Annotated in this window: 54 protein-coding genes and 1 tRNA gene (1 of these 55 running past the window's edge); 25 read left to right on the top strand and 30 right to left on the bottom strand. The window is 38.4% G+C overall.

Annotated features, from left to right (window positions below):
* The 4 genes from ESB04_RS08775 to ESB04_RS08760 form a co-directional block, all read right to left on the bottom strand.
* A protein-coding gene (locus ESB04_RS08775; RefSeq protein WP_129027366.1) for a complex I subunit 4 family protein crosses the window boundary here: on the bottom strand, positions 1-860 show its 5' portion. It extends 589 nt beyond the left edge of the window; only the first 860 of its 1449 coding nucleotides appear in the window; the start codon lies at positions 858-860; its stop codon lies off the left edge, out of view.
* 22 nt (positions 861-882) lie between these two features.
* The gene (gene nuoL / locus ESB04_RS08770; RefSeq protein ID WP_129027365.1) at positions 883-2763 is read right to left on the bottom strand and encodes an NADH-quinone oxidoreductase subunit L; all 1881 of its coding nucleotides are present in this window, start codon (positions 2761-2763) and stop codon (positions 883-885) included.
* A gap of 30 nt (positions 2764-2793) precedes the next feature.
* Positions 2794-3123 carry an NADH-quinone oxidoreductase subunit NuoK gene (gene nuoK / locus ESB04_RS08765; RefSeq protein WP_129027364.1) on the bottom strand — a complete coding sequence of 110 codons (330 nt, stop codon included), beginning with the start codon at positions 3121-3123 and terminating at the stop codon, positions 2794-2796.
* A gap of 105 nt (positions 3124-3228) precedes the next feature.
* The gene (locus ESB04_RS08760) at positions 3229-4038 is read right to left on the bottom strand and encodes a 3'-5' exonuclease (protein ID WP_129027363.1); all 810 of its coding nucleotides are present in this window, start codon (positions 4036-4038) and stop codon (positions 3229-3231) included.
* Between the two features lie 53 nt (positions 4039-4091).
* Between ESB04_RS08760 and ESB04_RS08755 the strand changes: the two genes are divergently transcribed.
* Complete coding sequence (locus ESB04_RS08755; protein ID WP_129027362.1) at positions 4092-4799, top strand: YjjG family noncanonical pyrimidine nucleotidase; 708 nt, start codon at positions 4092-4094, stop codon at positions 4797-4799.
* On the opposite strand, the gene ESB04_RS08750 is transcribed toward ESB04_RS08755, so the two are convergent.
* The 5 genes from ESB04_RS08750 to ESB04_RS08730 are packed head-to-tail and all read right to left on the bottom strand — an operon-like array spanning position 4778 to position 7492.
* Positions 4778-5401 carry a hypothetical protein gene (locus ESB04_RS08750; RefSeq protein ID WP_235832210.1) on the bottom strand — a complete coding sequence of 208 codons (624 nt, stop codon included), beginning with the start codon at positions 5399-5401 and terminating at the stop codon, positions 4778-4780. The genes ESB04_RS08755 and ESB04_RS08750 overlap by 22 nt on opposite strands.
* A gap of 8 nt (positions 5402-5409) precedes the next feature.
* Positions 5410-5712 (bottom strand): (2Fe-2S) ferredoxin domain-containing protein, encoded by a 303-nt coding sequence (locus tag ESB04_RS08745; protein WP_129027360.1) that lies wholly within the window; start codon positions 5710-5712, stop codon positions 5410-5412.
* A gap of 8 nt (positions 5713-5720) precedes the next feature.
* Positions 5721-6482 (bottom strand): exodeoxyribonuclease III, encoded by a 762-nt coding sequence (locus ESB04_RS08740; protein WP_129027359.1) that lies wholly within the window; start codon positions 6480-6482, stop codon positions 5721-5723.
* Between the two features lie 7 nt (positions 6483-6489).
* On the bottom strand, positions 6490-6858 hold the full coding sequence (locus ESB04_RS08735; protein ID WP_129027358.1) for a hypothetical protein: 369 nt from the start codon (positions 6856-6858) through the stop codon (positions 6490-6492).
* A gap of 19 nt (positions 6859-6877) precedes the next feature.
* Positions 6878-7492 carry a hypothetical protein gene (locus ESB04_RS08730; protein ID WP_129027357.1) on the bottom strand — a complete coding sequence of 205 codons (615 nt, stop codon included), beginning with the start codon at positions 7490-7492 and terminating at the stop codon, positions 6878-6880.
* A gap of 199 nt (positions 7493-7691) precedes the next feature.
* Here ESB04_RS08730 and ESB04_RS08725 point away from each other — a divergent pair, with 199 nt between their 5' ends.
* A complete protein-coding gene (locus ESB04_RS08725; protein WP_317127032.1) occupies positions 7692-9020 on the top strand; it encodes a 4-hydroxy-3-methylbut-2-enyl diphosphate reductase in 1329 nt (442 codons plus the stop codon).
* On the opposite strand, the gene ESB04_RS08720 is transcribed toward ESB04_RS08725, so the two are convergent.
* On the bottom strand, positions 9017-9907 hold the full coding sequence (locus ESB04_RS08720) for a fructosamine kinase family protein (protein WP_129027355.1): 891 nt from the start codon (positions 9905-9907) through the stop codon (positions 9017-9019). The two genes, ESB04_RS08725 and ESB04_RS08720, sit on opposite strands and share 4 nt — an antisense overlap.
* A gap of 170 nt (positions 9908-10077) precedes the next feature.
* On the opposite strand from ESB04_RS08720, the gene ESB04_RS08715 reads away from it, so the two are divergent.
* Positions 10078-13326 (top strand): hypothetical protein, encoded by a 3249-nt coding sequence (locus tag ESB04_RS08715; protein WP_129027354.1) that lies wholly within the window; start codon positions 10078-10080, stop codon positions 13324-13326.
* A 119-nt stretch (positions 13327-13445) separates the two neighbouring features.
* Here ESB04_RS08715 and ESB04_RS08710 read toward each other — a convergent pair whose 3' ends face one another.
* Genes ESB04_RS08710 through rpmH form a run of 5 tightly spaced genes read right to left on the bottom strand, consistent with a single transcriptional unit; the run spans position 13446 to position 16923 of the window.
* Positions 13446-13955 carry a DUF2480 family protein gene (locus ESB04_RS08710; protein WP_129027353.1) on the bottom strand — a complete coding sequence of 170 codons (510 nt, stop codon included), beginning with the start codon at positions 13953-13955 and terminating at the stop codon, positions 13446-13448.
* Positions 13955-14650 carry a tRNA (adenosine(37)-N6)-threonylcarbamoyltransferase complex dimerization subunit type 1 TsaB gene (gene tsaB / locus ESB04_RS08705; RefSeq protein WP_129027352.1) on the bottom strand — a complete coding sequence of 232 codons (696 nt, stop codon included), beginning with the start codon at positions 14648-14650 and terminating at the stop codon, positions 13955-13957. Before tsaB ends, ESB04_RS08710 begins: the two co-directional genes overlap by 1 nt.
* Position 14651: 1 nt before the next feature.
* Positions 14652-16322 (bottom strand): S41 family peptidase, encoded by a 1671-nt coding sequence (locus tag ESB04_RS08700; RefSeq protein ID WP_205749498.1) that lies wholly within the window; start codon positions 16320-16322, stop codon positions 14652-14654.
* Positions 16303-16707 (bottom strand): ribonuclease P protein component, encoded by a 405-nt coding sequence (rnpA, locus tag ESB04_RS08695; RefSeq protein WP_129027351.1) that lies wholly within the window; start codon positions 16705-16707, stop codon positions 16303-16305. Before rnpA ends, ESB04_RS08700 begins: the two co-directional genes overlap by 20 nt.
* A 60-nt stretch (positions 16708-16767) precedes the next feature.
* Positions 16768-16923, bottom strand: a complete 156-nt coding sequence (gene rpmH / locus ESB04_RS08690) for a 50S ribosomal protein L34 (protein WP_109324196.1) — start codon at positions 16921-16923, stop codon at positions 16768-16770.
* A 287-nt stretch (positions 16924-17210) separates the two neighbouring features.
* Here rpmH and ESB04_RS08685 point away from each other — a divergent pair, with 287 nt between their 5' ends.
* Positions 17211-17984 carry a glycosyltransferase family 2 protein gene (locus ESB04_RS08685; RefSeq protein WP_129027350.1) on the top strand — a complete coding sequence of 258 codons (774 nt, stop codon included), beginning with the start codon at positions 17211-17213 and terminating at the stop codon, positions 17982-17984.
* A gap of 69 nt (positions 17985-18053) precedes the next feature.
* Here the strand turns inward: ESB04_RS08685 and rpsJ are convergent, their stop codons facing one another.
* Both rpsJ and ESB04_RS08675 read right to left on the bottom strand, forming a co-directional pair.
* Complete coding sequence (gene rpsJ, locus ESB04_RS08680) at positions 18054-18359, bottom strand: 30S ribosomal protein S10 (protein WP_109325433.1); 306 nt, start codon at positions 18357-18359, stop codon at positions 18054-18056.
* A gap of 194 nt (positions 18360-18553) precedes the next feature.
* On the bottom strand, positions 18554-20761 hold the full coding sequence (locus ESB04_RS08675) for a tetratricopeptide repeat protein (protein WP_129027349.1): 2208 nt from the start codon (positions 20759-20761) through the stop codon (positions 18554-18556).
* A 219-nt stretch (positions 20762-20980) separates the two neighbouring features.
* Here ESB04_RS08675 and atpD point away from each other — a divergent pair, with 219 nt between their 5' ends.
* From atpD to ESB04_RS08645, 6 genes are all read left to right on the top strand, one after another.
* On the top strand, positions 20981-22498 hold the full coding sequence (gene atpD / locus ESB04_RS08670) for a F0F1 ATP synthase subunit beta (protein WP_129027348.1): 1518 nt from the start codon (positions 20981-20983) through the stop codon (positions 22496-22498).
* A 9-nt stretch (positions 22499-22507) separates the two neighbouring features.
* Entirely contained in the window at positions 22508-22738 is a 231-nt protein-coding gene (locus tag ESB04_RS08665; protein ID WP_129027347.1) for a F0F1 ATP synthase subunit epsilon, read from the top strand.
* Between the two features lie 4 nt (positions 22739-22742).
* The gene (locus tag ESB04_RS08660) at positions 22743-23279 is read left to right on the top strand and encodes a hypothetical protein (RefSeq protein ID WP_129027346.1); all 537 of its coding nucleotides are present in this window, start codon (positions 22743-22745) and stop codon (positions 23277-23279) included.
* A 74-nt stretch (positions 23280-23353) separates the two neighbouring features.
* The gene (locus tag ESB04_RS08655; RefSeq protein WP_394343740.1) at positions 23354-23845 is read left to right on the top strand and encodes a MarR family winged helix-turn-helix transcriptional regulator; all 492 of its coding nucleotides are present in this window, start codon (positions 23354-23356) and stop codon (positions 23843-23845) included.
* 61 nt (positions 23846-23906) lie between these two features.
* The gene (locus tag ESB04_RS08650) at positions 23907-25697 is read left to right on the top strand and encodes an acyl-CoA dehydrogenase family protein (RefSeq protein ID WP_129027345.1); all 1791 of its coding nucleotides are present in this window, start codon (positions 23907-23909) and stop codon (positions 25695-25697) included.
* Between the two features lie 101 nt (positions 25698-25798).
* Complete coding sequence (locus tag ESB04_RS08645; protein WP_129027344.1) at positions 25799-26698, top strand: OmpA/MotB family protein; 900 nt, start codon at positions 25799-25801, stop codon at positions 26696-26698.
* 50 nt (positions 26699-26748) lie between these two features.
* Here the strand turns inward: ESB04_RS08645 and ESB04_RS08640 are convergent, their stop codons facing one another.
* Complete coding sequence (locus tag ESB04_RS08640; RefSeq protein ID WP_129027343.1) at positions 26749-27063, bottom strand: LytR/AlgR family response regulator transcription factor; 315 nt, start codon at positions 27061-27063, stop codon at positions 26749-26751.
* Positions 27064-27406: 343 nt separating this feature from the next.
* Positions 27407-27479 (bottom strand) — tRNA-Met (locus ESB04_RS08635).
* Positions 27480-27576: 97 nt separating this feature from the next.
* Between ESB04_RS08635 and era the strand changes: the two genes are divergently transcribed.
* Together era and der are read left to right on the top strand one after the other, a co-directional pair.
* Positions 27577-28479, top strand: a complete 903-nt coding sequence (gene era / locus ESB04_RS08630; protein WP_129027342.1) for a GTPase Era — start codon at positions 27577-27579, stop codon at positions 28477-28479.
* Positions 28480-28489: 10 nt separating this feature from the next.
* On the top strand, positions 28490-29812 hold the full coding sequence (der, locus tag ESB04_RS08625; protein ID WP_129027341.1) for a ribosome biogenesis GTPase Der: 1323 nt from the start codon (positions 28490-28492) through the stop codon (positions 29810-29812).
* Here der and ESB04_RS08620 read toward each other — a convergent pair.
* Together ESB04_RS08620 and ESB04_RS08615 are read right to left on the bottom strand one after the other, a co-directional pair.
* Complete coding sequence (locus ESB04_RS08620) at positions 29792-30841, bottom strand: WD40/YVTN/BNR-like repeat-containing protein (RefSeq protein ID WP_129027340.1); 1050 nt, start codon at positions 30839-30841, stop codon at positions 29792-29794. The two genes, der and ESB04_RS08620, sit on opposite strands and share 21 nt — an antisense overlap.
* A gap of 53 nt (positions 30842-30894) precedes the next feature.
* Complete coding sequence (locus ESB04_RS08615; RefSeq protein WP_129027339.1) at positions 30895-33315, bottom strand: T9SS type A sorting domain-containing protein; 2421 nt, start codon at positions 33313-33315, stop codon at positions 30895-30897.
* Between the two features lie 249 nt (positions 33316-33564).
* Between ESB04_RS08615 and ESB04_RS08610 the strand changes: the two genes are divergently transcribed.
* Complete coding sequence (locus tag ESB04_RS08610) at positions 33565-35232, top strand: glutamine--tRNA ligase/YqeY domain fusion protein (RefSeq protein WP_129027338.1); 1668 nt, start codon at positions 33565-33567, stop codon at positions 35230-35232.
* Positions 35233-35292: 60 nt separating this feature from the next.
* Here the strand turns inward: ESB04_RS08610 and ftsY are convergent, their stop codons facing one another.
* From ftsY to rpmG, 3 genes are all read right to left on the bottom strand, one after another.
* A complete protein-coding gene (gene ftsY / locus ESB04_RS08605; RefSeq protein ID WP_129027337.1) occupies positions 35293-36270 on the bottom strand; it encodes a signal recognition particle-docking protein FtsY in 978 nt (325 codons plus the stop codon).
* A gap of 98 nt (positions 36271-36368) precedes the next feature.
* Complete coding sequence (locus ESB04_RS08600) at positions 36369-36521, bottom strand: DUF4295 domain-containing protein (protein WP_129027336.1); 153 nt, start codon at positions 36519-36521, stop codon at positions 36369-36371.
* 18 nt (positions 36522-36539) lie between these two features.
* Positions 36540-36722 carry a 50S ribosomal protein L33 gene (rpmG, locus tag ESB04_RS08595; RefSeq protein ID WP_109325429.1) on the bottom strand — a complete coding sequence of 61 codons (183 nt, stop codon included), beginning with the start codon at positions 36720-36722 and terminating at the stop codon, positions 36540-36542.
* A gap of 175 nt (positions 36723-36897) precedes the next feature.
* On the opposite strand from rpmG, the gene ESB04_RS08590 reads away from it, so the two are divergent.
* From ESB04_RS08590 to lon, 7 genes are all read left to right on the top strand, one after another.
* Positions 36898-38112, top strand: a complete 1215-nt coding sequence (locus ESB04_RS08590; protein WP_129027335.1) for an NADH-quinone oxidoreductase subunit D — start codon at positions 36898-36900, stop codon at positions 38110-38112.
* Positions 38113-38115: 3 nt separating this feature from the next.
* On the top strand, positions 38116-39093 hold the full coding sequence (locus ESB04_RS08585) for a polyprenyl synthetase family protein (protein WP_129027334.1): 978 nt from the start codon (positions 38116-38118) through the stop codon (positions 39091-39093).
* Between the two features lie 49 nt (positions 39094-39142).
* Positions 39143-39766: a rhomboid family intramembrane serine protease gene (locus ESB04_RS08580; protein WP_129027333.1), complete on the top strand. Its 624-nt coding sequence runs from the start codon at positions 39143-39145 to the stop codon at positions 39764-39766.
* Entirely contained in the window at positions 39724-40938 is a 1215-nt protein-coding gene (locus ESB04_RS08575; RefSeq protein ID WP_235832208.1) for a 1-deoxy-D-xylulose-5-phosphate reductoisomerase, read from the top strand. The genes ESB04_RS08580 and ESB04_RS08575 overlap by 43 nt, the downstream gene beginning before the upstream one ends.
* A gap of 9 nt (positions 40939-40947) precedes the next feature.
* Entirely contained in the window at positions 40948-42339 is a 1392-nt protein-coding gene (gene rseP, locus ESB04_RS08570; protein WP_129027331.1) for an RIP metalloprotease RseP, read from the top strand.
* Between the two features lie 3 nt (positions 42340-42342).
* A complete protein-coding gene (locus ESB04_RS08565) occupies positions 42343-42846 on the top strand; it encodes a DUF6702 family protein (RefSeq protein ID WP_129027330.1) in 504 nt (167 codons plus the stop codon).
* Positions 42847-42935: 89 nt separating this feature from the next.
* A complete protein-coding gene (gene lon / locus ESB04_RS08560; protein WP_129027329.1) occupies positions 42936-45431 on the top strand; it encodes an endopeptidase La in 2496 nt (831 codons plus the stop codon).
* On the opposite strand, the gene ESB04_RS08555 is transcribed toward lon, so the two are convergent.
* Positions 45392-47314, bottom strand: a complete 1923-nt coding sequence (locus ESB04_RS08555; protein ID WP_129027328.1) for a RecQ family ATP-dependent DNA helicase — start codon at positions 47312-47314, stop codon at positions 45392-45394. The two genes, lon and ESB04_RS08555, sit on opposite strands and share 40 nt — an antisense overlap.
* Before the next feature lie 89 nt (positions 47315-47403).
* On the opposite strand from ESB04_RS08555, the gene ESB04_RS08550 reads away from it, so the two are divergent.
* The 5 genes from ESB04_RS08550 to ESB04_RS08530 all read left to right on the top strand — a co-directional run bounded on the left by ESB04_RS08550 (position 47404) and on the right by ESB04_RS08530 (position 52090).
* The gene (locus ESB04_RS08550) at positions 47404-48930 is read left to right on the top strand and encodes a DUF4301 family protein (protein WP_235832207.1); all 1527 of its coding nucleotides are present in this window, start codon (positions 47404-47406) and stop codon (positions 48928-48930) included.
* 342 nt (positions 48931-49272) lie between these two features.
* The gene (gene uxuA / locus ESB04_RS08545; protein WP_129027326.1) at positions 49273-50463 is read left to right on the top strand and encodes a mannonate dehydratase; all 1191 of its coding nucleotides are present in this window, start codon (positions 49273-49275) and stop codon (positions 50461-50463) included.
* Positions 50464-50603: 140 nt separating this feature from the next.
* A complete protein-coding gene (gene rpsL / locus ESB04_RS08540) occupies positions 50604-51008 on the top strand; it encodes a 30S ribosomal protein S12 (RefSeq protein WP_109324130.1) in 405 nt (134 codons plus the stop codon).
* Between the two features lie 70 nt (positions 51009-51078).
* A complete protein-coding gene (gene rpsG / locus ESB04_RS08535) occupies positions 51079-51546 on the top strand; it encodes a 30S ribosomal protein S7 (protein WP_109324129.1) in 468 nt (155 codons plus the stop codon).
* Positions 51547-51682: 136 nt separating this feature from the next.
* Positions 51683-52090 carry an RrF2 family transcriptional regulator gene (locus tag ESB04_RS08530; protein WP_109324128.1) on the top strand — a complete coding sequence of 136 codons (408 nt, stop codon included), beginning with the start codon at positions 51683-51685 and terminating at the stop codon, positions 52088-52090.
* 1 nt (position 52091) lies between these two features.
* On the opposite strand, the gene ESB04_RS08525 is transcribed toward ESB04_RS08530, so the two are convergent.
* The 5 genes from ESB04_RS08525 to ESB04_RS08505 all read right to left on the bottom strand — a co-directional run bounded on the left by ESB04_RS08525 (position 52092) and on the right by ESB04_RS08505 (position 57175).
* Positions 52092-52817, bottom strand: a complete 726-nt coding sequence (locus ESB04_RS08525; protein ID WP_129027325.1) for an RluA family pseudouridine synthase — start codon at positions 52815-52817, stop codon at positions 52092-52094.
* Between the two features lie 253 nt (positions 52818-53070).
* A complete protein-coding gene (locus tag ESB04_RS08520; RefSeq protein WP_129027324.1) occupies positions 53071-55656 on the bottom strand; it encodes a hypothetical protein in 2586 nt (861 codons plus the stop codon).
* A gap of 32 nt (positions 55657-55688) precedes the next feature.
* Positions 55689-56450 (bottom strand): GLPGLI family protein, encoded by a 762-nt coding sequence (locus tag ESB04_RS08515; RefSeq protein ID WP_129027323.1) that lies wholly within the window; start codon positions 56448-56450, stop codon positions 55689-55691.
* Between the two features lie 84 nt (positions 56451-56534).
* Complete coding sequence (locus tag ESB04_RS08510; RefSeq protein ID WP_164969625.1) at positions 56535-56783, bottom strand: hypothetical protein; 249 nt, start codon at positions 56781-56783, stop codon at positions 56535-56537.
* A 182-nt stretch (positions 56784-56965) separates the two neighbouring features.
* Positions 56966-57175: a response regulator transcription factor gene (locus tag ESB04_RS08505; RefSeq protein ID WP_129027321.1), complete on the bottom strand. Its 210-nt coding sequence runs from the start codon at positions 57173-57175 to the stop codon at positions 56966-56968.
* Positions 57176-57671 lie beyond the last annotated feature (496 nt).

Here is a 57671-nt window from a genome sequence, read left to right as displayed (position 1 = left end):
ATAATAGATCCATAAATTATTCCAATGACCGACAGAATAACAGCCGTATTTCCCCAAGTGATAATTCCCAATGGGAACATTGGTAATACTAAGCGAATAAGGCCATAAGTACCCATTTTTAACATGATACCAGAAAGTAACATGGTTGCTTGACTAGGGGACACCGTATAGGTGTCAGGTTGCCAAGTGTGGAAAGGGAAAATAGGCATCTTAATAGCGAATGCTATGAAAAAGGCTAAGAATAGATTTCCTTGTATATGCTCAGGCAACATAATTGCTGTCTGATATAGGGTTTCCATATCAGAGGAATGTGTTCCTGGAGTAACCAAGTAAACATAGATTAGTCCGATCAATAAGAATAAAGATCCAAACAAAGTGTAAACAAAGAACTTGAAGGTTATCGCATTTTTGTTTTCACCGCCGTAGATAGCTGCTAAGAAGTAAATTGGTAACAAGGATGCCTCAAAAAAGAAGTAAAATAAAAAAGCATCTTTAGCAAGGAACGCACCCATTAATGCCGTTTGCATGGCTAGCATCAAACCTTGGTACTGTGAATTTTGGGCTTTATCAGTATTGGCAGTAGATGCTACAATGAATGGAACCAAGAGCGCACACAAGCCAATTAAAATTCCATTGACTCCGTCTACCCAAAGTGAAAAGGAAATTCCAGCTTCTTCTATCCATGGCTTAGTAAATACCAATCCATTTTCAGCGCTTGCTGCATCTTTCAACACAAAAATGGTTGCCAATAATTCAATGATGGACGCAGCCAATGAAATAGCAAAAGCTTGCTTGGGCTTCGCAATCAATAGAATGGCGCCAATGACCAATGGGAAAAAAAGTATAAATAGTAAAGACATACCTTATTATTTCAAAATTGAATTATAATATTCGGGAACGAAGCGTTAAAACCAAGATGAGTGCTATGGATACCACCATCATGAAGATATAATAACCTACATTTCCAGTTTGAGCTTTTCTTATTTCATCTGAGGCCGTTTTTACTGTTTTCCCAACTCCCTCTACAATTAAATCGATAACCAAGAAATCAATCACTTGGGCAAAGAAGTTAGAAAGCACTTGAATTGGGCGAACGAATAAGGTATCGTATAATTCATCAATGTAGAATTTGCGATAAACAACCTTTTGAATACCATGGATGGATTCATCATTTCCTGGTACCGATTTCTGAATTCCGAATACGTAAATTGCTAAGATGGCAGGAATGAAGGCCGCCAATAAAGGAGCACACATTTCCAAACTCAATAAAGACACCTCGACATTCGATATTGGCTCAGGTATAATTGGAGCTAACCAATGTGCTAAAAACTCATTACCGCCAGCAAAGTGGGGTAAGTTAATAAGTCCTCCTCCCACAGAAAATACCGCTAGTACAATCAATGGAATAGTCATGCTCCATGGCGATTCATGTAAATGATGTGCCTGGTTTTCCGTTCCTCTGAAGTCACCCCAAAAAGTCAGAATAAACACACGGAACATATAAAATGAAGTTAATGCTGAGCCTAAAATGGCTAAGCACCACATGGCAAAATCATGATGATATAAAGCCGCTAAAATTTCATCTTTAGAAAAGAAACCTGCAAATGGCGGAATACCCGAAATGGCTATAGTTCCCAAAAGGAAAGTAAGGTAGGTAATGGGCATTTTACTTTTTAACCCACCCATTTTACGGATGTCTTGTTCGTCTGACATAGCATGTATCACAGAACCTGCCCCTAAAAATAATAAGGCCTTAAAAAAGGCATGTGTCATGACATGGAAAAAAGAAGCAGTATAGGCAGATGCACCTAGACCCATGAACATATACCCTAGTTGAGATACCGTAGAATAAGCCAAAACTTTTTTAATGTCATTTTGGAATAGACCAATGGCCGCACCCAAAAGAGCCGTAGCTAAGCCTATCCAGCCTACAAAATGTAAGACTTCTGGACTTAATTCAAACAGTGCGTTGGCACGGATAACCATATAAATACCTGCTGTTACCATCGTAGCTGCGTGAATCAAGGCAGAAACTGGAGTTGGACCGGCCATTGCATCAGGTAACCAAGTAAATAATGGGATTTGAGCAGATTTACCCATAGCTCCAATGAATAGGCAGAAGGCAATCAAGCCAACATTACTTACTTCAGTTCCATCTTTAATGGTAGAAAAAATGGTTTGATAATCAGTAGTGCCAAATTCTTGAATCAACAAGAATATACCTACTAAGAATCCTAAATCACCTATTCGGTTCATGATGAAAGCTTTTCTTGCAGCATCACCATAGCTGTTTTTCTGATTCCAGAATCCAATCAATAGGTAAGAGCATAAACCTACCCCTTCCCAACCAATAAATAAAACAGTGAAGTTGGCACCTAGTACCAAGATCAACATGAAGAAAATGAACAGGTTTAAAAAGGCGAAGAATTTCCCAAAACCCGCATCATGAGCCATGTAACCCATAGAATACAAGTGGATTAATGTACCTACTCCGGTAATGACTAATAGCATCATGATAGATAGAGCATCCACTTGGAAGGCAAATGGAATACTTAAATCTGCCACCTTGATCCAATCGGCTAATTGAATAATCTGAGCTTGACCGTCAAAATTTAAGAATAATTGAATCGATAGTAAAAATGCTACTAATGGAGGGATAGTTCCCACGATTCCAGCGATAGATTTCGATAATTTCGGATAAGCCAAACCATTGATGGCGAAACCAATCAGTGGTAAAAGAGGAATTAATAGGAGTAATGACATAGTCGATTTTGCGATGAAATTGGGCGGAAATTAATTTTTTAACTTATTAAGTACACCAATATCGATGCTTTGAATGTTGCGATAAATCATAACGATAATCGCCAAACCAACAGCCACTTCTGCTGCGGCTACGGCCATAATAAAGAAGACAAAAATTTGCCCTGAAGGGTCCGAATAGTAAGAGGAAAAAGCAGCCAGCAAAAGGTTAACCGCGTTTAACATTAATTCAATAGCCATAAATACGATGATAGCACTACGGCGAGTAAGTACACCTAGTATTCCAATACAAAACAATGCTGAGCTCAACATGATGTAGTGAGTCAAAGGAATGGTGCGTATTATTTCGGGTATGGATTGCATAGTAAAATTGTAATTGTAAATAAACAATTTGTTTATTTAATCGAGTGCTTTTACGCGGGGCAAAAATAGGAAATAAACTGACAAAACAGAAATAAAATTAGGCTTCTACCGCTGAAATCCTTTTAATTTAATTTCTGTCAATTTGCGTTTAGTATCCATTGGAAAATCACCTTTCATCATCCAATCATAATAGGAAGGGTCCGTTTTTAACACGTCTGTCACAGACCTTCCCATGTATTTTCCGAAATTGAAAACAGCTACTTGATCCTTATTATAAACCATCCTATTGGCAAAATCTATGGAATTGGAAGCGCTCAATTGGTGTAAGACAGCTACATCATTTTGAATAGGGAAATATTCATTTCCTTCAGCGTCCTTCATGGCCGTTTTTTCATAATATTTTACCTGGGCGTTCAATACTTCTAAGGTAGCTAATACATCCGCTTCAGCTCCATGAGCACCAATTAAATCTTTATGACAATAGAACTTATAAGCCGCCGATAAGTTTCGAGGTTCCATTAAATGAAATATTCGTTGAGCATCAACCAAGCGTCTGTTTTTCGTATCAAAATCTACATCACTTCGTAAAAATTCCTCTACTAGCATGGGAACATCAAAACGATTGGAATTAAACCCTGCTAAATCGCAGCCTTCTAAGAATTGTGCCATGGATTTGGCAATCTGCTTAAAACTAGGCTCATCTTTCACATCTTCATCATAAATTCCATGCACCAAAGAAGCCTCTAGGGGAATAGGAATTCCGGGATTAACGCGTCGTGTTTTGATGTCCACCGAGCCATCTATATTCGCTTTAGCTATGGAAATCTCCACAATTCGATCTTTTTGCACTTGTATCCCGGTAGTTTCTAAATCAAAAAAGGCAAGCGGCTTGGTTAATTTTAATTGATGTTCCATAGTATCATGCGCATAATGGCCTAGCAAAGGTAAATGATTATTATCTTTGTTGGATGATATTTCAGCCTAAAGCCATTTTTTTTGATTGGGACCATACGCTATGGGATCATGACCGAAACTCCAAAGAAGTAATTTTAGAATTAGTTCAAGAATTTGGCTTAGACAAGCAAAGCCCATTTTCAATGGAGGCTATTTGGAATTCTTACCAGCGGATAAATACTGGACTTTGGGATGATTACCAATTGGGTAAAATATCTCAAAGTGAGTTGAGAGAATCTAGGTTTATTCGATTTTTTGAGGCGATTCAAGTACATGGTCCAGCCCATGAATTTTCTAATTTTTTTCTTTACAGGACCCCAAGAAAGAAGCATTTGATGGAAGGTGCTCAGGAATTGATTGAGACCATTGCTCCTTATTATCCCTTGTATATTTTAACCAATGGTTTCGAAGATATACAATTCATTAAGGTAGAATCTTCCGGAATTGGACATCATTTCAAGGAATTAATTACCTCTCAGGTTGTTGGCGCCAAAAAACCGGAAACAGCTTTTTTTGAATATGCCTTAAAAAGGGCCAATTGCGCAGCGGAAGAGGCCCTTATGGTGGGGGACAATTGGCATGCTGACATTTATGGGGCAAATCAAGCAGGAATTCCGGCTATCCATTACAACCTCTTTGAATCATCCGAGGCAGTTTGGCAGATTTCAGACCTAAAGCACGTCAAAAATCACTTGAAAATTTATTCAAATAGGGATAATTGATTATCGTTTGCTTTTCGATCAAAAATCTTTTTATCTCGGATAAACTTTTTGTTCTCTTCTAGGAAGGAAATAAAACTTTCTATCTGTTGATACAATGGATTGAAATCTACTGCTTGCAAGGAGTAAGATTCGATATATACATCTTGAAAATCGGTAACCACATAGTCTAATTGCTCTATACCATATTTTTGAAGTCCCAATAAATATAGATTTTGGTGGTTTTTGGCAAAACGGCCTGGCTGATAAAAAGAAGTACTTTTTAGATCAAAAGCCGTTTTGTCGCCAACACCATCTACATAGCCATAGATTATGGCATTTTTGTATCGAGATTCAACATAAAACTGTGTTTTATATTTGGAAGGGAGTAATTCCCTGGCTTTGTCAATGATTCCTTCTTGAAACATTTCCTCTCCCTCGCCTAGGGTCACAGCCCGTTCAAAATCCACCCCCTTTTTTTGAGCCTCTGTGCTAGGTTTTTTGACACGATTGATGCGTTCAATCATTTCAATTTCATCCACGATGATTTTACCATTTCCATCACGGGACTGATTTAAATATAAAGCGTAGGAATTGAGAAGGGTAGGGTATAAACGGTACAACATAATTCTATTTATCCAATTTCAAGTCTAGAAACAACCTCGTTTCCTAATAAATGCTTTTCAGTAATTTCTGGAACATCCTCCAACTGAACATTTCCATAAAAAACTCCTTCTGGATATACAACCATGCTCGGCCCTTTTCCACAGAAATCAAGACATCCTGCTTTTTGAATTCTAATTTTTTTATCGCTTCCTGAGGCAGCCCATTGCGCTTTGAATGCTTCTACCAAGGCCATTCCATGTTCTGAACCACAACATTTTTTTGGGGCTGGCTTATCATTGGTACAAATAAAAACGTGTTTCTCGTAATGCATAAAAACAATTATTTAAGGTGAACAACCACAGGGCAGTGGTCGGAGTGTTTCGCTTCGGGTAATATTTGGGCATGAGCAATTCTCTCTCGCAGACTTTCACTGACTAAATGATAATCTATGCGCCACCCCAAATTCTTGGCTCGGGCACCTGCACGATAGCTCCACCAACTGTAATGGTGAGGTTCTGCATTGATATGCCTAAAGGAATCTATAAATCCATTGTTGATAAAGCTTTCCATCCATGCTCTTTCTTCCGGTAAAAAACCAGAACTATTTGCATTGGATTTTGGATTATGAATATCAATCGCTCTATGACAAATATTGTAATCTCCTGAAATGATTAAATGAGGAATTTCTTTTTTGAGGTTTTCAATGTATTCATAGAAATCGGCTAGCCATTTCATTTTAAAGTCTTGTCTTTCCTCGCCGCTGGATCCAGATGGCATGTAAACACTCATGACAGAGAAACCTTCAAAATCTGCACGCAGTACTCTACCTTCTAAATCATATTTTTCTACACCACATCCAATGGTAACTTGGATAGGTTTTATTTTTGTCCATATTGCTACTCCAGAATACCCTTTTTTCTGGGCACTATGCCAATATACTTCGTAGCCCAAAGCTTCAATTTCCGATACATTGACTTGGTCAATTTCAGCTTTTAACTCCTGCAAGCAGATAATATCTGGATTCTCCTCCTGGAGCCACGTTAAGAATCCCTTTTGAATAGCAGCTCGGATACCGTTTACATTGTAACTAATGATTTTCATGGGGATATTATTCTTCTGGTTCAGCAGCAAATACTTCTGATTTGAAATATTGAATGATGTGTGCTTTGATAAGTATTTCTTGTTCTTTTAGGGGCATTTGTGGAACGGCTTGTTCTAAATTCCAATGTGGCCAGCCCTCCGCATCCAAGCCTTCCAGGCTATAAAATCCACTATAGCTTAACACTTTGCAGGTGGCAATATGCATTAAATCTTGTTTTTGTTCCTTGCTGAAATTCATGAAGCCTTTTCCTAATTCTTGAATACCGATTAAAAAAAGCACAGAATCTACATCAGCAGGTCTTTTTTGAAATTGGCTTTCTAGGAAATCAAGTATTTGATTCCATTCCGAGTTTACAACGCTAGGTTCAAAATCCATAAAAGAGCAGGAACATGATTTAGTTCTGCAAAGCTACTCTGAATTTGGCAGATTCAAGCACTGCCTGTTCGCCATTTGGGTTATTGGCGATAAGAATTAATTCGCCCTCTACAAAACTTGAAGTGATTTTGGTAATATTGACGCGGCCTACACCATTTTTTACACCTTCTTTGTTTGGTAAACTAGACTCAAAGAAGTTGTTTTTATCTTGGTAGTTGTCTAGGTTTTTAATTAGGTTACCAATGTTCGAGATATCTCCATCTCCTGGTATGAAATAAGTGCCAGGTCCTTTTAGCTTAAATATTTTTAAATAAACAGATTCCATATTTTTCTCCTGAGTGCATGTTAATGTCAGCACAGGACTACCCATTTCGTTCTTGATTTTAGCCTCTACATTACTAGTTTCTATGCGGTGATAACTTTCATTATCAAAAACAATTTTTCCAGCAAAATAACCAGGTTCGTCCGGTTTTTCGGAGAAGGACGACTGGTAACTAAACATGAAAACAACGATCCCTAGACCTGCATATAGGATATTAATCGGATGCTTGATAAAGGATAGCCAGAAATTAATCCATGGGCTTCTGTATATATTCTGCCAAAATCGGGTATTCGATGAAGTAGATTTGTTCATGCGTTTTTTTGGCTAAAACTGTTTACACAGGATTGTTGAGAAGAAAATAGACTACAAAAATATTATAACTATACTGATTTGACAAGATTTGTGGGATTATTTAACCTAGTATTTATTAAGTGGTATTTTTTTGAATAAGTATTATGATTTATGAATCAATTGGTAAATTTGAAAACTGTTAACCAATTTGTGAGTTATAATGGTTGTGTCAATGAAAGAGGATCAAGATGAAACAATTTTAAAATTGAGGTTTGCCACCGGCAGAACCGAAAAAAGAAACTTTAAAAAAATGAAGTCTTTTTCCATTCCTTCTTTATTTAAAAGCGAGTTGATAAGTCGGGTAAAAGATGTTCGTCGTGCGGGAGACAAACTCAAAAAGAACTTTAAACCGTCGATATTTGATTTTGGTCCTGTAGAGATTTTGCTCTCTAGGCATTTTGGATTTTGCTATGGAGTGGAGAACGCCGTGGAAACTGCTTATAAAATTATTGAAGAAAACCCCGATAAACGCATATTTTTATTGTCTGAAATGATTCATAATCCTGCCGTTAATGCAGACTTACAGGATTTGGGTGTGAAATTTGTGCAAGATACTGCAGGCAATCAATTGGTTCCATGGGAGTATTTAACTAAAGATGATATTGTTATCATCCCCGCTTTTGGTACCACCTTGGAGATTCACGCTATTTTAGATAAAATTGGTATTGACTTATATTCCTACGATACTACTTGTCCGTTTGTTGAGAAGGTTTGGAATCGCGCCAGTCAAATTGGTAAAAACCAATATACCGTGGTGGTACATGGGAAACCTAGTCATGAAGAGACCAAAGCTACTTTTTCTCACTCACAAGTAGTTACGCCTACTATCATTGTGAAAGATTTGGAACAAGCTAAGCAATTAGCTTATTACATTAGAAAAGAAAAAACAGCCGAAGAGTTTTACAAGGAATTTGCGGGGCAATACTCCCAAGGATTTAATCCCGAGACCGATTTAACTCGTATTGGTGTGGTGAATCAAACTACCATGCTGGCCTTGGATACACAAGAAATAGTAGAATACCTTAAAGGAGAAATAGTTCGCTTTTATCAATTGGAGCCTAGCCAAGTCACTTCGCATTTTGCTGATACACGAGATACCTTATGTTATGCCACCAACGATAACCAAAGTGCTACATATGGTTTAATCGAAGAGGAGGCTGATTTTGCTATCATTGCAGGGGGCTATAATTCATCCAATACTTCGCATTTAGTAGATTTATGCCAAGAAAAATTACCTTCTTATTTCATTAAGTCAGCAGAGAAATTGATTTCAAATAAAGAGATTTTACATTTCAACAATAAATTGAAAGAGGAAGTATTGATTCAGGATTACATACCAAATAAGTCTAAAGTAAGAGTGCTCTTGACTTGTGGTGCTTCTTGTCCAGACGCGGTGATTGAGGAAATTCTTAGGAAATTGGTTTCTTTCTTTCCTGGAGCTAAAGAGATAGATGAGGTGGTAGAAATCTGGGCCTTAGCTCAAGTTTAACCTACATAAGAATCTAAAATTTTCCGGACAGCAGGTAGGTATCCTTCACCGAACAGGTTCACATGAACCATGAGTGGGTATAGATTATATAGTGGAATTCTTTCATGAAAACCCTTTGTAATAGGGAAAGATTCGTTGTAAGCTTCATAAAACTCTTTTTCAAATCCTCCAAACATGGTGGTGAATGCAATTTCTGCCTCGCGCAAGCCATAATAACAAGAAGGATCTACTAGGCTTACTAGCCCATGCTGATTGACCATAGCATTTCCAGACCATAAGTCACCGTGTAACAGAGCAGAGGTTTCATTGGGAATGATGGAAGGAATTTTCTCGTATAAAATTTCGAACGCATCATTGGTATCTCCGTCGATTCTTCGATGATACAAAGCAGTATCTACTTGGGCTTTAATTCGATTTTGAATGAAAAAATTGACCCCGTTTTGATTCCATTGATTCACTTGTTTGGCCGCGCCAATAAAGTTGTCATAATCAAGCCCATGTCCTTTTTTCGAGCTACTATGGTGAAGTTGAGCTAATTTTTGGCCAAAATCGCTCCAATAATTATCTTTTTTTTCTGCCGTAGGAATGCACTCCATCATGAGGTACTCCTTTTCATCCAACTGTCCCACTCCCAACACTTGTGGAACGGGAACGGTGGACGTGGAGGCAATCAAGGCTAGGTTTTTAGCTTCAGCTGGGAATAATCCTTCATGGTCACCTTGATTCCATTTGATGAAATATTCTCCTTGTTTTAATTTCACTCGAACAGCCAAATTGAAATTACCTCCATAGAAAAATTGAAAATCCTGGATGCTACCTATTTCTCCTAAATTTTGTTGGAGAATACTCTCAATAAATTGATACTGTTCTTGTGATTGTGAGGACATTTTGAAGTCTAAGTCCCCAAAAATACCAAAATTGAAACTATTGGACAATTTTATTTTAATCAGATGATAGATGCTAAGCGTCTGAAAATTTGTATTTTCATCGCTCAATTTGGAATAAAATACCTGTGGACAATCCGCTCGAAATAAAATTAAAAAACTACCATATTCAAATGGCTCGCAAAGAGTTGTGGCGCGCTTTGATTCAAGCGGCCATTTGGGTGTTATTTTTGGCCATTTTTTTGATTTTATTGGAATACCTAGCGTGGTTCTCTTCGACCATTCGAGGGATTTTTTATTATGTTTTTTTATGTGGATCTACTAGTATTTTATTCCTATTTACTCGAAAGCCCTTTTGGGACCTGATTCGTCCATTGCATCAAGAAGATTATTACCACCTGGCAATCAGTTTGGGTAAATTTTTGCCAGTAGCACATACGGATGCTTTAATTAATGTGCTTCAATTGCAACGTCAAGTACCTGAACATTCGGTCGATTTATGGCAGGCGGCCATCGATGAGAAACAAGCCTTTTTGAAACAGTATCGTTGGGAGGATTTCGTCCAACTATCAGATTTGAAGAAACCATTTGCGCTTTTTGTCATCATCTTAGCGGGCTTAGGTATAGGCCAATTGAGCTTCCCAAATTTGTTTAGAAAGCCCGTAATGCGGATTTGGAATTATTCTTTTCATTATCCCAAAGAATTACCTTTTGATTTTGTCGTACTGAATAGGCCTTTCCAATCTATCGCTGGAGAGAATACTGAGTTTCTAATAGAGTTGAAGGGAAAGGACTTGCCTAATTCAGTCTATCTACATTGGGAGGGAGAAAGAATTCTGCTTAGTCCCACCGAAAAGCAAAATCGATATCGAGGAGTTATTCCGCCAGTTCAATCAGAAAAGTGGCTACAGTTTGAAGCAGGAGATTATTTTTCTGAACCACAATTATTGCCTTTGGTGCATCGTCCTGGATTGAAAGAAATGACCATTAAATTGGTATATCCTGCTTATTTGAAAAAGGAAAGTGAAACTATTCGTCAAGCAGTACCCTTAAAGATTCCAGAGGGAACCTTAGTGCAGTGGGAAATGACCTCTTCCAGCGCCCAACGTTTGGGTATACAATTTCAGGATAAGTCTGAGGTGGACTGGGGAAGCCCCGATGTCTTGAAAACCAAATTTGAATTGGAAAGAGTCATGGGTAAAAGCACTAGTTATCAGGTCATTGCTCAAAATTCCCAAATGCCAATACAGAAAAGTGTCATGCAGCCTATTGAGGTCGTCTTGGATCAAAAGCCTACTTTACAAACGCATTGGGTAGATGATACTTTATATTATCGATTTAGAATATTGAATGCCTTGATTGAGGATGATTATGGTCTTGGGCAGATGCGATTGACCTATCAAATCAAAAAATCTCAAAGCAATAAATTAGGTCTTAAACGGACGAAAAGGATTCCGGTTCAGGCAGGAAGTAAGCGTATGGAGGTGGAATATATTTGGACCTTGGATTCCTTGGCATTGCAGCCTGGAGATCAACTTCACTATCAAGTAGAAGTGTCTGACCAAGATGGGATACACGGAGCTAAATGGACCAGTTCAGGAACTCAGATTTGGGAAATCCCTGACCTAAGGCTTTTGGAAAAGAAAATGGACCAGCAAGTGGACCAGGTGGAGAAACAGGTGTTGAATACTTTGCAAAAGGCGCAAAATATGAAGCAGGAAATCAATGAATTAACCAAGAGGGTTCAACTAGGGAAAGAGGTAGACTTGAAGGCATTGAAAAATGTTCTGGAAAAAGAAAATGCGCTAAAGAAGACCATTGAGGAACTCAAAAAGATGCAAGAGCAGTGGATGGGTCAGCAAATGAGTTTTCAGCCAGTGGATCAGGCTTGGATGAAAAAAATGGAAAATTTGCAAAAAATGATTTCCCAGCTATGGGATCCGGAAATGGAAAAACGCAGGGAGGCATTGTTAAAAAACTGGGAAAAGGAATCAGCGACACTTTGGCAAAAGCACTTAGAGCAAATGCGTAACCAGGGTAAAAACATGGAGCGAGAATTGGAGAGGCTGCAGCAGTTTTACCAAGAGTTGAAAGTAGAAAAAATGCTGGATGAGTCCATTTCTCACTGGAAGGATTTAGCTAAAAAGCAGGAAGAGTTAATCAAGAAGGCCAATGGGAAAAATGAGCAAGAATTAGCCAAAGAGCAAGAGGCTTTGAATAAAGAAGTGGAGGAAGAGAGAAAAAAATTGGATGAAATAGCCAAAGAAAAAAATGAATTACCGGGTGAGCCCGATTTAGATAAGGAGGAGAAATTGCAGAAGGAAATGCAGGAGAATTTAGATAATGCGGAAGAAAATTTAAAGAATAAGCAATCTAAGCAAGCTGAAATCAATCAGAAAAAGGCAGCGGAGCAAATGAAAAAAATGGCTAAGAAATTGGAGGAGCAGCAAGCCCAGCAGGAATCCATGGAAATAGCCTTGAATTTGGCTCAATTGCGCTTGTTGATGGATGATTTGTTGCAATTGTCTTTCGACCAAGAACGAACCATGAAAGCCTACAAAAAAATTCCAGCGGGGGATATTGCAGTTAGGCCGATTGCGCAGGAACAAAACAAATTGAGTGAAATGGCGACCATTTTGGAGGATAGTTTGTTGGCATTGGGTAAAAAACTCATGCCCCTTTCCCAAACGATAACCAAAGAAACAGCTCAAATGAAACAAAGAATGCAGGAGGCATCTCGAATGATGAAGGAGCGTAAGTGGGATTTGGTTTCTGTGAGACAGCAAGAGGCTATGGCAGCTACTAACCAATTGGCCGTTTTGCTTTCCGATTTATTGCGACAAGTTCAAGATCAGGCTTCTCAGTCTCAGTCGGGGAAAAAAGGTAAATCGAAAGGGAATTCAAAGGGGAATTGGTCACAAAGGCAACAGCAGCTTAATCAAAAAGCTAGAAAGATGGGGATTCAGCCTATGATGATTACTAACGAGGAATTGATTAAAATGGCGGAGGAACAAGCTCAGATTCGTCAAGAAATGGAACAGAAATTGCGCGATTTACAGGGACAGCCTGGTAACCAAGGATTGCAGAGGTCCTTGTCTGAGATGATTAAGGAAATGGATAAAAATGAGACTGACATCGTCAATAAGCGCTTGAATAATTCATTTCAACAGAGATCAGATCAAATGCTACCTAGATTGATGGAGGCTGAAAAGGCTTTGAAGGAACAAGGGGAGGACCCTAAACGGGAATCCAAAACGGCGATTCAAAAATGGAAAGAGAATCCTCCACCGAACTTAGCGCCTTTTTTGCAAAGACAAAAAGAGAACCGTGATTTATTTCAAAACGTCCCAGTGGATTTATTGCCGTATTACCAGCAAAAAGTACTGCAGTACATGGAAAAGATTAAGCAAAAGCTAAAATAAAAACCTAACGCTGTCAAGGTTTCAAACCTTGACAGCGTTGTCAAAACGAATGAGCTTTTAATTCTATTGTCCAAGAAATTGATAATCACAAATTGTGGGAATTTACTAATTTATCTAGCCTATAATTTCTTCTTGTACAAAGGAACAGTACTACACGGTTCACCGAAAAATATGCTTTTTACCAGCGGTTGAAGTTTTCGGGATATTTGAACGTAGGCATCGGTGGGTACTGACTCTTTGGAGCAGCCTTTGATGACTACTTTGGCTCCGATGAAATCATCTGTAGATAAACTCTCGATGCACTGGGTAAAGAGGGCTTTTTCCAAATCCTCTAAGTTGCCAAATACCACAGTTTGTGCATAGGGAGTCAAATGAATACTCACTAACATAAATGCCCAAGTAGGAATAATGGCATCATTGCTACAGCCCACGGCCACATGTTTACCTTGATACTGTTCCCATGGATGCTCAGCAATGAACTGACGGAATTCTTTTTCTTTTAACACAAGCTCCATGAATAGCTGCGACTTGATATCTAGAAAGACCCTTTCTCCGGGTACTCGCATTTCTTCCAAGTCTAATTGAATTAAACCGCTTTGCTTTACTCGATTGACAATTTCTCCTTCCATTACCATGCTTTGTTTCTAGGTTGTGTACCCTTGAATTCCTTTAAGTATTCAGGTTCTAGCGTAACCAAATCTTGGAAATTATTGTTCAAAAATTCTTCAAAAGCCAATCCTCCCATATATTGGGCCTCAGGGAACAAGGGCTGAATGGAAAATGTCATGTTGGGATGCAGACATATATTTCTCCATTTTTCAGAGCCATTACCAAATGCAATCAAAGGCTTTTCTTTTAGTTCAGAAAAGCTATATTCATCTAAAATGACCGCTTTTGCGGGAAAAATTTCCATTAAATTTTGTGCATCAAAGGCTGAAGCATAAACCTCCATTCTCCTGGCATCTAACATGGGGATTAATATAGCCCCTTTGGTTTCGGGCTTGGTCTGTCGGTAGGCTTCAGCTAAAATTTGGAGTGTTGGCAAGGCGATCAACGGGATGTCCAATCCAAAGCAAAGGCCCTTGGCAGTAGCTAGGCCAATTCTCAAACCAGTATATGATCCTGGTCCCACGGAAACAGCAATGGCAGCTAATTGATCTAATTTCATGCCGTTTTCTTCCAGCAAAGAATCAATTAAAACAGTTAACTGCTTGGAATGAGCCCCTTCCTCCTGTACAAGTTTTTGAGCCACAAGTTCACCTGATCGGTGAATTGCTACCGAGCATGTCGGAGTGGAAGTCTCAATACTTAGAATTAATCGCATATTATTTGCCCGCCAAAATAGATTGAAAACGTTCGGTTTGATCAAATAATTTTACAGCTTCCCTGATGGATGGATCTTTGGAGAATGACCATTCGTTCATGCCTTTTTGAAGGTAATAATGTTGAACAATTTCTTGTTCAAGCAAGTTGCTTATATCTGTTTGATAGGCAGTCAATTCTCTGTCTAAATTGGACGCCCACTCTTTTCTGAAGTTTTGTAGTGCAGGAGCCATATTGGCATAGGATTTGTCTTTTTTAGCCAATTCACTAATTATTTGAAATTGCTTTTCAATCTGGCTTTCAAATTTGAAAGGCTGTTTTTTTAACCAGTTGGCAAAGGCTTGAAAGTCAGCTGTACTTAATTGAAAGTCTTTGGCAGCCGGTATAGTAGGGTGTGTACTTCGGTAATGACAGGCAAATAAAAAAATCATATGTTGTTTTTGCAAGGCATTGGTAAATGGAGAGGTGCTGAATTTCTCCACGGCGATATCTGGGGTAATTCCTCCTCCATCCACCACTTTTCGGCGGTTTTTTGTGTAGAAGGTTTTGCTATTGGAATCTTTTAATGCTACGGCGCTACCATCCGGATTTTTGTGTTGGTAATCAATGGCTTGTATGCAACGGCCGCTTGGAATATAATATTTAGCCGTTGTTATCTTCATTTTAGTGCGGAAAGGAAGGTCGCGGGTAACTTGAACAAGTCCTTTCCCAAAACTCTTTTGGCCAATTAATACGGCTCGGTCATAGTCTTGCATGACGCCTGCCACAATTTCTGAAGCAGAAGCTGAGCGGTTATTAATTAAAATAATAAGGGGTAATTCCGGTTCCACACACGGATTAAGGGCATTATAGGTTTTATTCCATTCTTCTACCTTTCCACGGGTTGATACTATTTCAGTATCCTTTGGAAGAAACAAGTTACAAATGTCTACCGCTTGGGTTAATAGGCCTCCTGGATTTTCTCGCAAATCCAAGATTAGTTTTTTCATTCCCGCCTGTTTTAGATTTTGCAAGGCGTTTCTTAATTCTTTCGCGGCAGAGGCATTAAAATCTTCTAAAAGAATGTAGCCTACGCCAGGTTGAATAATCCCTGAATAAACGACATTTTTGATTTGAACCGTTTCCCGATTCACACTGATATCTTGCGGAACTGTTTGGCCATTTTTCAATACTTTGATGGAAATTTTAGTGCCAGCCTGCCCACGCAATAGCTTGGATGGATCTGCTTCTGGCTTGTCAGAAAGAGTAATTCCATTGACAGAAATAATTTGGTCTCCAATAGCCAAACCCGCTTTTAAGGCAGGACTATTTTCTTCAATAAATGAAATTCTGTAAGTATCATTGATTTCAGTTAGGATAATGCCAATTCCTTGATATTTACCCGTGGTCATGGTTAAGAAATCCTCTAACTCATCCTCTGGATAAAAAACCGTATATGGGTCGAAGCTCTTCAATAAGGCATCGATCGAAGTCTTTACAGCTTGATTAGGATTAACTTCATCTACATAAAATTTATTTAATTCCTTAAAAACTGAGGCATAAATATCCAAGTTCTTGGCGATTTCAAAGAAGCGATCACCCGGCGAGCTAAAAGCTAGAAAACAAAGTAGACTTACTCCAGCAAGGCTGGTAAGAAGCCATTTTTTTATGGACTTAGGAGGTAGTTGTGGCATCTTTCTCTGTATTGCTAAATTCTTGCAAGACTTGCTGCATTTTCTTATTGATCCGCTCAAATGGCTCAATTGTAGAAGCAATATAAACAAAAGCCATATAATCTGGTAATTTCTCTTTCCCTTCGACTAGATGAATTGCCTTGTTGAGTCGGTAGGCCTCACGTATTCTCCTTTTGATGAGATTGCGATCCACGGCTTTTTTGAATTTACGCTTGGGTACTGAAATGAGGATTTGAGGTAATTCTAAAGGCTGGGCGTTGAACTGATATAAAACTCGAAAAGGATAGACAAAACGCTGTGCTACGTTTCGACTATCCTTTTGAAATAGTGTATCTATAATTTTGACTTGCGTCAGTCGCTCGGATTTTTGAAAAGTAAACTTCACGTCATTAAAACTGTAGTAAAACTAAGTTAAGCTGAAATCTTCTTTTCTAAGATCTAGGACCTATTTTCCTCTTTTCTCGTCAGAAACTGAAAGTTTGTGACGACCCTTAGCACGACGAGCTGTTAATACACGACGACCATTGGCAGTAGACATACGCTCACGGAATCCGTGCTTATTTTTTCTTTTTTTAACCGAAGGTTGAAAAGTTCTTTTCATTTCTTTAACATTTAAAAATCCGAAACTGATTCGAATTGGGTTTGCAAAGGTACAAAAAATATTTTTTTAACAAAGCTCGTTAGTAAAAATTTAGTAAGAGTTTTTGGTGTTGTATTTCATCTGGGGTGAATAGACGATTATAACCTATAATTTAACGAATTGTTTGTCTCGATGACAGATTGCTTTTAATCAATTAAGTTTTGCAAGCCATATTTTAATGGTACTGCATTCTGGCCATTTTGATAATTCATATAATTTTATTGACATTCTATATCTTTGTGCCATCTATGCACACACCCAAGGTATCTATCATTACTGTTTGTTATCAGTCAGCAGCTACGCTCCGGCAGACTATTGAGAGTGTTCTGGCTCAGGATTATCCCAATCTGGAATATTGGGTGATTGACGGCGGTTCAAAGGATGATACCTTATCCATTTTACAGTCTTTTGAAGGTAGAATTAACTATATTTCTGAAAATGACAAGGGAATTTATGATGCCATGAATAAGGGAATTTCCAGAGTCAGCGGTGAAATCGTGGGCATGATAGGTGCAGATGATTATTATCCAAGTTCGGATGTGATTTCATCAGTGGTAGCTTGTTTTCAGGAGAAAGGAACGGATACGGTTTATGGTGATATACAATTTGTGGACCCCAAGAGTGGTGCTTTAGTTCGATTTTGGTCGGCAGGAGAGTATCATAAATCCAACTGGCTATGGGGTTGGATGCCACCACATCTGTCATTTTATGCCAAAAAAACAGTATACGATGAAATTGGTCCCTTTCGGACAGATTTTACTTGTGCAGGAGATTATGATTGGATGTTGCGAGCCTTGTATAAGGCTGAAAAATCAGCATCCTATCTGCCTAAAACTTTGATGACCATGCGCAATGGGGGCACGAGTACCGCAACCTGGAAGCATCGTTGGGTGGCTAATAAGGAAGATCGACAAGCTTGGAGAGATAACGCCCTCAAGCCCTATTTCTTTACTTTATTTTTAAAGCCTGTTCGGAAGATTTTTCAATTGTTTAACTCTAAAAAGAAAGCTCTGAGAGTTTAATCGGATTGCCTAAAAATAAAAAAGGTCTTTACTGTGATGTAAAGACCTTTTCTGTGGAATATCCATTCATTAAACTTTGATTTCTACATCAACTCCTGAAGGTAATTCCAATTTCATCAACGCGTCCACTGTCTTAGCAGAAGAAGAGAAAATGTCAATTAAACGCTTGTAAGTGCATAATTGGAATTGCTCACGTGCTTTTTTGTTCACGTGTGGTGAACGTAAAACAGTGAATTTCTCAACTTTAGTTGGAAGTGGGATAGGGCCAGAAACAACAGCTCCTGTGGCTTTTACCGCCTTAACGATTTTTTCAGCCGACTTGTCAACCAAGGAATGGTCGAAAGATTTCAGCTTAATGCGAATTTTTTGATTCATATTGTTTGGTTCATTAAGTGAATAGGAAGCGAAAGAACCATTTACTCCGTTTCCCATACTATTGAGCACAAAGGTAGTTGAATTTTTTAAACTTGCCAATAGGGCTTAAGGGATTAGTTATCAGTTATTAGTGGTTGCGAGCACATTTTTTGATATCCCGAATTCCACACATTACTACTCTTTAGCATTACTAACTAGTTAAACTTTTGCCTATTCAAGGCCTTTTCCCTCGCCTTGGCAAAGTTGGCCTCATGTGAGGAAAATAATGAAGGGTCCAGTTTTTTTAATCGATTCATGGCATCATCGGCATATTGGATTTCTCCTTGAAGAAAGGCCTCTTGTATGTAAATGGGATAATAAATGGCTAAATTTTCATTCCACTGCAAGGCAGCCAAGCTAGCTTGATAGGCCTCCGTATGTTTGTTGGCCCGGTGTAAGAAGGGCAGCGATTGTTGTAAAACACCTGGAGTAAATGGATGAGACTGCAAGGCGCTTTTAGCTTGCAAGAGAGATTCAATTTTAATTTTGACTTTTTTCTCAACTAATTCCTGCTTCCAAGTCGATAGTACAGCCTGATATTCCTTTGCTTGAGTAGTATTGGCTTGTTGGATTAGTAAGTCTAATTGATTGAGTGCCCTCAAGGGCTGTTGGTGGTAATAGTCCTGCCAAGCTTCAAGGTAAGTAATTTCAGGAAATTTTTGAACCCAAGTGCTTTCTTTTTTCCACTGATCAAATGGGAAGAGGGGTGCCTGCGACTTAAAAAATAAGCAGGTATTGTAGATGAGGGCAAGATCCCTGACTTCTGGAGTAGCTTCAAAACTTTCTTTCGGAAAATTCGAAGATAGGCGCTGCTTATTATTCCAAGATTGAGCTAATATGTTGGCTTGTAGGGCATGATCGGTGGATGTACTCCAGTCATTTACGTCCTGTTGACTCACTAATTTACTTTGATATCGAACATCAAAATACAGGAGATTGGCTTGATAAATTGGGTTTTCAAGAGCTAATTCCTTAGCAAGCACCAAATAATAAGCGGCAGAATCTATTTGTTTGAGTTGTTCATAGGCCCGACTTAATTGAGTGGCTATGTGTGGACTTTGTGGAAATTGCTGAAAGGCTTTTTTTAAAGTAAAAAGCGATTCAAACCACTGATTTTCATTGCCATAAATATTTGCCAAGGCTACGAAGTTTTTTTCAGATGGGAATTTTATTTGACTAGTCTGTAAATAGTAGGCTTGTTTTTCTACATCGCCGACCATTTGAGACATGCGCGCCAAACTTACATTGCTTTTGGCGTTTAATTTACTGTGAATCATCGCATTTTTATAGGCGATTTCTTCTAACGATTTATTGCCTAAAAAATGTTCCACATCTCCTTGTTCATTATAATAGGCCGCTACAATTTGATGCCATGCCGTGCCTTGCCGGGCAAAAACCCAGGAAGAACTCAAGATAAACACTCCGATTTGAATGAGAAAAATAGGAATAAAATGAGCCTTGTGGACTACTTTATATATGGCAAGATTCTTTAAAATGGGTTCTTTGAAGTTGGTCCACAGAAAAAATGGGAAAAGTAAAGTCATGCACAAGTGCGTCATGATGAGCCATGTTTCCAAGGCTCGTATTCCCGCCTCATTATTGTTGAATAAAAAGGGTAACAACAGGGAGTGACTTAATAAAAATAAAGCAATGATGAGCCTTTGGTAGAGTTTGTTTTCATACCGAAGGCTTCGAAATAGCTCTAGAGTAAAACTGATTTCCAGCAAAATAAAGGCAGGGATATATAAAGTGGAGGTCCAGAGGCCCCAGAGATTTCCCATGCTCAATATGAGGTTGATGAGGTAGAAGAACATGAAGGCACCCCATTTCTTTTTACTGTTTTCCAAATCAGAGCTGTGGGAGGTCTCAAGAAGTAGAGAAGGAATGGATGAGCTGCTCAAGACAGCAAGTACTACAGCAGAGAAGCAAGATAAAGCCACCCAAGGCCCATGTAAAAAACTTAGCCAATCTTGAAGCGGCAAGCTGCTATTTTTCCATAAGATGATGCCAAACCAAATGACTATACCCAATAAAAATTGGCGCCAATGTATCTTGGACCAGGCTTGAATGCCTTGGATGAGAATAATGGTTCCTACTAAACCTATAACAGCACCGATGATACTTGGCCAGACTGCGGGTGAAATGGATTGTATTAGGTAATGCTGCCTGACTAAAAAAATGGAAGAAGAAACGGATGGATTGGATTCGGCAAATAAAGGGACCGTTTGAGGGATTAGTTCACTAACTTCTTGCCAGCCCAAAGCTTCTGATCCACCCCAAACGTATATTCCTAGGCAAAAGATGCTTATTAAGGAAGTAAATACAAACCAGAAAATCGTTAATCGATTAAATTGATCTTTCATGCAAATGGTATAAAATGGGGATCCACATAGTTAACGTAAATTTCTGCATAAACTTTAATTCATTCAAAGAAAAGGGCGGATATAGACAAAAAATAGCAAAAAAATACAAACTTCAGTTTTGCTAATTGGAATTTACCGACTAATTTTGCAATCCGAATGTCAACAGCATTCGATTCTATATTAATTCGTAGTTTTTTAGCTAACAAATTTATTTTTCAAATGGCAAACGCAGTAAATAAAGGAAAAGTAGCTCAGGTAATTGGACCAGTTGTCGATGTAAGCTTTGAAGGTGAAGGTTCACACTTACCAGCTATCCTAAATGCTCTTTCTGTTACCAAAACCAATGGGCAGGAACTTATCTTAGAAGTTCAACAACACTTAGGAGAAGATCGTGTAAGAACCATTGCGATGGAAGGAACAGAAGGTCTTCAACGTGGACAAGAGGTGATTGACAAAGGAACTCCGATGACCATGCCTACTGGAGATGGAATTAAAGGCCGTTTGTTTAATGTAGTAGGAGAGGCGATTGACGGAATTTCTCAGCCAAAATCAGCGGCGGGTTTACCTATTCACCGTTCTGCTCCTAAATTTGATGAGTTAGCTACAACTACCGAAGTTTTATTCACAGGTATCAAAGTAATCGATCTATTAGCCCCTTATGTTAAAGGAGGTAAAATTGGTTTGTTTGGCGGTGCGGGTGTAGGTAAAACGGTATTGATTATGGAGTTGATCAATAACATCGCTAAGGCATACGAAGGTTTATCTGTGTTTGCAGGTGTGGGTGAGCGTACTCGTGAGGGAAATGACTTGTTACGTGAGATGATTGAATCTGGCGTTATTAAATATGGTGAGGAGTTCAAGCATGCCATGGAAGATGGACAGTGGGATTTGACTAAAGTGGATGAAAACGAATTGGTAAAATCACAAGCTACATTAGTGTTCGGCCAAATGAACGAACCTCCAGGAGCTCGTGCTCGTGTGGCATTGTCTGGTTTGACAGTAGCAGAGCACTTCCGTGATGGAGATGGCGAGGGACAAGGTCGTGATATCTTATTCTTTATTGACAACATCTTCCGTTTTACACAAGCAGGTTCTGAGGTATCGGCCCTATTAGGACGTATGCCATCAGCGGTAGGTTATCAGCCAACCTTAGCTACTGAGATGGGAGCTATGCAAGAGCGTATTACTTCTACCAAGCGTGGATCCATTACTTCAGTACAGGCAGTTTATGTACCTGCGGATGACTTAACTGACCCAGCGCCAGCAACAACCTTTGCTCACTTAGATGCTACTACAGTACTTTCTCGTAAGATTGCAGAGCTTGGAATTTATCCTGCGGTGGATCCACTGGATTCTTCTTCTCGTATTCTATCGGCTGAGGTATTGGGTGCAGCGCACTACAATACAGCTCAACGAGTTAAAGAAATTTTACAGCGTTACAAAGAATTACAAGATATTATTGCCATCTTAGGTTTGGATGAATTATCTGAAGAAGATAAATTAGTTGTATCTCGTGCTCGTCGTGTTCAACGTTTCTTGTCTCAACCATTTTTTGTGGCAGAACAATTTACAGGCTTAAAAGGCGTTTTGGTAGACATCAACGATACCATCAAAGGTTTCAATGCCATCATTGACGGTACTTACGATCACTTGCCTGAGGCAGCGTTTAACTTAGTAGGTAGCATTGAAGATGCCATAGAAAAAGGTGAAAGATTGTTGGCAGAAGCTGCTAAATAAATGATAGATATGTTTGTAGAAATTATTACACCCGACCGTAAAGTGTTTTCCGCAGAAGCTTCTGTGGTGACTTTACCTGGCGTTAATGGTTCCTTTCAGATTTTAAATGACCACGCAGCTTTAGTAAGTACTTTGAAAAAAGGCTTATTGACTGCCGACAAAGAATCATTTCAAATTGAAGGAGGCGTTGTGGAAGTGTTAAATAACAAAGTCCTTATTTTAGCAGAAGGCGTTAATTAATTCCATGAAAAACATAGCCATTGTATTTTTTGCACTTGTTTTATTAAGTAGTTGCTCGCAGCAAGCTTACTTGACAGGTTCTTTGATGACATTAATCAAAGAAAATCAGCTTCCTTTGGAGAAGATTCAGTTTTACAATGACAATGCCCTTTTCTTAGAAAGAGAATTAAATGCTTCTGATGCTAATGTGAAATCAGGTAAAATTATTTTAATCAATGGGAAGTCGATTAACCGCGTGAGCCTTGAGCAACAAACTCCAGGAGTGCTGGTAAAAGAAGCAAACGATCGTTTATTGATTTCCTTTGAAGCAGGTGCTGGTGAAGAAAAAAGCCTTCATTTTGGTCCAGTAATCGGAGAAAGAGGTGAATACTACTATCAATTGGTGGATGAAACGGGAAGTCCTACTTTTTCTCGCTTGACTTATGATGGTAACAAGTATTTGCTATATAATAAAAAGAAAGTTCGCTTGATGATTATGAAGTCTTCTTTCTCTGGTTTAAAGGTTAATAGCAAAAGAATGCGAGGTAATCGCGTGAGATAATCAAAAATATTTTGGAATTTTGAAAATAGGATGCTTGCATCCTATTTTTTTTTATCTCATTTTTACACAATGGTATGCAAGCATACCAAAATCATTCCTTGAATATGAAAGCAGAAAGTACCTTTGATTTCCAAATTAAATCCGCTTGGTACGCGATTAGTCGCATGTACAATACTTATGCCGCTCAGTTTGATATGTCGATGGCGATTGGATATGTGTTATTGCATATTGACAAAGACGGTACACCTGCTACTAAAATTGCCCCAGCCCTAGGTTTGGAATCTAGAAGTTTGACACGGATGCTAAAAACATTAGAGGATAAAAAATGGATTCGTCGAGAGACTAACTTTGCCGATAAACGCGTTGTTAAGATATTTCTAACAGATTTGGGAAAAAAGAAAAGGGATGTAGCTAGGCAGGGAGTAATCTTATTTAATGAAAAGTTATTGGAGCGAATTGGGACTGAACAAGCCAATGAGTTTTTTAAAGTAATTCAATCCATCAATCAATTTTTGGAAGAGGATGCTACGGAGATTCTACAAACATTGACCCAGAAATCGATATAACACTTTATCTGCAAAATAGATCATTATTATATTTCATCAATAAATTATAAATACCAAAACCATGCCTACGAACAATACGATGAAAGGAGGAGAATTTTTAATTCGACCGCTTTTACCTCAGGAATTATTTATTCCTGAAGAATTTTCTGAAGAGCAGAAAATGATAGGTCAAACTTGTATTGACTTCATCAAGACGGAGATTCAACCTCGTTTGGAGGAGATGGATAATGCCAAGGATGGAACTGTGATGGTGGAAATGTTGGATAAAGCTGGTGCACTAGGATTACTAGGTACATCAGTTCCAGAGGAATATGGTGGATTTGGGATGGATTTTAATACTTCCATGCTCGTAGCAGAGGCCTGTGGTTCAGGTCATTCATTTGCCGTAGCTTTATCAGCCCATACAGGTATTGGTACACTTCCCATTTTATATTATGGAACGGAGGAGCAGAAACAAAAATATTTGCCCAAATTAGCTTCAGGAGAGTGGAAGGCAGCCTATTGTTTAACAGAGCCAGACTCAGGGTCTGATGCCAATGCCGCCAAGTCCAAGGCTCGCTTATCGGAAGATGGGAAACATTATTTGATTACAGGTCAAAAAATGTGGATTACTAATGGGGGTTTTGCAGATGTTTTTATTGTTTTTGCCAAAATTGATGACGATAAAAGTTTGACAGCATTTATAGTTGAGAAGAGTTTTGGAGGAATTACTATGAACGAGGAGGAGCGTAAAATGGGAATTAAAGGTAGCTCAACGAGACAAATCTTCTTCAATGATTGCCCAGTACCGGTTGAAAACTTGTTATTCAAGCGGGAGGGAGGTTTCAAAATTGCCGTGAATATTTTAAATATTGGTCGTATTAAATTGGCGGCAGCGGTGATTGGAGCAGGAAAACGTGTGGTAGATCAAGCTGTGCAATATTCCAATGATCGCAAGCAATTTGGACAATCCATCCATCAGTTTGGGGCTATTCAATACAAGATAGCTGAGATGATTGTGAAAAATTATGCCAGTGAGTCAGCCTGTTACCGAGTGGGGCAAAACATTGATGATGCCATTGCGGAATTAAAAGCCTCTGGGATGAGTGATTCTGAGGCAAAATTAAAAGGGGTAGAGCAGTTTGCCATAGAATGTGCTTTATTGAAGGTTCATGGTTCAGAGACCTTGGATTACTTGGTAGATGAAGGGGTGCAAATCTTTGGAGGTATGGGCTTCTCTGCGGAGGCTCCTATGGATAGAGCCTATCGAGATTCCAGAATCAACCGAATTTTCGAAGGTACTAATGAAATTAATAGGCTTCTTGCAGTGGGTACAGTGATCAAGCGAGCCATGAAAGGAGAATTAGATATCATGACGGCCGCCATGGCTGTAGGCAAGGAAATATTAGGTGTTCCTGATTTTTCTAACAGTGCCCCTGAGGGCATTTTTGGTAAAGAGTATAAGGTAATAGCTAACCTGAAAAAAGCCTTGTTGATGGCAGCGGGAGGAGCCTTGCAGAAATATACGACGGCCATTGAGCAAGAGCAAGAAATATTGATGTCTTTGGCAGATATGATGATAGAAATCTATGTGGCTGAGTCCGTGTTAGTTCGTGTAGATAAATTAATCCAACAACATGGAGAAGTTACCTATGAAATTGCTAAAGAATGTGCATTGGTATATTTACATGAAGCGGTCGATAAAATTCATCAATCTGGCAAAGAGGTTATTACAGGGTTTGCCAGCGGAGATGAGTTAAACGTTATGTTAATGGGATTGAAGCGTTTTACAAAAATAGATCCTAAGAATTTGAAAGAAGCAAGACGTAAAATTGCTGCTGCTGCCATCCTGAAAAATGGCTATATTTTTTAAAAAAAAATCCAAATAAGGACAAATTTTAGCGATTTGATTCATACTTTTGTGGCAATTATTTTTAAACATTGAGTCATTAACCCCCAAACCGAATCATCATTATGAAAAAATTACTTTTAGTAATCGCTCTGATGCCATTTTTCTTTTCTTGTGCGAGCAAAAAGAAAATTGCTGATTTGCAATCACGTTTAACAGAACTACAAGCTAGTAGTGACCAGTCGCTTGCCAAATCAAGAGCAGATCTTGCTGATTGTCAATCTTTAACAGCTAGTTTACAAGCTGAAATCAAAAAGAGAGATGCCGAGTTAGAAGCTAGAAATGCCTCTTTGAAGAATTTGCAAGAGCAATTAGATTACATGAAAAGAACAAATACTAATTTGTTAGATCGTTTGTCTGATTTATCTGTTATCAATAAGTCAGGTGCAGAGAGTATCCGTAAATCTTTGGATGCCTTGAATGAGCAAGGAAAATATATCAAAGATTTGAACTCTTCTATCCAACGTAAAGACTCCATCAACTTATCATTGGTGATGAACTTGAAGCGTTCTTTGGCCGATGTTAATGACGAGGATGTAACAGTAGAAGTGAAAAAAGGTGTAGTATATATTTCTATCTCTGACAAATTAATGTTTGCTTCAGGTAGCGCAGTAATTAACTCTAAAGCTGAGGCTGTATTAGCTAAAGTGGCTAAAGTAGTTAATGATCACAAAGACTTAGATATCTTAGTAGAAGGTCATACCGATAGTGTACCTATCTCTACTGATTGTATCAAAGATAACTGGGATTTGAGTGCTAAGCGTGCTACTTCTGTGGTTCGTTTATTACAAACTAAATTTGCTGTTGATCCAGAGCGTATGACTGCTGGTGGACGTGGTGAGTTTGAGCCACAAGCTGAGAATAAGAGCAAGTCAGGACGTAAGATGAATCGTCGTACCGAGATCATCGTAACTCCTAAGTTGGATCAATTCTTCAACTTATTAGCTCCTCCATCAGGAAAATAATTCAATAAGAATATCAATGAAAAGGGCCTCAAGATATTGAGGCCCTTTTTTTATGCGAAATGTTTTTTGACTAAATCGAGTTTCCTTCTTGATATGGGAATTTCATTCCCCAGAATGGTTGTCAAGGTATTATTACCTTGGAAGTTTTTTCCTGAAACATTCTCACGATTCACTAAGTAAGACTTATGAGCTCGCAAAAATGGATTCATTCGTAACTGTGACTCAAATTTTTTGAGTGTCTTGGCAATAGTAATTTGTTTCTTGTTTTTAAGGAAAACCACGCTGTAATTTCCTTTTCCTTCGATGAATACAATGTCATCTACCGGGCATTGATCCATACTCGGCAATTTAATGTCTTTTTTCATAGGTTGATTAGTTTTTAAATAGGTTGAGCAAATTTAGTCAACAAACTATCATTAACTGTCCTGCACTTATCTAACGGTAAATTTGAAATTTAATAGGTTCTGAACAGAAGTTTTGTGAATCATAAGAAAAATAGTCCCATTTAAAAATTGTATTTGAAGGTAAGGAATTCAAAAAATGTAGTCGAAGAAATTAAGTGTCCCAAATTATAAATGACATACCTCTAAGCGTTTATTTTTTCTAGTATTTGGTGCCAGATGCGAAGGACGTGTGAGGAGGGTACGGATTTGATACAAAAGCTCATTAAATAAAAAAGACAAACCTTTCAGTCTGTCTTTTTTATAGTAGCGGGGGCCAGACTCGAACTGACGACCTTTGGGTTATGAGCCCAACGAGCTACCAACTGCTCCACCCCGCGATATATCGGAGTGCAAAGATGCAGGGTTTTGTCGAGAAAAACAAGTATCTTTGTACTTTAATATTCAATCCTACCCTAATAGGTATGATTTTTTTCTATGACATCTCCTCACAAATCCGGATTTATAAGTATTATCGGTAAGCCGAACGTTGGCAAAAGTACGCTAATGAACGCCTTAGTAGGGGAGCGTTTATCTATTGTAAGTTCCAAAGCGCAAACCACCCGACATCGTATTTTAGGGATGTTGAATGGGGAACATCAAGGAACACCTTATCAAATTGTGTATTCAGATACACCTGGTGTATTGCTACCCAAATATGAATTGCATAAATCTATGATGCAATTTGTCAAAAGCTCTCTGGAAGATGCTGATGTGGTATTGTATGTTACGGATGTCTTTGATGATTATGAAGATTTGGAGTTTTTGACCAATTGGAAAGATCATACAGAAACACCCATCTTGGTTTTATTGAATAAAATTGATTTGGTGGGAAGTGAAAAATTGCAGGAGCGTTTAGATTACTGGAGAACGATTTTTCCTCATAAGCCCATATTGCCCATATCTGCCCTAGAGTCAGTTCATCTGGATCAAATTTTGGAGCATATCGTAGATAAACTTCCTGTTCATCCACCCTTTTTTGACCCGGAAGAATTGACAGATAAGCCAGAGAAGTTTTTTGCCTCTGAGATTATTCGAGAGAAAATTTTCATGAATTACAAAAAAGAAATCCCATATTCTTGTGAAGTGGTGGTGACATCTTTCAAAGACGACCCCAACATTTTACGGATATCTACTGAAATTTATGTGGAACGAGTATCTCAAAGGGCCATTATCATCGGTCATAAGGGAGAAAGTATTAAAAAAGTAGGGATGGAGGCTCGACAGGATTTGGAAAAGTTTTTTGGTAAAAAAGTATTTTTAGAGCAATTTGTCAAAGTAGAGCCAGATTGGCGTGCAAAGGCGGATAAATTGCGATCATTCGGGTATTCACTCGATTAATTTTTAAAAAATGTCAAATATAGTTGCAATTGTTGGGCGTCCCAATGTAGGTAAGTCTACCCTGTTTAATCGATTGATTGAACAAAAAAAGGCCATCATGGACAATGTGTCTGGGGTAACTCGAGATAGGCACTATGGCTATGGTCAGTGGACGGGTAAATTCTTTACCGTAATTGATACAGGTGGTTATGTTCATGGTTCTGAAGATATGTTTGAAGGAGCTATTCGTGAGCAAGTAGAAATGGCCATGGAAGAGGCGGATGTCTTATTATTTGTGGTGGATTGTCAAGTAGGTTTGACCGACTTGGACAAGGATTTTGCTAAGGTATTACGCAAATCTAAAAAACCTGTCATTATTGTAGCCAATAAGGCGGATACACACGATAAAGCTCTAGTAGCGTCTGAATTTTATGAATTAGGTCTTGGAGATCCTTATGCCATTGCGGCAGAAAGTGGTAGTGGAACAGGAGATATGCTGGATTTGATGGTTTCTCATTTTAAAGAAGAAGGAATTGAAAATCCAGAAGCGGGTGTTCCTCGTGTTGCCATTTTGGGTAGACCTAATGTGGGAAAATCTTCTTTCTTAAATGCATTATTAGGTCGTGAGCGTTCTATTGTAACCAATTTAGCTGGTACTACTCGCGATGCCATTCAGAATCGATATACCCTTTACGGGAAAGATTTTATTATTACTGATACAGCTGGTATTCGTAGAAAGGCCAAAATTGATGATAATATTGAGTACTATTCGGTGTTGCGATCCATCAAGGCCATGGAAGAATGTGACCTTGCTATTATTTTAGTAGATGCCACCACTATTGATTTCAATACGGGGCTGGAAGCTCAGGATATGAACATCATCAGTATGGCGGATAAAGCGAAAAAGGGAATTGTATTGATGGTAAACAAGTGGGATTTGGTGGCTAAAGACACAAATACTGCTGTGAAGTTGGAAAATGCAATTCGTGAGCGGTTGGCTCCGATCAATTACATGCCTATCATCTTTACTTCGGTCATGGAAAAGAAACGTATTTTCCAAGTCGTGGAAAAGATGTTGGAAGTCTATGAAAATCGTTCCCAAAAAATTTCTACTTCCAAATTGAATGATGTGATGTTGGAAGTAATCAATAACTATCCTCCGCCAGCATGGAAAGGGAAATACATCAAAATCAAGTATTGTACTCAGGTGTCTACCCCTTATCCTACTTTCATCTTTTTCTGTAATTTGCCTCAGTATATTAAAGAAAGTTATGAGCGTTATTTGGAGAATCAGATGCGTAAGGCATTTAATTTAGAGGGTACGCCCATCTCCCTATTCTTTAGAAAGAAATAGTTGCTCTAAGACTTTCAAGGACAGTTTAGCCAAATTCCCTTTTGATCCCACGGCAAATAGATATTCACCAAATTTAGTAACATTATGAAAGTGGCTTTCACCTAGTGAAATCCACTTTTTTGTTTTTGGATTATAGGCTGCACTAGCAAAAGGTCCTACCACCACCCAGTATTTGCCTGTCCAAATAACCTTTTCCATGTAAAAATTGGGGGAATTTTCTAATACCTGCCAAGTCTTACCTGAATCCTTGGTTTCCAGTATGCCAATTTTGTTTTCTTGGGTTTTTAAATAATTTCCTCCCACTACCCAATAATTTTTTTTATCTCTTGCAGCGATGGAAAAGAAACCACTGCTACTATCTGCTGGAGTAGCCTGATACCGTTCTATAAATTGGCTTAATTGTTTATCTGTACTTTGTATGATTCTAGCCTTGCTAGCACCTCCAGTTACCAGAATTAAGTGATTGTTCATCCATAACAAAGAGGAGCCGCTAGCGGCAAATGCCGCCTCTCTAGTCAACAGTTTAGGGAAGCTTGTAAGAATAACATCTTTTACCAATTCATCTTTAGGATAGATGCGAAACAAGGGAAATCGACCATTCATTGGATCTGATAAAAGTATCCCTTCATTTTTTGAATGATTCCAGGCTAACGCATCAAAGAAGTAGGAACCTATTTTTTTTTCAAAAAAGACCTTCCAATTTAGCCCCTGATCATTACTAATAAACAACTTGGCCGCTCCTTTTTCTGCTGGACCCGCACTCATTAATATGATACTCTTTTGATTTAGGATTGCTAAATCCCTAAAATCAAGTTTTTCGGCATCTGGTACTTGGATTTCTTTCCATTGCTTTCCTCCATCCAGGGAATATACCACTGTTCCTTGTGTTCCTCCCATCCATATTTGATTATTATAATTCCTAATGGCTCGAAATGAGGCCTTGGTTTGTAGGGGAATGTTAATCCACTGCGCGTGTGTATAATGAACTAGTAGTAGTGAACAGAGAATTCCTAGGAGTCTATTTTTCATGGCATAAAAAAAGCCCCTTGTGTGAACAAGGGGCTTCAGTATATTGGTTAATCTTATTTGCTTACAATAATCTTACCAGTATAAGATTTGCTATTATCAGCTGTGATAGTAACAATGTAAATGCCATTACCTAATCCTGGTAATTTCAGGATGTTAGTAGGCTCTGGGTTCGTCGAATTCAAAGCTGGGATTTTTCCAGAATATACAGGACGACCCACCATGTCATACAAGGTAACCACTGCATTTGTCCAATCATCTAAGATTTGAATGTTAACACCATCTACATCAGGCTTGGTTACTGGATTTGGGTAGATGGCTACGCCACTAAACTCAGGGTCTAATACATAAGCATATTTAGCGAAATCAGTGTAGCAAGTTAATGGGAAACCATCAATCGAGTACAAGTACTTTCTTCTAACACTGTAGTCGCCATTTGTCTTCACTTTAGTTATATAGCTTTTTGAAGGAAGAGCTGTAGTACCAAATTTCCACTCATACTCACCAGCGTTGCCACCAGTTACCGTAGCAGGGAAGTTAAGAGCCTTCAACGTATAAACTCCTTCTTTTACAATTCTAGCATCCGTAGCCACTGGGTTTGGCTGAACGTTAACTTTAATCTTATTTGAAGCAGGGGAAATACATCCGTACATGTCTGTTGCTCTGGTGTAATAAGTATCTGATGTTCTAACACCTTCTAATACTTTCAAGGTAGAAAGAGAAGTGTTTGCATTACCGTACCAGTTAACGGTATTGGTAGAGGTAGCAGTCAATGTTACCGAATTGAAAGCGCTGTAATCATCATCTTTTCTGGCACAGAAAGTAGTCACACCGCTAGCTGCAATAGTTGGAGCTGCTGGTAGAGGTAAAACTTTAACAACTACCGCTGCTGATGCATCAGAATAGCAACCATTGGTATTGATGGTTTTTACAGTGTATGAACCGATTTTATTGTAATCAATCAAACTTGTAGTCAAGGCATTATTCCATTCCCATTTAGTGGCTTCACCATTTGGAAGTGAGGAGGCTTGCAGTTGACCTGCAATAGGTGTCCCTTCACAGAAACCAACCGTAGCCGCATCCACTAAAGAACCATTGGCTGGTTTAAGAGCCGTGATGGTAGGGGTAACAGGTTTATCGTAGTTTTTGATAGTTACCTCATCAGATACTGGAGATGGACAGTTGTAGTTAGATACATAATCTACTTTCACTTTAGCATTTTGCTTGAAGATGATGCTGGAAAGATTTCCTAAAGAAGCAGTCTCTACACCGTCTACATACCAACGGAATTTAGCTGGTTTGGTAGGAGTCTTGTTGGCAGCCCATAAATAACCTTCATTACGCACTAAAGAAGCAGAGTCTACTTTTAAGGTGGTAGTTCCTTCAATGCAATATCCTAAGTTACCCGTAATAGGACCCGGCTTAGGTAATTCTACATAAGTTATACGTATTTGATTAGATTCTGCACTGCCGCAAAGATTTTGTCTGTCTTTTAAATCTAAATAGTAAATAACGGATTTACTATTTGCAACCGCTGACAAAACATTTGTACCTAAACCAGTAGCGCCAAAACGCTCAGCACCTTTAACATCTTTACCTTGATACTCATCATAAGCAAACCAACGGAATTCGAAATATGAGTTGTAGCGATTGAAGTCTGGAGCATTAGTAGTTAAATCTACCACAGTACCTTGGCATACCTCTTTTGTGCTGTTATCTGGTAAGATGGGCTTAACACTTGAGATAAATAATTTAGGAGGAATATATGATTTTGGAACATCAATCCCTTGCCATTGGGTATAGCGAGTTTTTGACTCTAAAGTGGTATTGTCTAAATAGGAAACAATGCAACGAACATTATATCTACCTGGAACATAGTCTGCACCGTTGTAACGAATGGCATCTGTATTGAACGCATCTAATGTAGAGCCATCGGGCTTCATGAAAGAAGCGCCCTCAGGACAACCGCCTGCTTTTAAGGCTAAAGTTCCAATGCTAGGATTTTCCAAATCAGCGCAAGTCTTCTCATAAATGGATGGATTTGCATTGTAACTGTTCATATCTACAATAGGAGAAATGTACACCTGAGAAACACGATCTGCATAACCTGCCGGAGCGCCTCCACCAGGAAGTTTACATCTGAGCTCATATACATAAGGAGGAATGTTACCTCCTGGGTTGTTATCTAATGTTCTTGCATAAGCTGTTACCGAAGTGCCATCTCCTGCTCCTGCATAGGCTAAATCCCAAGAAGAAGATTGGTCATCGTAGTTAGACCTACCACCATTGGTGTAAGATGCCCAATCGTAATAACTTCCAGCTGGACATCCTGAAGCAACTAAGGCCTTAGCCTCTCCATTTGGAACCACTGCATAGGAAGTGCCAAATTTGCCATTGATTACTTGAGCGGAGGCTGAAAACGCCACCAGTAAAACAAGGATGGCGGATAAATTGATTTTGAAAAATTTGTTCATCATGTTAAGAACGAGTTTGAGTAGATTAATTAAACTATAAAGCTACCTTTTGAATTAAGCTCTAAATTAAGTAAAAATATCTTATGTAGGTTAAGAAATTTATTAAATGGCACATAAAACTTCAATTAAATTTGAAATGCAGAATATTCTAGAAGCTTTCTGTTCTCAACGCTTAAATAATGCTTATTTTTGAGGTAGGATTTACCAAATTTTGACCCTAAAAACGACAAAACTGTCAAGAACTTATATTGAATGGAAGAATTAAAACCCAAGTCCCTTAATTTTTTAGAAGAAATTGTACAGTCAGATTTAGCCTCGGGAAAGTATCCTCAAGGGATTTTTACTCGATTTCCTCCTGAACCTAATGGATATTTACATATTGGTCATGCCAAGTCTATTTGCCTTAATTTTGGTTTAGCGGAGCAATTTGGCGGAAAGACCAACCTGCGTTTTGATGACACCAATCCAATCACGGAGGAAACTGAATACGTAGAATCCATCAAAAAGGATGTAGCTTGGTTAGGTTTCACTTGGGCCAATGAATTCTATACTTCCGATTATTTTGAGACTTTATATCAATACGCTATTCGTCTAATAGAGAAGTCATTAGCCTATGTAGATGATTCTTCCGCAGAGGAAATTGCTGCTTTAAAAGGTACGCCTACCACACCAGGTGTACCTAGTCCATACCGCAACCGTACTGTAGAGGAGAACTTGGATTTATTTCAACGCATGCGTGCAGGGGAATTTCCAGATGGAGCCAAAGTGCTTCGTGCCAAGATTGATATGGCTCATCCGAATATGCACATGCGCGATCCTTTTATGTATCGTATTCGTCATGTGAAACATCATCGTACAGGAAATGCTTGGTGCATTTACCCCATGTATGATTTTGCCCATGGTCAATCTGATTCCATGGAGGGTATAACCCATTCCATTTGTACCTTGGAGTTTGACGTGCATCGTCCACTGTACGATTGGTTTATCGAAAAATTGGAAATTTTCCCTTCTCATCAATATGAGTTTGCTCGATTGAATCTTTCTCATACGGTGATGTCCAAAAGAAAATTACTTCAACTCGTCAATGAAGGGGTCGTTTCATCTTGGGATGATCCTCGTATGCCTACTATCTCGGCTCTACGAAGAAGAGGCTATACTCCTGCCTCCATTCAAAACTTTTGTGAGCGAATTGGGGTGGCTAAGCGTGACAACCTCATTGACATTAGCTTGTTGGAGTTTTGTATTCGGGAAGATTTGAATAAATCGGCCAACCGTTACATGGCTGTGTTGGATCCTGTGAAATTAGTCATTACCAATTATCCAGAAGGTAAGAGTGAAGATTTGATGATTGAAAATAATCCAGAGGATGAGAGTACAGGCAAGCGTGCAGTGCCTTTTTCAAGGGAATTATACATTGAAAGAGAAGATTTCATGGTGGAGCCTCCGAAGAAGTTTTTCCGCTTAGGTCCAGATTTGTCGGTTCGTTTAAAAGGTGCTTACATCATTCATTGTGAGCATTTTGAGTTGAATGAAGATGGCTCTGTGAAAGAGATTCATGCGACATATATTCCTGAAAGTAAATCGGGGCAAGATACCTCAGGAATACAAGTGAAAGGGACCATCCATTGGGTGTCTATTCCTCATGCCCAAGTGGCGGAGGTTCGTTTATTTGATCGTTTGTTGATTGTTGAGGATGCATCAGAATTGGGAGATGATTTTCTGAAATTTATCAATCCAGATTCCCTGCAGGTATTAAATCAGGTGTTTATTGAACCAGCTTTGGTAGAAGCCCAAGTAGAAAAATCAGTTCAGTTTATGCGCAAAGGATATTTTTGTTTAGATAAAGATTCCACCAAAGATCACCTGGTATTTAATCGTACGGTGACATTGAAGGATACCTGGGCGAAATTGCAGAAATAGAAAAGAGAGACGAAGCACTGCAGAACCAAAAGAGAGACGAAGCATTGCTTCGTCTCTCTTTTATTTTTTGGCAAATAATGATTCTACGAAGGTATTTCTATTAAATACCTGTAAGTCTGAAATCTTTTCACCTACTCCGATGTATTTCACGGGAATTTTGAATTGATCTGAAATTCCAATCACAACGCCCCCTTTGGCAGTTCCATCTAGTTTTGTGATAGCCAAAGCTGTCACCTCAGTGGCTTTAGTAAACTCTTGTGCCTGAATAAAGGCGTTTTGACCGGTAGAGCCATCTAGTACCAATAATACCTCATGCGGAGCTTCCGGGATGAATTTTTGTACTACCCGTTTTATTTTGCTCAGCTCCGTCATCAAATTTACTTTGGTATGTAAGCGACCTGCGGTATCGATAATTACAATGTCCGCCTGCATATCTACTCCTTGTTTGACCGCATCATATGCAACTGATGCCGGATCAGTATTCATACCATGGTCTATAACAGGAATACCCACTCGCTCGCCCCATAATTTTAATTGATCTACCGCCGCAGCACGGAAGGTATCGGCCGCGCCTAATACCACTTTCAGTCCATTTTGATGAAATTGAGATGCCAGCTTACCAATGGTTGTCGTTTTGCCTACCCCATTGACACCTACCACCATGATAACATAGGGTTTTTGCTTGGGCTCAGCGAAAGCATGTTCCATGTCGGCTGAGTGATTTTCTGCCAATAGAGCAGCAATTTCTTCCCGCAGCACGCGGTCAAGTTCTTCTGTTGAGACGAATTTATCCCGTTCTACACGTTGTTCAATTCGCTCAATGATTTTTAAAGTAGTTGGGACCCCGACGTCTGAACTCAATAAAATTTCCTCTAGTTCATCCAATACATCATCGTCCACTTTGGATTTGCCTAGAACGGCTCTACCCATCTTGGATAGAAAACCTTCTTTGGTTTTTTCCAGTCCTTTCTCCAAGGCCACCAGTTCCTCTTCTTCCTGCGGTGCTGGTTTCTTTTTAAAAAAATCGAATAATCCCATGGCTATGTATGAAAATAAAAACGAATGTAATAAAAATAAAAAAGTCCCTAACGAAGGGACTTAAATATTTAAGCGAAAAAAGATGCCCCGCTTGAAAATTAGTTTTTCAATGCCGAGTTAACCTCATCCTGAAGAATGATTTCTTCTTTGAAGGTATATGCTCCTGTGGTTGGATTTTTAACCGCTTTAATAATTTTAGCGTATTTTACGCCTCCTTCTTTCTTTAACGTTGCAACTACTTTCTTTGCCATATTTCTTGAGTATTAAAACTATTTGATCTCCTTGTGAAGCGTAACTTTCTTCAATACTGGATTGTATTTTTTTAATTCGATACGAGCAGTCGTGTTTTTACGATTTTTTGTCGTGATGTAACGCGACATTCCTGGTAAGCCAGATTCTTTGTGCTCTGTGCATTCTAAGATTACCTGAATGCGATTTCCTTTCTTTGCCATAGTATTTAAATCTTTTTTCGCCTCATTTGAAACGGACTGCAAAGGTAGAAGAAATATTTTTTTTAGCAAAGTCTTTAAATAAAATATGTTGTAAAATTTCAGTCATCCTTAGATGTAGCGTTTAAATCGCTTCTTTGGGCTTTTATTTACTAGGCTTTTTTACCACTTTTGTTTTATGAATTCGCTTCAATATCAATATCAAGCCGAAAATTTTGCTTTGTCCGACCCCAATCGGTATTCGCTTGAAAATTTGAAATCAGAAGAAATGATCATTTCTCTGGGACCTCAGCATCCATCAACCCATGGTGTTTTACGCTTAGAGGTTATCTCGGATGGGGAATTAGTGGTAGATGTGGTTCCGCATCTGGGTTATTTGCACCGTTGTTTTGAAAAGCATGCCGAGGCGCTGCCTTATAATCAAATCATTCCTTACGTGGACCGTTTAGATTATTTGGCTTCCATGAATTCTGAACATGCCTATGTTTTAGCCATTGAAAAAATGATGGACTTGACGGGCAAATTACCCTTACGCATTGAATACATCCGGGTCTTGGTAGCGGAGTTGAATCGCATAGCCTCGCATTTTGTGGCCATTGGTACCTATGGTATGGATATTGGGGCTTATACTCCTTTCTTATGGTTGATGCGAGATAGGGAGCATATTCAACGCTTGTTGGAATGGTTGTCTGGTGCCCGCATGCTTTATAACTATGTTTGGATAGGAGGTTTGTTTTATGACCTGCCTGTGGGATTTGAAGAGCGAGTGAAGGAATTGGTGCCAATATTGAGAATTACCATCCAAGAGGTGAAGAATTTGGTAGAGGAGAACAGCATATTTATTAAGCGAACTGCCAATATTGGCGTTTTACCTTTATCATCAGCCATCAATTTTGGATGTTCTGGTCCCGTTTTAAGGGGCTCAGGTTTACCCTTTGACCTTCGTCGGGTAGATGCATATTCCGTTTATCCTGAGTTGGAATTTGATATTCCTGTGGGAGAGGGTGCTATGGGGAAAGTGGGAGATTGCTGGGATAGAAACCATGTTCGAATCAGAGAATGTGAAGAATCCATTCGGATTGTAGAACAATGTTTGGAGAAATTAGTTGGTGACTGTAAAAGAACTAAAGAATTTCAACCACAAGCTTTGGTACCTAAGAAAATAAGGCCTGCAGCCATGGATATTTATGTGAGAGCAGAGAACCCCAAGGGTGAATTAGGATTTTTTGTTCGGGCAGACGGTAAGTCAGATATTCCTAATCGGATGAAAGTACGAGCTTGTTCATTTCATCATTTGTCAGTCTTACCTACTTTAGCCAAGGGGGCCTATTTAGCTGATTTAGTGGCCATTATTGGTTCTTTGGATTTAGTCATGGGGGAAGTTGATCGATAATTTATGATAAAAGAATTTTTACAAGCGCTTGATAGTGAAATTGCTCCCATGGAACAGGGCAAACAACCTGCTGAGCTGTATGAACCTATTCAATATTTAATGTCTTTGGGCGGGAAGCGAATCCGTCCGGTCATGTGTTTGATGGCTTATTCTTTGTTTCGAGAAGATTGGAAGTCTCAAGTAAAGCCCGCATTATCGATTGAGGTATTTCACAATTTTACCCTGATGCATGATGATATCATGGACAAAGCTCCTCTGAGAAGAGGTAAGCAAACTGTTCATGAGAAATGGAATGATAATATTGCTATCTTATCAGGTGATGTGATGTTGGTGGAAGCCTATCAATTATTAAATCAAATTCAAGGCTTGAGTCTGTCACAGTTTCAGCATGTATTGGCTCGTTTTAGTAGAACGGCAGCAGAAGTGTGCGAGGGTCAGCAATGGGATATGAATTTTGAGGATAGGGCTGATGTGCAGATTTGGGAGTATTTGGAAATGATTCGATTGAAGACTTCGGTTTTACTGGGTTTTTCCATGGAAATGGGCGGTTTATTGGCCCAGGTGGATTCAGCTACTGCCCAAAAATTATATCAAATTGGAGAATTGGTGGGATTGGGTTTCCAGCTTAAGGACGACTTATTGGATGTGTATGGAGATCCTGAGAAATTTGGGAAACAGGTAGGTGGAGATATTATTGCGAATAAAAAAACCTATTTGTTGATACGTGCTTTGGAATTAGCAAAAGGTTCTGTTCAAGAGAATTTGGCCTATTGGATAGGATTAAAACAGTTTGATGCCGAGGAAAAGGTGAAAGCGGTGACTGAAATCTATAACCAACTGTCTCTTAAGCAGGCGGTGGAAGCGGAAATAAAATCCTATTTCGATCAGGCCTTTGCTTACATGGAGGCATTGGCATTACCACCAGAAAAGAAAAATACCCTGCTGGGCTTCATGACGGGGTTGGTTGATCGGGAAGTTTAATGTAGCTTTGTGGCAACTATGCGAGCTTCATACCGAAGCTTTTTATTTTATGGGTGATTCAATCAGCTTTATCATTATCATTATTACGGTTTTAGTTTCTTTGTTGTGTTGGCAGCGACCAAGCCTCATGGACAAAATGACGATGAACCCATATGAGATTAGTCGAAGGAATGAATATTGGCGATTTATTACCTCAGGATTTATCCATGCAGACTTCTCGCACCTATTCTTTAATTTGTTTTCTTTCTTCTTTTTTGGATTGCAGTTGGAAAACATATTTTCTATTTTGTTTCCAGAGATAGGGCATATCATTTTCATCATATTTTATTTGACGGCCATTGTGGCAGCAGATTTGCCCACGTATTTCAAGCAATTAAAAAATCCGTATTTTAATTCCTTGGGGGCGTCTGGAGCTGTTTCTGCAGTTATTTTTGCTGGAATATTATTTTTTCCTACGGAGAAAATTTATTTGTTCGGAGTGTTAGGAATACCAGGTTTTATTTATGCTGGATTGTTTACTTGGTACTCCATCGCTATGGATCGTAGGGGAAGAGATTATGTGAATCATTCAGCTCATTTATATGGAGGATTGTATGGTTTAGTTTTTGTAAGCGCATTGTATCCTAAGGTGTGGTTGACTTTTGTAGAACAAGTAAAAGCGATGCTTTGGTAAGGAATCAAAAACATATTGCCATACTAGGTTCCACTGGCTCCATAGGTACGCAAGCTTTGGAGGTGATTGCTTTGCATGCAGATCAATTCAAAGTGGAAGTGCTTACGGCTCAAAGCAATGCCCAATTGCTCATTGAGCAATCATTGCAATTTTTACCTAGTCATGTGGTTATTGGGGATGAAGCACATTATCTCCGTGTCAAAGAGGCGTTGGCGCATTTTCCCATCGAAGTGCATGCAGGTGCGAAAAGCCTGGAGCATGTGGTATGTTTAGATGCGGTGGATGTGGTGCTAACGGCATTGGTTGGCTATGCGGGATTACTACCCACGGTTCGAGCTATTCAGGCAAAAAAGCCCATTGCTTTGGCAAACAAAGAAACATTGGTAGTCGCAGGGGCATTGATCATGCCTTTGGCGCAGCAAATGGGAGTGCCCATTTTACCAGTTGATTCGGAACATTCAGCCATATTTCAATGCTTAATGGGAGAATCACATAATCCTATTGAAAAGGTGATTTTAACGGCTTCGGGAGGTCCTTTCAGATCATGGACACGTGAGCAATTAGCCAAAGTGACAAGAGAGCAGGCCTTGAAACATCCTAATTGGACGATGGGAGCAAAGATTACGATTGACTCGGCTAGTTTAATGAATAAAGGACTAGAGGTGATAGAAGCTGCTTGGTTGTTCCAGGTGTATGCCTCGCAAATTGACGTAGTCGTACATCCGCAGTCCATTGTTCATTCTTTAGTACAGTTTCAAGATGGATCTATCAAGGCGCAGTTAGGTTTACCTGACATGAAATTGCCGATACAGTTTGCCTTAGGATATCCCAATCGTCTAGCGGCGGATTTTCCTCGTTTTAATTTTGCGGCATATCCCAATCTAACCTTTGAGCAGCCAGACATGGCTACTTTCAGAAACCTAGGCTTAGCCTTTCAGGCATTGGACAAGGGAGGAAATATGCCTTGTATCTTAAACGCAGCCAATGAAATAGCTGTGGCATCGTTTTTGAAAGACGAAATTGGATTTTTGGAAATGTCAGATCTAATAGAAGAAACGATGGACCGTGGAACTTTTTTGGAGAATCCTACATTAGAGGACTATGTTCAGAGTGATCAATTAAGTAGAGAATTAGCTACCCAATGGGTGGTTAACAATAGTAAAAAGCAATAAAGTAAGATTATGGAAGGTTTGATTATGGCGGGGCAATTGATTTTAGGATTGTCCATTTTAGTAACACTGCATGAGTTTGGTCATTTTATTACAGCGAAGTGGTTCAAAATGCGTGTCGACAAGTTTTATTTATTCTTTGACTTCCTATTTCCAATTCCTTCCTTATTAAACTTTGCTTTATTCAAAAAGAAAGTAGGGGATACGGAATATGGCTTAGGTTGGTTTCCGCTGGGAGGCTATGTTTCTATTGCGGGTATGATCGACGAGACGCAAGATGCAGCAACCTTAGCAAAGGAGCCCGAGCCATGGGAGTTTAGAGCTAAACCTGCTTGGCAGCGCTTGATCGTCATGCTGGGTGGTGTGATTGTTAATGTCATTACTGGAGTAATTATTTTCATTTCTTTAACTTATTCCAATGGCAATAATTTCATTTCCAAAGAGGAATTGAATAAAAATGGAATTGTAGCTCTAGATTTAGGCAAGCAAATAGGGTTAAAGACAGGAGATAAAATCATTAAGGTAAATGGGGAGGACTACAAACAACTATCGGATTTAAGATCTTCTGATGTGCTTTTAGGGGATAATTCCTATTACACAGTTTTACGTGATGGTAAAGAACTGACGATACGTATTCCTTCCAATTTCATTGGCCAATTAAGCGATAAACGTGCTGCATTCATTGAGCCAATGACCAAATTTAAGGTATTGGATGTAACGGCTCCCAATCCTCCAAGTTTATTGGATAAATGGATGGGGAAAGAATCAGAAGAAATGTTGCCTGCATTAGCAGCAGGTTTGAAGGCGGGGGATTATATCACAGCGGTGAACCAAACTCCTATCAACTATTATCATGAGATTCGTGAAGTGTTGCAGAAGGAAGCAGGTAAGCCTATCCGTTTAGCGATTCTTCGTCAGGGCAAAGCTGATACTTTAGATATGGTAGTTGCAAAAACTGGCCAGATAGGATTTCAGGCTGATATTTTAATGAAAATGTCACATGAGGATTATAGCTTTAGCCAATCCGTGGGTATAGGTACCAAACGAGCATTTTCTGTAATATCTGATAACATTCGTGGATTCAAGAAAATTGCTACTGGTGATGTGTCGGCTTCCAAAGCCTTGAGTGGACCTATTGGTATAGCTCAAATGTTTGGAGGCGTTTGGGACTGGACAAGATTTTGGATGCTGACAGGTCTTTTATCCATGGCATTAGCATTTTTTAATGTCTTACCTATTCCTGCCTTGGATGGGGGACATGCTATTTTCTTGATATACGAAATGATTACAGGTAAGCCAGCCTCTGACAAAGTGATGGAGAAAGCGCAGCAAATCGGTATGATTTTATTGCTTGCATTAATGGCTTACACCTTTGGTAATGACATATTTAAGGCCTTTTTTTAAGCGTTGAAAAACTGTTTAATAGCTTTTGTATTTTCTCTTTTCATTGCTTTGGAAAGTAATGCCAAGGAGTTAGTTCATCCTTTTCATACCAGTGTAACTGAATGTGTGTATAATGAAAAGGAAAAAACATGGGAGATAGCCATTCGTTTATTTCAAGATGATTTAGAGCTGGGATTAAGTGCATTTCATAGCAAGAAAATCAGCTTTGAAAAAACGCCCAACATGGATGAGCTACTTGAAAGCTATATTCGAAAGCATTTTGGTTTTCAGGTAAATAAACAATTGCAAACGCCTTATCGTTGGATAGGATGGGAGCCTAATCCAGATGTTATTTGGGTCTATTTAGAGATTCCAACGGATCAGGATTTGGCAGGGGTTTTTATCATGAATGATTTGTTGATTGAGCAATTTCCAGATCAAACCAATTTATTTCATTGTGCACGTGGTTCCAAAAAGAAATCTTTTTTGTTTCAAAAGAACCAAGTACTACACACCTTAGTTTGGTAAATTTCCTGCCAACTTGTCTTGTGGCATGATATTTGTTTATACTCCATGAGTTTTTCAAGAATGGAGAGTTAGATTTAATAAATGTGCGTATGAATAATCCAAATGACCTTTTTAAGCATTTGAACTTATCAGATATTTCCGATTTCGAAAATATTGAGTTAATACCTATCGGGGCAGAGGGCTTAGAAAACAATGACAAAATGAGTGTTTTGTCAGATGAGCTTCCCATTTTACCTATCAGGAATATTGTATTGTTCCCGGGCATGGTCATTCCCATCACCGTGAGTAGGCAGAAGTCTGTGAGGTTGGTGAAAAAAGCCTATAAGGGCGACCGCACGATTGGAGTATTGGTGCAGGCTAATAATTCAAAGGAAGAACCTCAGCCAGATGATTTATATAAAGTAGGAACCGTGGCGCACATTGTTAAGATGTTTGTTTTGCCAGGAGGTAATACCACCATCATTGTACAGGGCCGAAAGCGTTTTGAGGTTCGTGAGTTTATCAAGACAGAGCCCAACCTGATTGCCAAAGTGAATTATTTGGAAGATAATTTTCCAAAGAAACTGAATAGAGAGAATAAAGCGCTGATTTCCACTTTGAAGGAATCGGCACTAAAGATATTGAATTTGAATCCTGAGATTCCTCGGGAGGCACAGATTGCTCTGGATAATATCGATTCCTCTGCCTTCTTGATTCATTTTCTTTCTTCCAACATCAATGCAGAATTAAAAGACAAACAAGCCTTATTGGAAACCTTGGATGGGATTGAACAAGCCACCCATTTGTTGGAATACATGATGAAAGAAATCCAGCATTTGGAGTTGAAGCGGGAAATTCAAAGCAAGGCTACAAGTGATATCGACCAGCAACAGCGGGATTATTATATTCGTCAGCAAATCAAAGTGTTGCAAGAGGAGCTGGGTGTAGAGAGTCCTGAGCAAGAATTGGATGGACTACGTGCTAGAGGTGCCAAGAAAAAATGGTCGAAGGAAGTCAATGACTTTTTCTTGAAGGAATTGTCCAAACTACAGAGAACTAATTCGATGTCGGGTGAATATCCGATGCTCATGAATTTTGTTGAGTTGCTAGTAGATTTACCTTGGGCAGAATATACCAAGGATCATTTCGACTTAGTGAAGGCTAAAAAGATATTGGATGCTGATCACTTTGGTTTGGAAAAAGTCAAAGAGAGAATTATTGAATATTTGGCTGTGTTGAAGATGAAGGGCGACATGAAAGCGCCAATTCTTTGTTTATATGGCCCTCCGGGGGTAGGTAAAACATCTTTAGGGAAAAGTATTGCCAAAGCCTTGGGACGAAAGTATGTGCGCATGGCTTTAGGAGGTTTGAGGGATGAGGCGGAAATTCGTGGTCATAGAAAGACTTACATTGGGGCTATGCCGGGTAAGGTGATTCAAAACATTAAGAAATCGGGTTCTTCTAATCCAGTATTTATATTGGATGAGATAGATAAGGTAGGAGCTGACCATCGCGGAGACCCATCTTCGGCATTGTTAGAGGTATTAGATCCTGAACAAAACAACAGCTTTTTGGATAATTATTTGGAGGTAGAATACGATTTATCTCGGGTGATGTTCATTGCCACGGCCAACAACTTGGATACCATTCATCCTGCCCTGCGCGATAGAATGGAGATTATTGAAGTGAGTGGTTATACCATCGAAGAAAAGGTACAAATTGCTAAGAAACATTTATTGCCTAAGCAGAAGAAAGAGCATGGTTTAGATAAAGCTAATTTTACCATGACTGATGCTGCCATTCAAAAAGTGGTAGAGGGTTATACCCGTGAGTCTGGGGTACGTAAATTGGAGCAAGAATTAGGAAAGGTGGTGCGTAAAATCACAAAATCCATTGCAGTCGGGGAGGAATATCCTCATAAGATTCAAGCGGCAGATGTGGTGCGTTTGTTGGGTCAAGAGATTTTTGAAAATGACTCTTACGAGAGTAATGAATATGCAGGTGTAGTAACAGGTTTAGCATGGACACCGGTTGGAGGGGATATTTTGTACATTGAGACCTTATTGAATCGAGGAAAAGGCCAATTGACATTATCAGGTCAATTGGGCGATGTGATGAAGGAATCTGCCATGGCTGCGTTGAGTTTTTTGAAAGCCCATGTCGATTTATTGGACATCGATTATCGAATTTTTGATCAATATAATTTGCATATCCATGTACCAGCAGGAGCAGTTCCTAAAGATGGTCCTTCGGCAGGTATTACTATGTTGACCGCTATAGCTTCCGCTTTGACCCAACGTAGGGTAAAACCCAATTTAGCCATGACTGGCGAAATTACCCTGAGAGGAAAGGTTTTACCAGTTGGGGGAATCAAGGAGAAGATTTTGGCGGCAAAAAGAGCGGGAATCAAGGAGATAATTTTGTGCCACAAGAACAAAAAGGATATTGAGGAAATTGAAGCAAGGTATATTACGGATTTAACGTTTCATTATGTGGAAAATGCCATGGAGGTTTTAGCCTTGGCTTTATTGCATGAAAAAGTGAAGAATCCAGTACAGTTTGTGCTTCAGAATGAGGCTAAGCCCAACTCATCGGTAGCGGTATAGGTGATTTCACCCAAGTCCAAAGCGTATTGAATAATTCGAATGGCTTCTTCTTTGGAAAGAGGTCTTAGGCAGTCAACCAGATTTTGTAGGCTCAAGGAGCCATGTTGTAAATAATGCAAAATCAGTTTTCGCTCGCTGGCATGATTTTCTGGATTGGCCTCCCCTGTGGAGGCCTTTTTTTGTTCGATGCAGGTATCACAAATCCCACATTTTTTATCTAGACTTTCTCCAAAATAAGCGGTTAAAAGTCTTGTTCGACAAATCTTATTATTTCTAACATAATGTTCTACTGATTTTATTTTGGCAAGGTGATTATCTCTTTTTTTGTGATAAGCACTCCAATCAATGGGAAGTTGAGAAACGGAGGCTCTTGGCGTCAATAACGTTAATTTGGGAAGACCATTCTGTTTGTTATAATCCAAAATTTCAAATTTTTCCAATAAGGTTAAACTTCGTTCAACATCGGTAATGGGGGCTTTGAATTGTTGGGCAATGGCCGCTTCGGAAATAGGAACAAACTGTTGGTATAAATTGCCGCCGAACATCCTTAAGAGGCATTTGATGAATGACTCAAATCGTTCATTTCGAATTTGGAAATCATAGAGGGCGGTAGCCGAAACGTTAATTTTAATTTTAGAAGGGTTTTGGTAAGCCTCGTTCAAGAGAATCAAGCCCTCACTTTCCAATGTTTTTAGGGCAAAAAAAGTTTCGGAAGCAGGCAAATTAAAGCGCTTAGCCATTTGAGTCCACTCAAAATCATAGTGCATTAATTCTCCGCTGCCTTCTGGAATTTGGAGGTAATTGCTCAGGGCTTGATAGACTTTTTTTAAGGTATCTGCTTCGGGGAATGATTTGGTCCAATTTGCTTGTAATTCCAGGATATCTTTTTCTTCCCAGAGGACAGCGGCATAGGCTTTTTTTTCATCTCTTCCTGCTCTTCCTGCTTCCTGGTAGTAAGCCTCTAGGGAATCTGGTAAGTCCAGATGGACGACCAAACGTACATCAGGCTTATCGATACCCATGCCAAAGGCATTGGTGGCTACCATGCATTGAATACCATTTTCAATCCAGTTTTTTTGACGGGAGCTTCGATCTAGGGGGCTCAGGCCTGCATGGTAAAAAGTGCTGGATATGCCACTTTTTTCTATCAGATCACTGATTTGCTGCGTTTTTTTTCTATTTCTAACGTAAACAATGGAAGACCCAGGTACTCGCTGCAGCATTTGGATCAGCTTTTTCTCTTTATTTTCTTCCCAAATCACCGAATAGGAGAGATTGGGCCTACTAAAACTTTTTTGGAATATGGCTGGATTTTTTAATTCCAGTTTTTGAATGATATCGGTTTTGACTTCAGGGTTAGCGCTGGCAGTTAAAGCTAGGCAAGGAATTTGTGGAAACAGATTTTTGAATTGCGCGATTTCTAGGTAGGGAGGTCGAAAATCATAACCCCATTGAGAAATGCAATGTGCTTCATCCACTGCCAATAATGAAATATTCATCTGCTTGGCCCTTTCCAAAAATAAATCAGTCTTTAAGCGCTCAGGAGAAACATATAAAAATTTGATATGGCCATAAATGCAGTTATCCAACAGGATATCTATTTGCCGAGGATGCATTCCAGAGTAAATGGCTTCTGCAGGGATATTTCGTTGTTTTAATTGGTTGACTTGATCTTGCATCAGGGCAATCAAGGGAGAAATTACCAGGCAAATTCCTTCCATGGCTATAGCAGGCACTTGGAAGCAAATGGATTTTCCACCACCAGTAGGTAATAAGGCAAGCGTATCTTTTTTGTCCAGAATGGAATGAATGATTTCTTCCTGAAGAGGTCGAAAGGTGTCATATCCCCAATATTTTTTCAATATGGACTGTATTTCCTGCATAGTTGATTCAAAGCTACCAAAAAAATACGCATGGCGTTTCAGGGCTAATTGGAGAAATTAGGAATTGGCTTCATAATTAATCTAAAATCATGGTGAAATTCTGTACGATTCCAATTAAATTTAAGAATAAATATATGTGTATGTTGACAGAAAAGGACAAAATTCAATTAGAGAAGAGGAAAATAAGTGAGCAAGAAATTATTCAACAAGTTGATTATTTTAAACAAGGATTTCCTTGGATGAAATTGGACCAGGCGGCCAGTATTGGTCATGGTATAATTCACTTGAGTGATGCGGATGTAAGTCATTATGTCAAACGATTTGAAGATGCCAAAAGAACATTGTCCATTTTAAAAATGGTACCAGCATCAGGTGCGGCTACCCGGATGTTTAAATCACTATTTGAACATTTATCGGAATCTAAACCAAATAAGGAATCGACTATATTCTTTGATCGACTAAGTGAATTTGCTTTTGCTCCCGAATTAAAGAAATTGTTGCCTGAGTGGTCAACTGAGCAAGAAATATTAGAAAACTTGTTGTTGAATAAAGGACTAGATTACGGCTCATTACCAAAAGGATTATTATCATTTCATTATTATGAAGATGGGGTGAGAACACCTCTTGAGGAACATTTAGTGGAGGCGGTAGAATATGCTTCTGATGGTAAGGATGCCTACTTACATTTTACTGTTTCTCCGGAACATCGTTCAAGGTTTGATGCCTTGGTAAAAAAGGTGTTACCTAAATTGGAGGAAAAGCATCAGATTAAGTTTCATATTAGTTTCTCTGAACAAAAACCGAGTACGGATACGGTGGCAGTGGATTTGGACAATAATTTATTCAGGGAGGCGGATGGTTCCTTGTTGTTTAGACCTGCAGGCCATGGAGCTTTATTGGAAAATTTAAATGATTTGGATGCAGATTTGATATTCATTAAAAATATCGACAATGTGGTTCCAGATAAATTAAAGGATAGTACTATTTTGTATAAGAAAGCCTTGGGGGGATTATTGGTAGAGATTTTAGATAAGCTAAAAATGTATAGCCAAACCTTGAAAGGGCAGGTAAGTGCTTCTGAATTACACGAAATGCAAGAATTTGCATCGACATACTTGGGAATTCAACCTGGAAAATCTTGGGATCAGCATAGTCAGGAGGAGAAAGTTGCATTGTTTAAAAAGATTTTCAATCGGCCCACCCGAATTTGTGGGGTGGTTAAAAATACAGGTGAGCCAGGAGGAGGGCCATTTTGGTGTCGAGACCAAGAAGGGAATAGTACCTTGCAATTGGTGGAGTCTGCACAAGTTAATATGGCAGATGAATCCCAGAAAGCCATTTTTATTGGGTCAACGCATTTTAATCCGGTGGATTTAGTATGTGCTACGAAGGATGTGAATGGAAAGCCATTCGACTTACTTCAATACCGAGATATGAGTACTGGATTTATAACAGAAAAAACCAAGGATGGGAAAAAATTGAAGGCGCAAGAATTGCCAGGACTGTGGAATGGTGCCATGGCTTATTGGAATACCATATTTGTGGAAGTACCTTTAGACACCTTTAATCCGGTTAAAACAGTAATTGATTTATTAAGGCCAGCTCATCAAAACTAATAATCGTTTTGTTCCTGAATAAAAAGGAATTAATTTTGCGGCCTTTGGAATAAGATATTAAAGAAAGTATATAAATGCTTGATTACAAAAACCTTGCTTGGTTTCCAGGCAAGGTTTTTTTTATCCAAGACATTGGTCAAAATTATCAAGTATTTGGTTCAATTTTGAGTAGGAAAGGCTACTTTTGTGCTCTTAATCTTGTAGATGAGTTGCTGGTAATTAACTCGAAATAAGACAATAGATTTGTCAACTTTTTAAAAGTTGACAAATCTATTCTCAGAGGTAAAACTTAGCGTTAAATCATACCGATAAAGAAAAATTTAAAAAACACAAAGAATTACTATGGCATTAGAACAAACTTGGCGTTGGTTCGGACCTAATGATCCGGTGAGTTTATCGGATGTCCGCCAAGCGGGAGCAACGGGTATTGTGACAGCATTGCATCAGATACCCAATGGGGTAGTTTGGGAATTAAATGATATTTTGGAGCGGAAACGCATGATTGAGGCGGCAGGATTGACCTGGTCTGTCATTGAAAGTATTCCGGTTCATGAGGCGATAAAAACTCGCTCAGGCAATTTTAAAAAATACATTGAAAATTATAAGCAGTCGATACGGAATCTAGCTAAAGCTGGGCTGGATACTGTTTGTTATAATTTTATGCCCATTTTGGACTGGACAAGAACCGATTTAGATTTTGAGTTACCAGATGGTTCCAGGGCTTTGCGATTTGATGCAGCTGAGTTTGCGGCATTTGAATTGTTTTTATTAAAAAGGCCAAGCGCAGAAAACCACTACAGCGCAGAACAAATTCAGCGGGCAAAGGAATGGTTTGATCAATCAAGCCCTTCTCAACGAGAAAAATTAATCCGCAATGTTATTGCTGGCTTACCTGGCAGTGAGGAAAGTTTTACTTTAGTGTCCTTCCAAGAGGCTTTAGATACTTATGCCCATGTTGGCGAGGAAGAATTAAGAGCGCATTTATATGAATTCATTAGGGAAATTACTTCAGTTGCTGAGGAAGCAGGCGTAAATTTGTCTATTCATCCAGATGATCCTCCCTATCCAATATTAGGATTACCTCGCGTGGTGAGCACTGAATCAGATGCACAGCAGTTACTGGCAGCTTATGAAAGTCCAAACAATGGCTTATGTTTTTGTACAGGTAGTTATGGGGTAAGGGCTGACAACGATTTGGTAGGTATGGTGGAACGAATGGGCAGTCGAATTAATTTTATTCATTTACGCGCCACCCGAAGAGATGAGTTTGGTAATTTTTATGAGGCGGATCATTTAGATGGAGATGTGGACATGTTTGGAGTGATGAAAGCTTTAGTAGTGGAACAAAGAAATCGAATGTCTGCGGGTAGAAAAGATGTCAGAATGCCATTTAGGCCCGATCATGGACACAAGATGTTAGATGATTTGCAGGCAGGGAAAAAGACAAATCCAGGCTATACAGCGATTGGTCGATTGAGAGGCTTGGCGGAGTTGAGAGGATTAGAGTTGGGTATTGAGGGCTTTTTGAAATAAAATTGCCAATCTATATTTTGAATTCTATTTCTATTTGCTAACTTTGCACCCCCGTTACTATAGCATTACTCTATCCAAATGAGTTTTAGTCAATTAAGGGAATTAAAAAGATTTAAAATTTTAAACGGTAATTATTTAAAATGCCAACTATTCAGCAATTAGTGCGCAAGGGCCGTGAGCAAATGACTTGGAAGTCTAAGTCACCAGCTTTGGATTCTTGTCCACAAAGAAGAGGGGTTTGTACGCGTGTGTATACAACTACTCCAAAGAAACCAAACTCAGCTATGCGTAAGGTAGCTCGTGTTCGTTTGACTAACCAGAAAGAGGTGAATGCCTACATTCCAGGAGAAGGTCACAATTTGCAAGAGCACTCGATCGTATTGATTCGTGGTGGACGTGTGAAGGACTTACCAGGTGTACGTTATCACATCATTCGTGGAGCATTGGATACTGCCGGTGTATCTGGTCGTTTACAATCTCGTTCAAAGTATGGTGCTAAGCGTCCTAAACCAGGTCAAGCAGCAGCTCCAGCTAAGAAAAAATAATTTTTTTACACAAAGATCCAGTATGCCTAGGTGAAGGCAGAAGGTTGGGTCGACATTAAACTTTAACACCATGAGAAAGGCGAAACCAAAAAAGCGCTATTTATTACCAGACCCTAAATTTAGGGATGTATTAGTAACCAAGTTTGTCAACAATTTGATGTACGACGGTAAAAAATCTGTGGCGTTCACAATTTTTTACGATGCTTTAGATAAAGTGGAAGAGCGTACTAAGGAGAATGGATTAGAAACTTGGAAAAAAGCATTAAACAATGTAATGCCATCTGTAGAAGTGAAGAGCCGCCGTGTAGGTGGAGCTAACTTTCAGGTTCCAACGGAAGTACGAGCTGAACGTAAAGTTGCGTTAGGAATGAAGTGGTTGATTGGATATGCTAGAAAAAGAGGTGACAAAACGATGATGGATCGCTTAGCGAATGAAATCATTGCTGCATCTAAAGGTGAAGGAGCTGCTGTGAAGAAGAAAGATGATACACACCGCATGGCGGAGGCGAACAAAGCGTTCTCACACTTCCGTTTTTAATGATTGTATTTTTAAGGAGGCCAACCGCAGGGTTGGCCTTTTTTATTTAAGCTGATTTTTATCACAATTGGAGAATTTGGCAAATCTTGATAAAATGTTTAGCTTTGGTCAGTTCCTATTAAATCCCCATTAACAAATGATTTCAAAGAAGGCAAAGTATGCTTTGAAGGCGTTGAAAGTGTTAGCTCAGGCTTATGAAAAAGGCCCATTGTTGATTTCTCACATTGCAGAATCAGAGAATATTCCTAAAAAGTTTTTAGAAGCTATTTTGTTGGAATTAAGAAATCATGGAATACTTCAAAGTCAGAAAGGCAAAGGTGGCGGATATTATTTACGTATTCCACCAAGTCAAGTGACTTTTGCTAAAATCATTCGTATTGTAGATGGACCTATCGCTCCAGCGCTTTGTGTTTCTTTGCATTTTTATGGCAAGTGTGATGATTGTGCCAATGAGGAAACTTGTAAGTTGCGCTCTGTTTTAGCCAAGTGGCGTGATGCCAACCTATCCGTTTTGGAAAAAACTACCTTAGAGGAGTTAATCTAATCTATTCGTATAAGTGGTCTAAGTTTTTTTCTTTTACTTCTTCCGTATCAAGTTCAAGGAATTCCTCCCAGAAAGGATTGTTAGGTACTGCAGCTTTACAGATGATTGGAGTTTTCTTGATGGGGTGAATGAAATATAATCGGCGGGCATGCAGGTTAATACTTCCGTCTGGGTTGGGTCGGTCATATCCGTATTTAATATCTCCACGAATAGGGCAGCCCAAGGTGGCAAGTTGCACTCGAATTTGATGAGGTCTACCTGTAAGAGGTTCTACCTCAATTAGATAGTACAAATTTATTTTCCCTAATAATTTGTAGTTTAATTCCGCTTTTTGAGCTTTGTCTTCAGGATAATCATAGGCCGTAGTGGTGTTTTTGGCCTCATTTTTTAGGAGCCAATGGGTTAGTTTTCCCTTAGTAGGATCTGGTTTTCTGCGGGTAACTGCCCAATATGTTTTTTGAATTTCTCTTTTGCGAAAGAGTTCCATCATACGTTCCAAGGCTTTGGATGTACGAGCAAAAACGACTAATCCACTGACTGGTCGGTCTAACCGATGTACAGGGTGTAAAAAAACGGCCCCTGGTTTTTGGTATTTTTCCTTGATATAGTCCTTTAATACGTCGGTCAAAGTACGGTCGCCCGTACTATCTCCTTGAACAAGAATTCCTGCTCTTTTATTGACAATTAGGAGGTGATTATCCTCGTATATGATGTGGTAGTCTTTCATTCTAGTTCTTCTGAAAGGTCTGAATTGGCTCAGGCTTGCGATGACAAAGTTAGGACAATTAATTTGTAAAATTTTTCAGTAATAGATTGGAATAAGGTATTTAATGTATAATAAACTAATGAGATTCTTAAATTCCCCAATTAAATCATTTTTTCTAATTTAGTTCAATAGTGTAATTCCATGCATTTTCTGCTTTTTCAAGAAAAAAGTTATTTTCTTCCAATTGATTGAATTTAAATCTATAAGATTCACATCAAAGAGTATAACTAAATGAAATAAGCAATGACCTACCCAATAGGGGATTAGTTAAGGAGGAAGTTCCATAATCCGAAATTGTTATGAATTTTTTCTCTGTATTGTTCAATAAGTTAATTCCTCTAAGCGCAATTGACCAAGATGATTTTTCCGGACGATAGAGGATTGAAAAATCCAAAAAATGTAATGGACTTGCATTAGTGCTGTACTGAAAAGATTGCGATTCAAATCGGTAGGCTATTTTTTTTACACTAAAGAATAATTGGAATTGGTTTCTGAGGGTAAAATTTTCAAACAAAGTGCTATTGTTCTCAATTGCATTATAGTAGGAATGAAAAATATTTTGGATGGAAAAGCCTTTTAAATAACCTGTGGAGAACCCCATTCCAAGATGAAAAGTTGAAGATTCATTAATTCTAAGTTGGGATTTATTAACAATATTGGGAAACTGATAGGAGGTGAACTCAACAATACTTTTCAAATTAATGGAAAGTGGTTGGACAAAAAAGTTTACTTCAAGTTTAGTATTGGTCATTGTATTCGACTGGTCTAACCAAATATTTTTTTGAATAATATTCAGATTAGTAATTTCTTGGGACTGATAATAATCACTATTTATCTTGGAATGTCTATAACTGAAATTATAGTATAGGTTATTTTGAATGCTATTACTTAAACTAAGGGTATGAGTGTATAAAATTGGGATATTGGTTAGATTTGAATCAAGCCGAATATGTCGACTATTTAAAAAAACACTATCGGTTAAAATATAATTACGGTAGTTTGATTTATTTGATTTTGAGTTTCTATATTCAATAAATTGACCTAAAAATGGAAAACTTGTTTTAAATGAATAGTTGAAAATAGAGTAATTATTTTCGTGCCCATTATTGTCTATTCTATTTTCTTCGTGGTTGACGGTGAAGTTATAGTCCAGTTTGGAAATCTTACCTTTTAAAGTTTGAGACAAATTAATGGATTTTTCGGAATATCTGGAAAGGCCGAAATTGAATATCGTCTGCTTAATTTGATTCGCATCCAATTTAGTTTCAGCAATTAAAATTTTAGGAATAAAAACTTGAATCAATTGGAATGTGTTTTTTATTAAATGATTCCGGTGATTGATTAATTGGAATTTGTCTACTGGGGGTATTAATTTATATAAATAATGGAGATCATAATCATTAGTATTAATTAGGCTTTGAAAGGTATAAATGAGAGCAGAATTAGGGCCCAACTTAGAAGTAATGATAACATTAGCTAAATGGTCCCTTTGTTGAAAATTTTGATTTGAGTTGAAGTCTATAGCCGAATTAATTACTTGTTCTGTTGAATTAAATAGTGAAGCTTCGGTATAATGGTATTTCCACTCAATATTTAAATTTTTAGATGCTTGATATTTGGAATAAATCGAATTTAACCAATAATCCAATATGGTTTTTTCATGTCGATTATCAGATATGCTGAAGGATTGGTTTGGCAAGTTGATAGAGCTAGCATTTTCTTGTATAATAGAATATTTATCTTTTAACCTAGCGCTTGTTACCTTAATTTTAAACTTATTATGAAGTTTAAAGATTGAGTTAAGCTCTAATTGAAGTTGATTATTTCGATTCGTTTTTTGTAAATCCGAATTTAAAAAGGAGGGGCCAAATGGAATTAATTTTTCAGGTAGAAAGGAGTAAGTGGCAATATCAGAATTAACATTGGAAAATTCTATGCTGGAGTTATTGTTTCCGATATTGTTAAAAGAGCCATTGATGATACTTTTGATTTTTGGTGTATTGATTAATGTATTATTTTTAATTTGAAGTGCGTTAAGTGAACTTTCTATGATTCCTGCATCTATATTGCTGGAATTAGACAAGGTAAATTTTTTCTTAAAAGTTAGATTTAAGGCAACCTCTTCTGAGCTGCCCAAGTTATTAATAATTGAATTCTCGGTAAAATGTTCAATGGCTTGAACTTCATCTATATCATCAATGGCAATGTTTTTAGTGGCTAGGCTATAATTTTGGTCTAACAAGTTTTCCCCGTCTAATAGTACTGTCTGGATTCTCTTATTTTTATATTTTATTTTGCCTGAATATTCATCCACCGTAATTCCAGGTAGCCTCTTAAGTAAATCTTCAATTTTTTGGTCACCGGGAAGTTTTAGTGCTTGAACTTTGTATAGTAATGTATCTTGATTTTGATAAATAGGTTTTGCTTTAACATAAACCTCTTCCAACAGATAGGTTGTGTCCGGCTGGAGGCAAATTAGATGGAGATTCCTAATTGTCTCTTGATCTTGAAATTGTTGGCAATAGCTTTGATATCCTAAGGAATTTACAGTCAGCCTTATACTTATATTCTTAGGAATTTCAATAGAAAGAAATCCATTTTCTATTTGAGTGAAATTGATATGGTTTTCAAGTGAATCCTCCACGATAGCTATACCCTGAAGTATCATTTTACCAGTTCTTCCATCCAAAATTTTGGCATTGATTTTAGGATTTTGTGAAAGACAATTGAATGATAAACCTATAAAAACAATCCCTATGACCCCCAAAATTGTTTTGTATGAATTGCCCTTGTCAGTCATTTTAGGCAGTTTGTTTATCCGCTTATAAACACCTAATCGTTTAAATTTATACCCCTTCCTAGCTGTAATGCTGGATATTTAATTTCAATTTCATTGCTTTTAATGTAGTTTTCATCTCCAGGAATATGATCTTCAGCTCTTGATTTGAGCTTGGCAATAATACTTTTCCAAGTAGTTATATATATTGAAACAAAATCTAGGTGAGAAATGTATTTACTATGATACTTTGTATATGAAGGAATATGGTTAATTGTGTTTTTAGAAAAATTGATGCTTTTCGCTAAATATTTTATTTCTTCATCTGTTGAATATACTTCAAGAATTAAACCAGGTAGTCCCCCAAACTTATATGGACCATTGTTTACGGGTATTTTTTTAGTAAAATAAGCAAAATAGTCTCTACCTCTGAAATGTGTTTGTGCCTTTTGACAAGGGTATCCAAGAATTGATTTTATTTCTTTTCCTATTTTCCATTTCATCGGATGTAATGAATCAACAACATAAAAGCGTTTTGTCATTATTGACTCGGAATAATAGAGTTTATTTTCTTTTTTAATTTTTTCAAAGATGTAACCTCCTGGTGTTGTGACGTTCAATGTAATATCATTTAGATTATTTACATTTGCTTCTTGAGCTTTATAAGTGGAAAAATCGTCGAATATTTTCACATCAAAATTGATAATATCGCCTCCTTTGAATAGACTATAAACTACATTGATTTCTGAATTTTGTCCTAGAGATTTAATCCCCCAAAGGGTGAAAAATAGAGTTATGACTATTATTCTCATTTTCATTTAGAGTTAATTATAATTTGTACTTAATATATTATCAGGATAATCTTCAATTTGGATTACCCTGATAATCATCATTTTCGAAAATTATTCCCCCAGAGCTATAGCGGCTTTTCGCACTTCTCTGTAAGCAGCATCACAAGCATCAATAAGTGTCGTTCTACATTTTGTAACTGAGATTGTTACATCCCTATTTTCAAGTTTTATGGTTGCAGTACAACATTGGGCAAAATATAAACTAGTACCTTTGGATTTGGTTGATATGGCTGCAAGCCCAATAAGGATTGCAATAGCCATTACCTTTTGAAGTTTTGCGTAGTTTCTTGTCAAGTTCATTTGAACAAATAGTAATTAATTCCCCCTACTCTTTATGGGTTTTTCGGGATTCACCAAGCTTGGCCAACTTGATGTAAAGCTCATGGATATTTAAGCTTCTTTTGTAGGGAAAGAAGTCCTATTTTTCTCCTATTTTTGATGAGTTTCTGTTTTTTATAGGTAGAGATTTACTTATGATGTATTTAAATTTTAAAATTTCGAATGAATCTTCTGAATTCTTTTTTTCCATGACTGCCAATCTTTTTGGCAATGTTTTCACGATGTTTCTTGGTGGTAAAAGCGGAGATATGCAATTGCTGAGCGATCTCTTGAGAGGTAAATCCTAGTTGAATGAGCCGAATGATTTCCAATTCACGGAGGGTGAATTCCTCCTGGGGGAGATGATTTAACATGAGGTATTAATTATTAGGGTTAAGGTATTGGGCTCAATATTATTAAAAATTCTTCATTAGTTCCATCAGGCTAAATTTTCTTCATTTTTTTCTCCTTGTGTTTCAATGAATTAGGCGGTGGGGTATAATTTTTTTGTGCAATGATTTGGAATAAGGAAAATAAACCTACATCTTTGCACTCCGATTTAGCGACTACAACGGTAGTTGTTCGAAGTACGAGAGGCTTTATGGCTTAAAAGCGAATAAGAAAAAAAAGAATACGAAACTTTAAGTTTCGAATTTTTTTGTCTTCAAGTTTTTGAGTGATTTAAGGTTAATGTAAGTACAAAGAGTTCTTTGACGTGTTGATAAAAGGAAAAAGTTCATAATTATTTAAGTTAGTTATGAAGAGTAAAGAATAGCATTCAAGACAAGGATAAAGACAATTCTTATTATATATAAGAGCAAGTCAAACATCCAAAGAATATTTACAATGGAGAGTTTGATCCTGGCTCAG

It is taken from the genome of Aquirufa rosea (assembly GCF_004118285.1).
Classification (GTDB): domain Bacteria; phylum Bacteroidota; class Bacteroidia; order Cytophagales; family Spirosomataceae; genus Aquirufa; species Aquirufa rosea.
Note: the sequence above shows the minus strand (reverse complement) of the source record. Positions and strands in the feature narration are given on the sequence as shown.

What these genes read in the sequence shown, in the direction of transcription:
- nuoL (WP_129027365.1), bottom strand. Translation starts at nt 2,763, where the DNA reads ATGTCATTACTCCTATTAATTCCTCTTTTACCACTGATTGGTTTCGCC.
- nuoK (WP_129027364.1), bottom strand. Translation starts at nt 3,123, where the DNA reads ATGCAATCCATACCCGAAATAATACGCACCATTCCTTTGACTCACTAC.
- ESB04_RS08760 (WP_129027363.1), bottom strand. Translation starts at nt 4,038, where the DNA reads ATGGAACATCAATTAAAATTAACCAAGCCGCTTGCCTTTTTTGATTTA.
- ESB04_RS08755 (WP_129027362.1), top strand. Translation starts at nt 4,092, where the DNA reads ATGATATTTCAGCCTAAAGCCATTTTTTTTGATTGGGACCATACGCTA.
- ESB04_RS08750 (WP_235832210.1), bottom strand. Translation starts at nt 5,401, where the DNA reads ATGTTGTACCGTTTATACCCTACCCTTCTCAATTCCTACGCTTTATAT.
- ESB04_RS08745 (WP_129027360.1), bottom strand. Translation starts at nt 5,712, where the DNA reads ATGCATTACGAGAAACACGTTTTTATTTGTACCAATGATAAGCCAGCC.
- ESB04_RS08740 (WP_129027359.1), bottom strand. Translation starts at nt 6,482, where the DNA reads ATGAAAATCATTAGTTACAATGTAAACGGTATCCGAGCTGCTATTCAA.
- ESB04_RS08735 (WP_129027358.1), bottom strand. Translation starts at nt 6,858, where the DNA reads ATGGATTTTGAACCTAGCGTTGTAAACTCGGAATGGAATCAAATACTT.
- ESB04_RS08730 (WP_129027357.1), bottom strand. Translation starts at nt 7,492, where the DNA reads ATGAACAAATCTACTTCATCGAATACCCGATTTTGGCAGAATATATAC.
- ESB04_RS08725 (WP_317127032.1), top strand. Translation starts at nt 7,692, where the DNA reads ATGGTTGTGTCAATGAAAGAGGATCAAGATGAAACAATTTTAAAATTG.
- ESB04_RS08720 (WP_129027355.1), bottom strand. Translation starts at nt 9,907, where the DNA reads ATGTCCTCACAATCACAAGAACAGTATCAATTTATTGAGAGTATTCTC.
- ESB04_RS08715 (WP_129027354.1), top strand. Translation starts at nt 10,078, where the DNA reads ATGGCTCGCAAAGAGTTGTGGCGCGCTTTGATTCAAGCGGCCATTTGG.
- ESB04_RS08710 (WP_129027353.1), bottom strand. Translation starts at nt 13,955, where the DNA reads ATGGAAGGAGAAATTGTCAATCGAGTAAAGCAAAGCGGTTTAATTCAA.
- tsaB (WP_129027352.1), bottom strand. Translation starts at nt 14,650, where the DNA reads ATGCGATTAATTCTAAGTATTGAGACTTCCACTCCGACATGCTCGGTA.
- ESB04_RS08700 (WP_205749498.1), bottom strand. Translation starts at nt 16,322, where the DNA reads ATGCCACAACTACCTCCTAAGTCCATAAAAAAATGGCTTCTTACCAGC.
- rpmH (WP_109324196.1), bottom strand. Translation starts at nt 16,923, where the DNA reads ATGAAAAGAACTTTTCAACCTTCGGTTAAAAAAAGAAAAAATAAGCAC.
- ESB04_RS08685 (WP_129027350.1), top strand. Translation starts at nt 17,211, where the DNA reads ATGCACACACCCAAGGTATCTATCATTACTGTTTGTTATCAGTCAGCA.
- rpsJ (WP_109325433.1), bottom strand. Translation starts at nt 18,359, where the DNA reads ATGAATCAAAAAATTCGCATTAAGCTGAAATCTTTCGACCATTCCTTG.
- ESB04_RS08675 (WP_129027349.1), bottom strand. Translation starts at nt 20,761, where the DNA reads ATGAAAGATCAATTTAATCGATTAACGATTTTCTGGTTTGTATTTACT.
- atpD (WP_129027348.1), top strand. Translation starts at nt 20,981, where the DNA reads ATGGCAAACGCAGTAAATAAAGGAAAAGTAGCTCAGGTAATTGGACCA.
- ESB04_RS08665 (WP_129027347.1), top strand. Translation starts at nt 22,508, where the DNA reads ATGTTTGTAGAAATTATTACACCCGACCGTAAAGTGTTTTCCGCAGAA.
- ESB04_RS08660 (WP_129027346.1), top strand. Translation starts at nt 22,743, where the DNA reads ATGAAAAACATAGCCATTGTATTTTTTGCACTTGTTTTATTAAGTAGT.
- ESB04_RS08655 (WP_394343740.1), top strand. Translation starts at nt 23,354, where the DNA reads ATGCAAGCATACCAAAATCATTCCTTGAATATGAAAGCAGAAAGTACC.
- ESB04_RS08650 (WP_129027345.1), top strand. Translation starts at nt 23,907, where the DNA reads ATGCCTACGAACAATACGATGAAAGGAGGAGAATTTTTAATTCGACCG.
- ESB04_RS08645 (WP_129027344.1), top strand. Translation starts at nt 25,799, where the DNA reads ATGAAAAAATTACTTTTAGTAATCGCTCTGATGCCATTTTTCTTTTCT.
- ESB04_RS08640 (WP_129027343.1), bottom strand. Translation starts at nt 27,063, where the DNA reads ATGAAAAAAGACATTAAATTGCCGAGTATGGATCAATGCCCGGTAGAT.
- era (WP_129027342.1), top strand. Translation starts at nt 27,577, where the DNA reads ATGACATCTCCTCACAAATCCGGATTTATAAGTATTATCGGTAAGCCG.
- der (WP_129027341.1), top strand. Translation starts at nt 28,490, where the DNA reads ATGTCAAATATAGTTGCAATTGTTGGGCGTCCCAATGTAGGTAAGTCT.
- ESB04_RS08620 (WP_129027340.1), bottom strand. Translation starts at nt 30,841, where the DNA reads ATGAAAAATAGACTCCTAGGAATTCTCTGTTCACTACTACTAGTTCAT.
- ESB04_RS08615 (WP_129027339.1), bottom strand. Translation starts at nt 33,315, where the DNA reads ATGATGAACAAATTTTTCAAAATCAATTTATCCGCCATCCTTGTTTTA.
- ESB04_RS08610 (WP_129027338.1), top strand. Translation starts at nt 33,565, where the DNA reads ATGGAAGAATTAAAACCCAAGTCCCTTAATTTTTTAGAAGAAATTGTA.
- ftsY (WP_129027337.1), bottom strand. Translation starts at nt 36,270, where the DNA reads ATGGGATTATTCGATTTTTTTAAAAAGAAACCAGCACCGCAGGAAGAA.
- ESB04_RS08600 (WP_129027336.1), bottom strand. Translation starts at nt 36,521, where the DNA reads ATGGCAAAGAAAGTAGTTGCAACGTTAAAGAAAGAAGGAGGCGTAAAA.
- rpmG (WP_109325429.1), bottom strand. Translation starts at nt 36,722, where the DNA reads ATGGCAAAGAAAGGAAATCGCATTCAGGTAATCTTAGAATGCACAGAG.
- ESB04_RS08590 (WP_129027335.1), top strand. Translation starts at nt 36,898, where the DNA reads ATGAATTCGCTTCAATATCAATATCAAGCCGAAAATTTTGCTTTGTCC.
- ESB04_RS08585 (WP_129027334.1), top strand. Translation starts at nt 38,116, where the DNA reads ATGATAAAAGAATTTTTACAAGCGCTTGATAGTGAAATTGCTCCCATG.
- ESB04_RS08580 (WP_129027333.1), top strand. Translation starts at nt 39,143, where the DNA reads ATGGGTGATTCAATCAGCTTTATCATTATCATTATTACGGTTTTAGTT.
- rseP (WP_129027331.1), top strand. Translation starts at nt 40,948, where the DNA reads ATGGAAGGTTTGATTATGGCGGGGCAATTGATTTTAGGATTGTCCATT.
- lon (WP_129027329.1), top strand. Translation starts at nt 42,936, where the DNA reads ATGAATAATCCAAATGACCTTTTTAAGCATTTGAACTTATCAGATATT.
- ESB04_RS08555 (WP_129027328.1), bottom strand. Translation starts at nt 47,314, where the DNA reads ATGCAGGAAATACAGTCCATATTGAAAAAATATTGGGGATATGACACC.
- ESB04_RS08550 (WP_235832207.1), top strand. Translation starts at nt 47,404, where the DNA reads ATGGTGAAATTCTGTACGATTCCAATTAAATTTAAGAATAAATATATG.
- uxuA (WP_129027326.1), top strand. Translation starts at nt 49,273, where the DNA reads ATGGCATTAGAACAAACTTGGCGTTGGTTCGGACCTAATGATCCGGTG.
- rpsL (WP_109324130.1), top strand. Translation starts at nt 50,604, where the DNA reads ATGCCAACTATTCAGCAATTAGTGCGCAAGGGCCGTGAGCAAATGACT.
- rpsG (WP_109324129.1), top strand. Translation starts at nt 51,079, where the DNA reads ATGAGAAAGGCGAAACCAAAAAAGCGCTATTTATTACCAGACCCTAAA.
- ESB04_RS08530 (WP_109324128.1), top strand. Translation starts at nt 51,683, where the DNA reads ATGATTTCAAAGAAGGCAAAGTATGCTTTGAAGGCGTTGAAAGTGTTA.
- ESB04_RS08525 (WP_129027325.1), bottom strand. Translation starts at nt 52,817, where the DNA reads ATGAAAGACTACCACATCATATACGAGGATAATCACCTCCTAATTGTC.
- ESB04_RS08520 (WP_129027324.1), bottom strand. Translation starts at nt 55,656, where the DNA reads ATGACTGACAAGGGCAATTCATACAAAACAATTTTGGGGGTCATAGGG.
- ESB04_RS08515 (WP_129027323.1), bottom strand. Translation starts at nt 56,450, where the DNA reads ATGAAAATGAGAATAATAGTCATAACTCTATTTTTCACCCTTTGGGGG.
- ESB04_RS08510 (WP_164969625.1), bottom strand. Translation starts at nt 56,783, where the DNA reads ATGAACTTGACAAGAAACTACGCAAAACTTCAAAAGGTAATGGCTATT.
- ESB04_RS08505 (WP_129027321.1), bottom strand. Translation starts at nt 57,175, where the DNA reads ATGTTAAATCATCTCCCCCAGGAGGAATTCACCCTCCGTGAATTGGAA.